This is a genomic window from Pseudomonas khorasanensis (assembly GCF_014268505.2).
Classification (GTDB): domain Bacteria; phylum Pseudomonadota; class Gammaproteobacteria; order Pseudomonadales; family Pseudomonadaceae; genus Aquipseudomonas; species Aquipseudomonas khorasanensis.
Map to the genome: position 1 here is coordinate 170,991 of NZ_JABWQP020000009.1, position 41,539 is coordinate 212,529.

Genomic DNA, 41,539 nt, shown 5'->3' on the forward strand with positions numbered 1-41,539 from the left:
TTTTCACACAGTTGGAGCAGGTGCCGCCAGGTGCTGGGGCAATGCTCGCGATTGCGCAGGGCCAGGCTGCTCTGGCTCAGGCGCAGTTGATTGCGTTCGGCGCCGAACTGGATCGGGCAGTCGCCAAGCACCGTGTAAGCCTCCCGATATTGCGGCGCGTCGAACTCGATTTCGATCCGTTCGGCGCGTAGCACTTCGCTGCACACACTCGACAACTGGTGTAGCCAACCGGCGAGAATCGAATCGACTACAAAGCGGTTATAGGCGTTGTACGGGCTGATCGAATAGAAGCGCAGCCAGGCACCGTTGGCGTCCTCATTGAAACTGGATTGACCGCGATAGTTGGAACCGTAAAGCGGCTCAAAGCGGGTCAGACAACGCGCTGCCTCACGAACCGTGGGCGCTTGGGCGGCGGTGATGCCCGCCAGACCAGCCTGATTGAGGCGGATCAGACGCCCCATACGCAGGCCCAGGGCGGGGTCCCCGGTCACCTGAATGGCCGCATGCCCAAGGCGCATGTAACGCGGGATAGACAAGCGAGCGCCGGCTTCGGCCAGCCGGGCGGCATCGAGGCCATATTGCTCCAATAACGGCAGCGGATCGACATCGTGGCTGCGCACTGCATCGGCAAGGCTGTGAACGAAACCTACCGACAGGTCCCCGAGGCGCATCGGCTGCGGCTTCATGGTTTACAGCCAGACGTTCAGCAAGCGCGCACCACGGGCCTCGCCATCGGCGAACTGCTGGCCGTTGCTGCTGAGGAAGCTTCTTCCGGTACTTGGTTTATCCCAGAACTGCCCGCGCATGAACACGCTGACGCCGGCAATGGCGTGGTTGCTCGGCGGTTGCGCGGTCAGGGTCAGTCGATGCCAGGCCTGCCCTTCGCTGAGGTCGCCGGGCTTGAGGCTGATGGACCCCGGCGTGCTTGAACCCTTGTAGCCTCGCCACGGCTTGTCCCATGCGCCTTGTCCAATCACTTGCGCCGGCACGGCCACCAGTTGCGCCCCTTGCTCATCGAGCGTGCGGTAATTGACCGGATACCAGCTATCGCTGCCGATCAGGACGCCGAGGCGCCCGGCGGGCGTGTCGACGACGTGGATAGCGTGCTTGTCTTCGGCCTGGATCACATCGCGCTGGTCGAAAATCGGATGCATCTGCCGTTGTGGCTGACCCAGTGGCAAGCCATCGCGGCCGAACACCACGCTGCTGTTGAACAGCGCGCCGCTGCCGGGTTTGAGCTGACCGTCGCGAATGCTCGGCTCCGGCAGCACAATGGAACCGGCTACCAGGGTCACCTGGAATTCTTTGGCCAGGCCGCCGAACAGCGCTTGATAATCCCGGGCCATGGTTTTGGACTTCATGCGCAGATGCGCGTCGTCCAGTCGCCGCTCGCCTTTGGCGCTGACCCAGGCTCGGGCGAACAGCAATGGATTGCTGGCCGCCAGCCAGTTCATTGCTTCAGCCAGGGTTGGTGCCTGATACAGCTCATCTTTCTCGCCGCTGATCATCAGCCAGGTGCCAATGTGCTCCGGCAGCACCACCACGGTTTTTTCGTTGAGCAAGCCCTGGTCCCGGGCATGCTGAAGGTAGGCCGCGAGCTTGCGGTGCAGGCGCGCCGGGCTTTGATAATCGGTCGGGAACAGTTCGGGCTGGATGCCCAGCAGGTTGCCTCGGTCGGCGGGCGTGCCGTGATCGACGGCGAGTTTGATGCGCAGGTCCGACAGGTAGTGCCCCGCAGGTCGGTCTGCCGCCCACATGGCGTGGGTGGTCAGGGCGGCAACGAGGGCCATGGAGAAAAACAGATACAGAAGTTTGCGCATGAAAACCAACAACAGCCGGGTACAGGGTGTGGCGACTAGGGTAGGGCCCATGGCCCGGGTTGCCAAGGGGCGTTGCGCATTTGGATCAATAAGTTGTCAGTTACGGTCATTGAGTGACAGCGAAGCGACTCTTAGTCTGTCGAACATGACCAATGGGGGACGCAGAGCTCCCGCAATTTTCCGTGATCGCTCGTTGTGGAGTTACCGATGACCGCCGCTCATTACCCGCACCTGTTGGCCCCGCTGGACCTGGGATTCACCACGCTGCGCAACCGCACCCTGATGGGCTCGATGCACACGGGCCTGGAAGAAAAGCCCGGCGGTTTCGAGCGCATGGCGGCGTACTTTGCCGAACGTGCCCGTGGTGGTGTCGGCCTGATGGTCACCGGCGGGATCGGCCCGAACGATGAGGGCGGCGTGTATTCCGGCGCGGCCAAGCTGACCACCGAAGAAGAAGCGCTCAAGCACCGCATCGTCACCCGTGCGGTGCATGAGGCGGGCGGCAAGATCTGCATGCAGATCCTTCACGCCGGCCGTTATGCCTACAGCCCGAAGCAAGTCGCGCCGAGTGCCATCCAGGCGCCGATCAATCCGTTCAAACCCAAAGAACTGGACGAAGAAGGCATCGAGAAGCAGATCAGCGATTTTGTCACCTGCTCGGTGCTGGCGCAGTCCGCCGAATACGACGGTGTCGAGATCATGGGCTCGGAAGGTTATTTCATTAACCAGTTCCTGGCGGCGCACACTAACCACCGTACCGACCGCTGGGGCGGCAGCTACGAAAATCGCATGCGCCTGCCGGTGGAAATCGTTCGCCGCGTGCGCGAAGCCGTCGGGCCGAACTTCATCATCATCTTCCGCCTGTCGATGCTCGATCTGGTCGAAGGGGGCAGCACCTGGGATGAAATCGTCACCCTGGCCAAAGCCATCGAGCAGGCAGGCGCGACGCTGATCAACACCGGTATCGGCTGGCATGAAGCGCGGATCCCGACCATCGCCACCAAGGTTCCGCGTGCGGCGTTCAGCAAGGTCACGGCCAAGTTGCGTGGCTCGGTCAGCATTCCGCTGATCACCACCAACCGCATCAATACCCCGGAAATCGCCGAGCAGATCCTTGCCGAAGGCGATGCTGACATGGTCTCGATGGCGCGGCCGTTTCTCGCCGACGCGGATTTTGTAAACAAGGCGGCCGAAGGCCGCGCCGACGAAATCAACACGTGCATCGGCTGCAACCAGGCGTGCCTGGACCATACCTTTGGCGGAAAGCTCACCAGTTGCCTGGTCAATCCTCGCGCCTGCCACGAGACCGAACTCAACTACCTGCCGGTGCAGCAGATCAAGAAAATCGCCGTGGTCGGTGCCGGTCCTGCGGGTTTGTCTGCCGCAACCGTAGCCGCCGAGCGAGGTCATCAAGTGACCCTGTTCGATTCGGCGAGCGAGATCGGTGGGCAGTTCAACATCGCCAAGCGCGTGCCGGGCAAAGAAGAGTTTTTCGAAACGCTGCGTTACTTCAAACGCAAGCTGCAGACCACGAACGTCGAGGTGTGCCTGAACACCCGCGTCGACGTGGCGAAGCTGGTTGCGGGCGGCTTCGACGAAATTATCCTCGCCACCGGCATTGCACCGCGCATGCCGGCGATTTCGGGCGTTGATAATGCCAAAGTGCTGAGTTATCTGGATGTAATCCTCGAACGCAAACCGGTCGGCAAGCGCGTCGCGGTGATCGGTGCTGGCGGGATTGGTTTTGACGTGTCGGAATTCCTCGTTCATCAAGGCGTAGCCACCAGTCTGGACCGCGCGGCGTTCTGGAAAGAGTGGGGCATCGACACGCAACTTGAAGCGCGAGGTGGCGTGGCCGGCATCAAGGCGGCGCCGCATGCACCGGCCCGCGAGGTGTTTCTGTTGCAACGCAAGAAAACCAAGGTCGGCGACGGCCTGGGCAAGACCACTGGCTGGATTCATCGCACCGGTTTGAAAAACAAGCAGGTGCAGATGCTCAACAGCGTGGAATACCTGAGCATCGACGACGAAGGTTTGCACATCCGTATTGGTGAAACCGGCGAACCGCAACTGCTGGCAGTGGATAACATCGTCATCTGCGCGGGGCAGGATCCGTTGCGTGAGTTGCACGATGGCCTGGTTGAGGCCGGCCAGAATGTGCACTTGATCGGCGGCGCGGATGTCGCGGCGGAGCTGGACGCCAAGCGGGCGATCAATCAGGGCTCGCGCCTGGCGGCTGAACTGTAAACACAGTCTGTAGGCTGCCGCAGGCTGCGATCTTTGATCTTGGGTTCGGTACAAGATCAAAAGATCGCAGCCTGCGGCAGCTCCCACTAGTATGTGATCTTTTCCAGATTATGCAGTGCTCATGCTTTTGCCTTCCCCCAACTGGCTAACCCAGGCTCCCCTTGAACGCCTTCATCTGGAATGGCTGACAACCGCCGGCATCGAAGTCGCTGTTCTGCGCCTCGACCTGATCGACTCGCTGGTCAGCGGGAACAAGTGGTTCAAACTCGCCGAACACCTCAACGCCGCTGAGCGTTCCGGCGCCAACGGCATCATCAGCCTCGGCGGCGCGCACTCCAATCATTTGCACGCGCTGGCGGCGGCGGGCAAGCGACTGGGCTTCAAAACCGTGGGGCTGCTGCGCGGGCATCCGCAGGACACGCCGACGGTGCAGGATCTGCAGGCATTCGGCATGCAATTGCATTGGCTGGGTTACGGCGGTTACCGCGCGCGGCATGAGCCGGGGTTCTGGGCGCCGTGGCAGGCGCGTTACCCGAACCTGCACACGGTGCCCGAGGGCGGTGGCGGATTGGCGGGCGCGCTGGGGTGCGCAGCGATCAGGCAGCAGGTCGATGCGCAATTGGCGAATCTGGGCTGGGAGGATTTCACTGCCTGGTGGCTGGCCTGCGGCACCGGCACGACACTGGCCGGTCTGGCGCTTGCCGAGAAGGGCATGCACGCGCTGTATGGTGCGCTGGCAGTGCCGGACGATCACGGCGTAGCGCCAAACATCGAGTCGATCCTCAACCAGGCCGCCCAACCTGTGGCGGACTATCATCTGATTGACGCCAGCCGTGGCGGCTTCGCCAGGGTTGACCCGACGTTGCTGGCCTTCATTGAGGAGACCGAACAGGCCTGCGGCATCCCTTTGGAACCGGTGTACACCGGCAAGGCACTGCTGGCGCTCAAGCAATATGTCGAGTCGGGCAGATTCGCCGTCGGCACCCGTTTGATCTTCATCCACACGGGCGGCCTGCAAGGGCGACGCGGGTTTATTGTGACGCCGTGAGGTTCAACCGCATTTGGGCATCATCCGCAGCAGGGTGTTATTGCGCACCACGTAATGGTGATAAAGCCCCTGGAGCGCGAGATGTTGTTTGCAACGACGGAGGTGGTCCAGGTTCGGTTTTATTTTGGTTATTTTTTTTGAAGTTGTGCAGTAAGTTTTTCGCTTGGTGTAACTTTGTGTTGTTTATATCTTGTGTTTGCTTTTTGTTTGATTAGTTTGTTTGGAGTATTTAAAGTCTGGTCGGGTCTTTAGTTGGTCTAAAGATATAAAGATCTAAAGTCTTTTTAATATAAGCATAAAAGGAAGTATGAATATGAAGAGTCCGATCCGGAAGCCGCCTCGTCCCACAACCACGCCGCCAAAGCCTGTGGTCCCGACCAAACCGGTGACACCGACCAAGCCAGTAGCGCCAACCAAACCGGTGACACCGACCAAGCCCGTAGTGCCAACCAAACCGGTTGTTCCTACCAAGCCGGTAACACCAACCAAGCCAGTGGCCCCGACCAAGCCAGTAGCCCCTACCAAACCAGTGGTGCCGACCACACCGGTCGGCACCAAGCGACCGCCTATGCCATGGCCGATCATCAACATTGCTGTTGATCCGCTGGCCTTGATAGCGCTGATCCAGACGATCGGCGCGACAGTGAATGGCGATGGTTCCACCACACTGCCTGACGGTAGCGTGGTTGGCGTCGATAACACTTCGATCAAGCGCCCCGACGGCATCATTCAACATCAGGATGGCAGGGTAGAGTATCCGGACGGGCGGATCATCTGGCCCGATAATACTGTTGAATACCCGGATGGCCGTATTGTTTGGGAAGATGGAACTGAAAAGTTGCCCGATGGAAGTATCAAATACCCCGATGGCCTTGCATACGATGCGCAGGGCAACCTGATTTCGGAGTGAATAGTTGCCGAGCGTTGTCCTGGTTTTTAAATAGATAACAAACACCGCTGATTATTTATGATCAGCGGTGTTTTCGTTTTCAGTCTCAAGCGCTTTGTGGCATCTCGCCGTTGGCAAGGCGCTTGTTAATGTCGGCGATCACTTGTGGCAGATCGCTGATGGTGTCGATCATGTAATGCGGGCGTGACCCTGCGAACAGTGTGTGGATGCGCTTGCGTTCTGTGGCCAGTTCGTCGCTGCCCAGCGCCCGGAAGCCTTCGTAATCGAGGCCCAGCGCGTTACCCGAACAGATCAGCGCGACCGTCCACATCCCGGCACGGCGGCCTTCGAGGATGCCCGGTACGGTGTCGTCGATCTTCACGCATGCCGCGACATCATCGATGCCCAGTGCAATGACATTGGCCAGCGCCTGCGCCGGCCATGGGCGACCGTTCGGCACTTCGTCGGTGGCGACCACGTGATCGGCGACGTAGCCATTGGTGGCAGCCAGTTCGACGACTTTGTCCATTACCGGTTTCGGATAGCCTGAGCAGGAGCCGATCTTGATCCCTTGCTGGCGTAGTTGGGCAATGGTCTCCAGCGCACCGGGAATCAATGCCGAGTGCTCGGCGATCTTCTCGATTTGCAGTGGCATGAAGCGGTTGTAGATCGCGGTGACGTCATCGTCGGTCGGCGTGCGGCCGAACACTTTGCGATAACGCTCCGCAACCTGCGGCTGGTCGCACAACGTGCGAATGTGGTCCCACTTGCCCATGCCCATCGGCCCACGGGCTTCTTCGATGGACACTTGCACGTCAAACTCGGCGAAGGCTTCGACGAAAATCTGGGTGGGCGCGAACGAACCGAAATCGACCACGGTGCCGGCCCAGTCAAGGATGGCGGCTTGTAGCTTGCCTGGATGGGTGTAGTTCATGATCAGCAAAATCCTGTGTTGGTGATGCAATTCAAAATGTGGGGGCGAGCCTGCTCGCTACCACGGGATCTGGGTTGGGATTAGATTTCCAGCACTTCCATCTCGCGCAGCACTTCACCCACCGCTGCCACGGCCTGGCGCATTTCGTCCGGGGTGACGTGGCCGATGCAGCCAACGCGGAAGGTTTCGACCTGAGTCAGTTTGCCGGGATAGAGGATGTAGCCACGGGCTTTGACCCGCTCATAGAAGTCCTTGAACTGATAACGCGGATCCTGCGGCGCATGGAACGTCGCGATGATCGGCGCTTGAATCGCCGTCGGCAGGAAACTGCGCAACCCCAGTTTGGCCATTTCTTCCATCAGTGCCTCACAGTTGGCGGCGTAGCGCGCATGCCTCGCTGGCAGGCCACCTTCTTCGCTGTATTGCAGCAGCGCTTCGTGCAGCGCCGCGACCACGTGGGTCGGCGGGGTGAAGCGCCACTGCCCGGTTTTCATCATGTAGGCGTGCTGGTCGAACAGGTCCATCGCCAGTGACTGCGAATTGCCGGCGGCGGCGGCCAGCGATTCTTTGCGGGCAAAGACGAACCCCATCCCGGGCACGCCCTCAAGGCATTTGCCGGACGCGGCGATCAGTGCATCGAACGGCACTTTTTGCGCATCCACCGGCAGTGCGCCAAAGGAACTCATGGCGTCGACGATCAGGCGCTTGCCGTGTTCCGCGACCACCTGGGCGATCTGCGCCAGCGGGTTGAGAATGCCGGTGCTGGTTTCACAGTGGATCAGCGCAACGTGAGTAATGTCGCGGTCGGCGCGCAGCAGACGGTCAACGTCGGCGGCGGTGGTCGGTTCGTCTTCAGCGGTTTCGAACGTGCTGAACGAGCGGCCCAGCACCTCGCAGATTTTTGCCAGACGCTTGCCGTACGCACCGTTGATCAGCACCAGCACTTTGCCGTCGCGCGGCACCAGCGTGCCGATGGCAGCCTCGACAGCGAAAGTGCCGCTGCCCTGTAACGGCACGCAGTCGTGGCTGGCGGCGCCGTTGAGGATTGCCAGCAATTGCTCGCAAACGCTGGCGGTCAGCTGATTGAAGCGGTCATCCCACGAGCCCCAGTCGACCATCATTGCCTGACGGGTGCGGGCTGAAGTGGTCAACGGGCCGGGAGTGAGCAAAATCGGTGCGGCGGTACTCATTCGTGTGTCCTCGCGATAACGCTGTGGAATGAAGCTACGGGACATACGTTGCAATTTGCGGATTCATCAATCAAATTGTTTGTTGTTATGCCAGCCATCAGCGAGGGTTATTCATGAACCTGTTTCAGCTGCGCGCCTTCGATGCCGTGGCGCGAGAAGGCAGCTTTACGCGCGCCGCTGCGCGTTTGTTTATCAGCCAGCCTGCGGTCACCGGGCACATCAAGGCGCTGGAGGAGCACTATCAAATCACCCTGCTGCGGCGCACTGCGCGCCGGGTGGAACTGACCGAGGAGGGCACCAAACTGGCGGCGATCACCCGGGCGATATTCGGTCTGGCCGAAGAAGCCCAGACGCTTCTTGAGGCTAACCGGCAGTTATTGACCGGGCGGCTGGAGGTGGCGGCAGACGGCCCGCACATGGTCATGCCAATGCTGGCGAGTCTGCGCGCGCGCTATCCGGGGATCACCGTGAACCTGCGTCTGGGCAATGCCCAGGAAACGCTGGCGGCGCTGTTGTCGGAGCACGCGGACGTGGCGGTGTTGACTGAAGTCGAACCGCGCAAGGGCCTGCACCTGCAAGCGCTGAGCGAGTCGCGGATCTGCGCGCTGGTGCCGGCAGCGCACCCATGGGCAACGCGTTCGGGCGAGGTAAAACTTCAAGAACTCGACCAGGTGATCATGGTCCTGCGTGAGCCGAGTTCGATCACCCGACGCACGTTTGACGAGGCCTGTGCACAGGCGTTGAGTCAGCCTCGGGTGTTGCTGGAGCTGGACAGCCGGGAAGCGGTGACCGAAGCCGTCGCCGCCGAGCTGGGCGTCGGCGTGGTGTCGTCGGTGGAAGTCAGCCATGACCCGCGCGTGGTGGCGATCCCGATTGCGGGAGAAGGGCTGGTGAACCGGCACATGATCGGTTGCATGGAGCGGCGGCGCGAGTTGCGCCTGATTCAGGCGTTCTTTGATCTGGCGCCTGCTTGAAATCCGGCGGATCGTTCGGTCACCGACTTGCCTTTTTTTGGGCAGATAAGTCGAGCGGGCGACTAATGCCCGGCGCGATTGATCAGCCAGTCGAGCAACAGGTTGTCGCGCGCTGGCTCTGGGTTACGGGCAGGCTGCTGGTGCGAGTGATCGAGGCACAGTATCGGTCGGTCCGGATCGCTGTCGAGGAAACTGACCCACACTTCACTGCCCGCACGCGGCAACGTGTCGGCGGCGATGGGACCGTTGAGTCGGCTCATGGCGATTGGCAGCCACAGGGCGTCGCAATCGCTGCCTTGCTGATTTCCTGTGGGCCAGAGGATCACCGCGAGGCGGCCGCTTTCATCCACTTGCGCTGATTCTCCGTGCGCGCCCGCGACCCGCGCCAGGTGATAACCGGCAACATCCGGGCGCGGTTGTTTAAGCGGCGGGCGAAAGTCGCTTGACCAAGGGTGTGCGGTGAAGTCGTTGTCATAGCGATGAACGGTTGCAGCGGGGTCAAGGATCGAAGGGTGCTGCCCTTGATGGCGCACTGCGCTGATCAGCCATTGTTCGTTGAAGTGATGGATCGGGTGGCCTGCCACCAGCAGCAACCGTCCGCTGAGCAAATCGCTGCAATCACTGCGGCCGTGAATGGAGCGCAGTTGGCAGCGTTGTCGCTGCAGATGGCGACGGCTGCGTTGCTCGGCGTGCAGACGTTCCTGCGACTGCGCTGGCATTTTCAACTCTGTCGAGACTTCGTTGGCGGCTTCGTCGTCAAGGGCCTGCTGACCACGGTTGCGTATTGCATGCAGCACTGGCGCCGGCGCTGCGCGATGCTGTTGATAAAGAACGCTGACGCAGGGTGATGGCGGTTGCTCGTCGGCGCTGAACGGAATTTCCATCGGTACTTGCGGCAAGCTCAGGCTGTCGTCGGCGAATACCACGACATGTCCGTCAGGGCCGTGTTCGAAGTGGTAGTGGATGCCTTCTTCTTCGCAGAGCCGCTGCACCAGCGCCAGATCGCTTTCTTCGTATTGAATGCAAAACGCTCGCGCCGGGTAGTGGCCCACGGTCATTTCGATACGGTAGCTGCCCACTGGCAGGCCGTTTTCTTCCAGCAATTGTTGAATGAGCTGGGGCGCACTCAAATGGGTAAACACGCGCCGTTTAGAGGCTTGCGCCAGTTGTTGCAGATGCGGCACCAGCACCACGCGATAGCCGATCCGATGCGTGCCGCGATGCTCGCAACTGGCGCTAGAGATAATGCCGTGGAAACCGTGCTGTTCACCAAGACGCAGGAAGGCCGGCCTGTGCAGCAAAGAGCCCGGGGCGATGGCCGGGGCCAGGCCCATCATTTCGATGTCAAAACGGTAGGGCTGGTTAAGCGCTTCCTCGCCGCGAAAACGCACCACCGGCAGGCGCAAGCCGCTGTCGGTCAGCGTAAGGGTGTACGGACTTTCCTTGTCATTGAGCATTCGAGCGGGCCCTGTCAGGCGATACGGGGTTTCAAGGGTACGAAACCAATGGGTTGAATGGTCCTGCCAAAGGTGCTTTTCAGAATCCCCCTACACGCTTTGATGAAGATGTCGATTCCGACGAGATTTTTTTTGGTCGATTGCCGACTTTAGGCCGTATAAACTTGCCGCCACGCGTCGGCCAATAGATGTCTCGGCGCCACAGATCAAGAGAGTGAGTAATGGGCGCACAGTGGAAGGTTAAACACAAAGAAGCGGCAGCGAACGCCAAAGGGAAGATCTTCGGCAAACTGGTGAAGGAAATCACCATTGCTGCGCGCAACGGTGCCGATACCGCCACCAACGCACACCTGCGTCTGGTGGTCGAACAGGCGAAGAAAGCCTCGATGCCGAAGGAAACCCTCGATCGCGCGATCAAGAAAGGCGCCGGTCTGCTGGGCGAAACCGTGCAGTACCATCGCGTGACCTACGAAGGTTTTGCCCCGCATCAGGTGCCGCTGATCGTTGAATGCGTCACCGACAACATCAACCGCACCGTCGCCGAAATCCGCGTGGCGTTCCGCAAGGGCCAGTTGGGTGCATCCGGTTCGGTCGCCTGGGATTTCAACCACGTCGGCATGATCGAAGCCTCGCCGGACAGCCCGGACGCCGATCCGGAGATGGCCGCAATCGAGGCCGGTGCTCAGGATTTCGAGCCGGGTGAAGAGGGCGCGACCCTGTTCCTGACCGATCCGACCGACCTCGACGCCGTGCAGAAAGCCTTGCCAGGGCAAGGCTTCACCGTGCTCTCGGCCAAGCTCGGCTACCAGCCGAAGAACCCGGTCAGCGGCCTGAGCGACGAGCAGATGGCGGAAGTCGAAGCGTTCCTCGAAGGCCTCGACAACCATGATGACGTGCAGGATATGTTTGTGGGTCTGGCTGGCTGATCTGTTGCTGTAATGACCTGTGGCGAGGGAGCTTGCTCCCGTTCGGCTGCGCAGCAGTCGTCGCTTTTTCGGGACGGCTTCGCCATCCAGCGGGAGCAAGCTCCCTCGCCACAGTCTTCGTCTCCGTCAGTTATCTTGCAGAAGCTCTATCACTTCGCTAAACCCCGGTCGCCCCAGCACATCCGCCTGACAGCAACGCCGCTCCAGTTCCTCCAGGGCCAAGCGCCGTTCAACACTCAGCCCTGAGTCGATACGCGCCAGCAATTCCCCCAGCAATACACCGAACGCGCGCACTTCGAGGCGTTGCAATGCCCGGGTTTCCAGGCTGTCAGTGGTGGCGTGAAACGACGCCGCGCCGAAATCCCCCAGCAGACAATCGCCCAGATCGTTCAGCAGAATATTGTGGCCATAGAGGTCGCCGTGAGTAATGCCTTGTCGATGCAGATGTTCCGCCGCCGAGGCGATGCCCTTGGCAATGCGCAGGGCAACCTGCGCCGAGAAACGGCAATCCTCGGCATAAACGTCCCGCGAGCACGACGCCAGGCTCGGCAATCCGGCGAGGTTGCGAAAGCTCGGGTCAATCAGCTGCATGACCAACCCATGTTGCTGATCAGGATGGTCGTTGATGCGGCCTTCGACGCGGATCAGGTTCGGGTGCAAACCGGCGGTGATGCAGGCGTTCATCTCGTGCAGCGGCGAGCCGTCGCTGGTCATTTCACCTTTGTACAGCTTCACCGCGACTGCTTGCGTCGCGCCATCGTCACGCTGCCAGACGGCCCTGGAAATCACCCCGGACGCGCCTTCGCCCAGCTGTTGTTCGAGGCGCAGCGCTGACCAGTCAATCAAAGGGGTGGCCTCGAGGGCGGCGGCATCGGCTTCGGTTTCCAGCGGATTACCGGCGTAGGCCAGCCACGTCAGACTCGGCAGCGTCACCAGCCACTGCGGCAGTTCGGTCAGTTGGTTGGCGGCGATGCGGATCAACTCAAGCTGATGGCAATGGCGCAGGGATTGTGGCAGCGACCGCAGGCGATTGCCGGCGAGCATCAGTTTTTGCAGCGCCGGGCGCTCACCCAGTTCGCTCGGCAGGCTTTCAATGCGATTGTCGGTGAGGATCAACCAGCGCAGCTGTGGCGGGAGCGCAGCACCGGGTACGTCGACGATGCGGTTGGCTTTGAAGCCGACCATCGTCAGTGCCGCGCACTGGCCGAGGCAGGCCGGCAGTTCGGCGAACTGGTTGTCGGAGCAGAACAGCACGCGCAGTCGGGTCAGGCGATGCAGGTCATCCGGCAGGCTGCTCAACGCGTTGCCGCTGAGGTTGAGCACTTCCAGCGTTTGAGCGAGGTCGAAAATCTCGACCGGGAATTCGGTCAGCCCGCAAGACAGGTCCAGCCGGGTAATGCCTGACAGCTCGCCGGCGCGCAATTGAGCAAGGGTGTGCATGTGTGTTTTTCGCTATTGATCAGTGGGGCGGCGCGAGCGCGCTGGGAATGGGTGACATGATAGCGGTAAAGCAATATCTGGTTTATCTGGTATTGAAGTTGGCCCGGGACCTGTGGGAGCGAGCCTGCTCGCGAAAGCGGTGTATCAGTTACATGAATTCTGACTGACATACCGCTTCGCGAGCAGGCTCGCTCCCACAGGGTTCGCTTCCACAAGGTGCGGCATGTCAGGAGGGAGCGTGGATTTCCTGCAATTGACCCAGACGGCTGCGTGTACGCGCCAGGTCGACGGCGTTGCCTTCCAGGCTCTGGCCCGGCGGCAACCGGCCAAGCAGGGTCAGGTGCTTGTCCTGATCGTAGAGCACGTCGATCAGGTTGATGAAGCGCTGTTGCACAGCGATCGGGCACTCACCCACCTGCGGCAGACCGTCGATGATCCATTGGTCGAAACGCTCGCAGAGCTGCAGATAATCGATGACCGCTGTCGGCTGTTCACACAGATCGTTGAAGGTAAAACCGACTCGCCGGCCCTCGCACAACCGCGCCTGAAGCTGACGGTTTCCAACCGCCAAGGCCAGGGCTGGCGCATCGGGTGGCGGCAGGTTCAAGGCCTTGCGCTGAGCAGGTGTGGCCGGCCAGACGTAGTGCCCTTGAGTGAACACTTGATGCGCATGCTGGCGGTTGAGCGTGCGGTAATCGTGGGCGCCACCGACTTCCATCACCTGCATGCGCGTATTGATCAGCTCGATCACTGGTTTGAACCGCGCGTGATACAGCGGATTGGGCAACAGGCCTTCAGGCGCGTAGTTGGACGTCACCAGCAGCATGATGCGGCGTTTGAACAGGGCCTTGAACAGGCGCGTGATCAGCATCGCATCGCCGATGTCATGCACATGAAACTCGTCGAAACACAGCACCTGACAGTCCAGTAGCAACTCGTCGAGAGTGATTTCGAGCGCGTCTTCCTGCTGACGATGGCGGAACATCCCTTCGTGCAATTGGGCAAAGAACTGATGGAAATGCAGGCGACGTTTGCGGGTTATCGGCAGTGCCTGAAAGAACCCGTCGAGCAACCAGCTCTTGCCGCGCCCGACTGCGCCGTAAAGATACAGGCTTGGCGGTGTGTGTTTGCTGTCGCCGAGCAGGACACTGGCTTGCTGTGCCATGCAATCGATCACTTGCTGCTGGCTGCGGCTGAGGGTGTAGCCCTGACGGTGCGCCTTGTCACGGAAGTAATCGCGGATCGTCACGCCAGCAATATCGTGCCCGGCGCTGGCGGGAAAACCCTTGCCGAACAGGCGGCGCAACACCGCCCAGCGGTGGCTCAGTCGTGATTGTTTCGGCGGTCGGGCGGGCACGCGGGACAGGCTCCTGGTTGGTTGGGCCGGCTCCACCGGGAGCGCGGTGCTCAAGTTTAGCCAGACCTCGGGAGTAGGCTCCATGAAATATGCACTGTTGCAAATGTAGGAGCTGACGAGTGCAAGGGACCGTATTTCAGAACGGTTGCGATTGCTTGAGCAATTGCGCCGCCGGCGAGTCCGTCGGGCTGACCATCGCATAGTTGTAGCCGGGCCCTGACCAGTAGTCAGCCTGCAGATCTCCATCGCTGCGCGAACCACGCGGCAACAAAGTGTTTTTCGGCCCCGGCGGTCGCACGTAAAAACTCACCTTGTGGCCGTTGCCATCTTCATACACCACCATGGCTGCCGGCCCCTCATCGGTGCTGAGCAAGCGCCCGCTGACCGGCTCGAACCCGGCGGCCTTCAGGTCCGGCAAGCGCCCGGCCCGGGTGAAGTAACGGTCGAGCCAACGCTGCATGTCGCCGTCACTGTTGACCTTGTAATCCGCCGGCAGCAGGCCCTGCTGGGCAATCAGGCGATAGGCTTGCAAGGCATCCGTCATCGGCAGTTGGGAAGGGCGCGCCCAGGTCAGTTCCCGCGCCTGCCAACCGCTGAACCCGCCGATGCTGACAGCGATCAGCAACACCGCCGCGCTGGCCAGGTGCCGACGCGACTGGCGCTGACGGCGCTGACGAATCAGCGTCGGATCAAGCGCCGGGTTGGCCGGTTGCTGCAAGGCTCCACTGAGGGCCGCGCGCAGTTGTTGGGCATCGCGTTGCCAGGCACGAATCTGCGCGGCTTCATCGGGGTGGCTGGCCAGCCAGCTTTCAAGTACACGCCGGTCGGCGTCGCTGAGCTGGTGGTCGACGTAGGCGTGCAAGTCACGCTCGCTGGGAGGCAGGCTGATCATTTGAGTATCCGCAAGGAAGGGCTGCTGATTTCGCCGTCGCTGAGTTGGCGCAAGGCCTGGCGGGCGCGGGACAGGCGCGACATCACGGTGCCGATCGGAGCGCCAAGGATCTCGGCGACCTCTTTATAGGACAGGCCTTCCACCGAGACCATCAACAGCAGGGCGCGCTGTTCGGTGGGCAAACGTTCGAAGGCTTGCAGCGTCGACTGTGCGATCACGGTGCGTTCCACCGACGGTTCGGCGTCGTCGCGCCCGGTGAAAAATTCAAGCATCCGCGCATAGCGCCGAGACCGGCGGTGCGCATCGAGAAACTGCCGATAGAGGATCGCAAACAGCCAGGCGCGCAAATCGCCCTCGGCGCGTTTTTCGCCCCACGCCGCTAGCGCCCGTTCGAGGCTGGCCTGCACCAGGTCGTCAGCGCTGCTGCTGTTGCGCGTCAACGACACGGCAAAGCGGCGCAACCTGGGAATGATTTCTCTCAACGGTTCGTCGAATTCGCTCATGAAATTCTACTAGTCACTACGCTGTGGACTAGGAAGACGTCCGTCAGGTGAGGTTATTCCACGTTCGCAAAAATAAACACCGCACCGTGGAATAAACCCTCACGGGCTGCGTCTTGCTGATTCTTTCCCCTTGTGGCCGATGGCCTGGAGATTTTCATGGTTGATCGCTCGTCCCCCCACGCAGCACCGCCCGACAGGCCGCCGCGCCAGCCACTCAGCGCCGCGAGCCTGGTTTTACGTCTGAGCGCCATTGCCGTGATCGTCGCCGCTGTGGCGGGGGCATTTGCCTACGTCCACGGCAACCTCGACCCACAACGGCTGACGCCAAAAGCGCTGGTCGATGTGCTGGAAAAGAACAACGGCGTGCACCCAGGGTTTCGCCGCAACCACGCCAAGGGCGTCTGCGTGATCGGTCATTTCGAAAGCAGTGGCGAGGCGCGGGCGTATTCCACAGCGCAAGTGTTCAACCAACCGCAGACGCCGGTGGTGGGGCGCTTCGCCTTGCCGGCGGGCAGTCCTTATGCGCCGGACAGCGCCGTGCCGATCCGCAGCCTGGCGCTGCGCTTCACCCAGGCTGACGGCCAGCAATGGCGCACCGGCATGAACAGCATGCCGGTGTTTCCGGTGGGCACGCCTGAAGCGTTCTACCAACTGCAGCAGGCGCAGTCACCGGACCCGGCCACGGGCAAACCCGACCCGAGCAAGGTGCCGGCATTCTTTGCCGCGCACCCGGAAGCCGTGCCGTTTTTGACTTGGGTGAAGACCGCCAAACCTTCGGCCAGCTACGCGACTGAAACCTACAACAGCGTCAATGCGTTCTACCTGGTGGACGCCAGCGGCAAGAAACAGGCGGTGCGCTGGAGCATGACGCCATTGGCTCAGGATGCTGCGAGTGCCACGGCGCCTGAAGGGGCTGACTTTCTGGAAAAGGACCTGGTACAACGCCTGGCCAACGCGCCATTGCGCTTCCAGTTGAACATCACCCTGGCCAACGCCGACGATCCGGTAAACGATGCCAGCAAATCGTGGCCCGCCGGGCGCAAAGTGCTGAACGCGGGCACGCTGGTGCTGGAGAAAACTCAGCCGCAACTGAGTGGCGACTGCCGCGACATCAACTACGATCCGCTGGTGCTGCCGGCCGGCATTCAAGGCTCGGATGATCCGTTGCTCGCCGCGCGTTCCGCCGGTTATGCCAATTCCTACCTGCGTCGCACCAGCGAAGTCAGCCAGTTGCCCGCCGCCAAACAGGAGGCTCGTCCATGAGCGCTCAACCGACTCATTTCGCCTTGCTGGCGCGCCTGCTGCACTGGCTGATGGCGTTGATGATCATCGCCATGCTGTTTATCGGTGCGGGGATGGTCACCTCGGTGTCGTCCCGCCATGAATGGCTGATTCACCTGCACAAGCCGCTGGGTATCGCGATTCTGGCGCTGGTGGTCCTGCGCCTGCTGGTGCGCTTCACGACTCGGCAACCGCCGTTGCCGGATGATCTGCCGGGTTGGCAGGCGCTGGCGGCCAAGGCTTCCCACGTCTTGCTGTATGCGTTGATGCTGGTGTTGCCGCTGCTCGGCTGGGCCATGATCAGCGCGTCGGGTGAGCCGGTGATGCTGTCGGCTTCGCTGCAGCTGCCGTCGGTTGTGCCGGCCGATGCGCAACTGTTCGCGCTACTGCGCAAGGCTCATGGGTACCTGGCGTATTTGCTGTTTCTGACGGTGTTGCTGCACCTGGCGGCTGCGCTGTTTCATGGCTGGGTGCGTCGTGACGAGGTGCTCGACAGTATGTTGCGCGGTCGCGGTCGCGGCTAATCGCCCAACGCAAAAGATCGCAGACGGGGCTGCGATCTTTTGGCGGTAGCGGGTAAGCGAATCAGCGCAGGGTATCGACCATGTCGGCGAAGGTCGTCAGCACATCTTTGCCCAATTGCTTCGAGCGTTTGCCCGACCAGCCGGTGAGCTTGTCCGGATGGTCGTCGTGGTCCTTGAAGGGCATTTCCAGCGTCAGCGAGAGGCAGTCGTATTTCTGACCAACGCTGTTGCAGGCCAGCGTCATGTTGGCCTGACCCGGTTCGTCGCGGGTGTAGCCGTACTTCGTCTGGAAGTCTTTGGTGGTGTGCTTCAAGTGACTGCGGAAATGCTCTTCGAGCTTTTCGATGCGTGGCGTATAGCCTGGGTTGCCTTCACAGCCAGCGGTGAACACGTGGGGGATTTCCTCGTCGCCGTGTACGTCGAGAAACGCATCGACGCCATACTTTTCCATCTGCTGCTGTACGAAAAGCACCTCGGGGCTGACTTCCTGGCTGGCGTTCTGCCAGGCGCGGTTCAAATCCTGGCCCATGGCATTGGTGCGCAGGTGACCGTGGAAGGCGCCGTCCGGGTTCATGTTTGGCACCAGGTAGAGGTCGGCGCTGGCCAGGAGCTTGTTCAGTACCGGATCGTCCTGTCGTTCCAGACGTTCGATCACGCCTTCCATGAACCACTCGGCCATGTGCTCACCGGGATGCTGCTGGGCGATGATCCAGATTTTGCGTCGGCCTTCGGCGCCGCTGCCTTTGCGCAGCAATTGAATATCGCGGCCTTCGACGCTCTTGCCGGTCGCAAGCAACTCGGTGCCGGCCTTGCTCAGTGCTTGTTCAATCAACCAGTCGTGACGGCCACGGCTGTAAGGCTCGAAGTAGGCGAACCAGGCGTGGGTGTGTTCGGCTTCGAGGCAGAAGCGCAGGCTGTCGCCCTCAAAACTGGTCGGAATGCGGAACCAGTTGACGTGGTCGTAGGAGGCGACTGCCTGATAGCCGGTCCAGGCTTTGTTGTAGGAAGACTGGCTGGCGTTGACCAGGCGAAACCAGTGTTCCTGATGAACATGCAGGCCGCTGGCCTTGAAGTGAAACCACTGAAAGTGCGCGCTGCGGGTATCCGGGCGAATGGCCAGAACGGGATTGAGCGGATTGCTGATGTCGACGACATGGATGTTGCCGCTGTCGAAGTTGGCGCTGATGTCGAACGAAGATTTGGCCACGGTCATAATCACTTCCTGAACATGTTTTTATGGCCGGTACTTTACACGCAGGCGGAGGTGAAACCGAGGGGAATTGCGAGGTGTTGGCGAGGGGGCGTCCTCCGTGACGCGACTGCAGCTTAGAGAGTATGCGATTGATTCTCAAGTGCTGATTGCGGTTAGTTTGCCTCAATCTGACCGGGCCCTGCTTGCCAATCGATAGGCTTTTGATATTATCCGCGCCATCGAATGTGCGGCACCCAAAGACTTCATTAGCCTGAAGACACAAGCCCGAAAAACGGGCAAAAAAAGACCCGGCAAAAAGCCGGGTCAAAAACCGTGATTAGCCTGATGAGGAGATAGTCCAGAAGACCGACCTAAGGTCTCTGGTCCATCGACTGATCTTGCGACCAGCTGCATGCAATAATAATCATTATCATTTGCAAGTCAAATCTTTTTATCTGCGCGATGGGAAAATTCTTTCCTGTCCATGCGTACCTTGCCCGCTGTGACTTCATCGTTGTCGATCGAATGGTCGACCATCGCGCGCGCCATATCCACCATGTGAACGACTGAAAACGCCAGGTCTCGACTGGCGCCCTGCAGGTTTTCTGCGGCCTTGAACGCCGTCGCGGCGGCGCATCGCAACAAATCCGACGCATGCACCAAGGCTTCCTCGCCGCTGAGGTGGCCTTTGACGTTGAAAAAGCGCTCATCGACCTCGGGTTCTGACACAGCCGGTTTCAAGTAATAGTCCAACGCACGCTGCGCAGCGGCGTTGCCCTGAGGCGAGGTGAAGCTGGTGTCGATTTGCAGATCGGGCAGGTCTTTGCTGCTGATGTTCATGATGACAGGGCACTCCGTGTTCAATTGAAAGTCCGTGCCTCTAGCATAGTACCCTCTGTATTTGTGACTGGACTTTAAATACTACAATATGTGTTTTGTTGGCCGAAGGCGTCCGCGTAAGGTGCGGCACATGGATAAATGGATTGAGTTGGTCAAGGCCAAGATGAGTGAACTCAAAGTCACTCAAACAGAGCTCGGAGAGCGCGTCGGCATGTCCCAGGGCGGGATCGGTCATTGGCTGAACAAACGTCGCGAACCCGGTGTTACCGAAATGAACCGCGTGCTCGAAGCGCTGGGGATGGACTTCCTTGAAGTCGTTCTGGTGATCCGCGAACCGCAGCCCACGACGGATGACGAGATGCCGTTGGCGCAGAAGTACAACCCGTACTTCCGTTACCCGGTCTGCGATTGGCGTACGCCTTGCGAGGTGCGCGACGATGCGGCGAGCTATGCCGGCGTATCGACGAAACAGCGCTTTGAGCTGACGGATTACCACGCTCGTGGTGCGGCGTTCTGGCTAACGGTGACGGGAGATTCAATGACCGCGCCCAGCGGCCAGAGCATCGCTGAAGGCATGTTGATTCTGGTGGATCCGGAGGTGGAGGCGATGCCCGGCAAACTGGTGATTGCACAGTGGCCGGACAGCGAAGAAGCGATTTTTCGCAAACTCGACGAGCAGGGCGGCCAGCGTTACCTGGTGCCGCTCAATCCGACCTGGCCCAAAGCCTTGTTAACCGATGAATGCCGGATCATCGGCGTGGTGGTTCAGGCGACGGCGCGGTTCTGATCGGATCGATCCTCGCTCAAGGCCAGGATCGATCCTCTCACTTCAAACGTCTTCCAATTCAACCAACGCGCTGCCTTCGCTGACCATGTCGCCTTCTTGGCAATACAGCGCCTTGATCACCCCGGCCTGCGGCGCACGGATGCTGTGTTCCATCTTCATGGCTTCCAGCACGACCAGTTGCGCGCCGGCCTCAACCGCTTGGCCGACCTCGACCAATACGCGCACGATGCTGCCGTTCATCGGTGCCGTCAGACCTCCCTGATGGCTGTGGCTGGCTTCGACGGCACTGATCGGATCGAACAGCTCAATGCGTCGCAACTCGCCTTCCCATTCCAGATACAACGAGCCGTCCTGACGAATCGCCCGCAACCGGCGGCGCACGCCGTCATGTTCGGTGACCAGTGCTTCGCCCTGCAGTTGTGCATGCGCCGGGCCCCCCAAGGTCAACGCGCGATCCTGCCCCTCACAACTCAAATGCAGGGTGATCTCTGGCGCCAAGCCCGCTCGCAACCCGCTGCCGGAGGACCACGGTGAAGCGGGATCATCCGCCCGCGCTCGCGCCGGCAAACTCTGCGCAAACGCCTGCGCTGCCGCCTCCCAGAACCTGTCGCTCAATGCGCCCGGCGCTGGCAGCAACTGCTCCTGATAACGTGGAATGAATCCGGTATCCAGTTCCGCCGCCGCAAACGCGGGGTGAGCGATGATCCGGCGCAGGAAGTTGATGTTGGTCTTCAGCCCGCCAATGGCGAACTCGTCGAGCATGGCCAGCAAACGCAAACGTGCCTGTTCGCGGTCCTCGCCCCAGGCAATCAATTTGCCGAGCATCGGATCGTAGAACGGCGAGATCTCATCACCTTGCTCGACCCCGCTATCCACCCGCCGCCCCGGTCCTTGCGCCGACTCGCGGTACAAGTCCAGACGCCCGGTTGCGGGCAGGAAATCATTCGCCGGATCCTCGGCATACAAGCGCACTTCAATCGCGTGGCCGCTGAGCGGTACCTGCGCCTGGGTGATCGGTAGCGCTTCGCCACGGGCCACGCGAATCTGCCAGGCCACCAGATCAAGCCCGGTGATCGCTTCGGTCACCGGGTGCTCGACCTGCAGCCGCGTGTTCATCTCCATGAAGAAGAACTCGCCGCGCGCATCCAGCAGAAACTCCACGGTGCCGGCGCCGACATAACCGATGGCCTGCGCTGAACGCACCGCGGCTTCGCCCATTGCGCGGCGCAATTGGGGCGTCAGGCCCGGCGCCGGAGCTTCTTCGACGACTTTCTGGTGACGGCGCTGAATCGAGCAGTCGCGCTCGTTGAGGTAGAGGCAATTGCCATGCTGGTCGGCGAATACCTGGATTTCGACATGGCGCGGCTTGAGCAAGTATTTCTCGACGAGCATTCGCGAATCGCCAAATGACGACTGCGCCTCTCGTTGCGCGGAGGCGAGAGCTTCGGCCAGTTGGCTGACGTCCTCAACCACTTTCATACCCTTGCCTCCACCGCCGGCCGTGGCCTTGAGCAGCACCGGGTAGCCAATGCGTTCGCAGGCGTCGCGGAAGGTCTCGAGATCCTGCGCCTCGCCGTGATAGCCCGGCACCAGTGGCACGCCAGCCTTTTCCATTAGCGCTTTGGCGGCGGATTTGCTGCCCATCGCGTCGATGGCCGAAGCGGGTGGGCCGAGAAATATCATGCCGGCGGCTTCGATGGCGCGGGCGAAACCTGCGTTCTCCGACAGAAAGCCGTAACCCGGATGAATCGCCTGGGCGCCGCTGTCTTTGGCTGCGGCGATCAATTTATCGATTTGCAGATAACTGTCTGCTGCTTTGCTGCCACCCAGATCGACGCGGATGTCAGCTTCACGGCTGTGCCGCGCGTCGCGGTCGGTGGCGCTGTGCACGGCAACCGTCGTAAGCCCCAGGGCCTTTGCGGTACGCATGACCCGGCACGCGATTTCGCCCCGGTTGGCCACCAGCAGAGTGGTAATCACAGGTGCGCTCATCAACGCGACTCCTTGGTGGATGCGGCTTGCCAGTTGGGTGCGCGTTTTTGCAGAAAGGCGCGCAAGCCTTCCTGGCCTTCAGGGCTGACGCGAATCCGGGCGATGGCGTTTTCGGTGTAGCGGCGCAGGGCGGGCGTCAGCGCGCCGTTGCCCACTTCACGCAGCAAGTCTTTGCTGGCGCGCAGGGCGGCGGGGCTGTTGAGCAGCAGATTGTCGATCCACTGTTCTACCTGTTGATCCAGTTCAGCGGCGGGATAGCTCTCGGCAAGCAAACCGATTTCTCGCGCCCGCTGACCGCCGAAGCGCTCGGCCGTCAGCGCATAGCGACGTGCTGCGCGCTCGCCAATGGCTTGCACCACGAACGGACTGATCACCGCTGGCGCCAGACCGATGCGCACTTCCGACAGGCAGAATTGCGCATCATCGGCGCCGATCGCCATGTCGCAGCAGCTGATCAAGCCCAACGCGCCGCCGAACGCCGCGCCTTGCACCACAGCCAAAGTGGGAATCTTCAACTTGGCGAGGTTGTACATCAGCTCCGCCAGTTCGCGGGCGTCGTCGAGGTTGGTGTGGTAATCGAGTTCCGCCGATTGCTGCATCCACGCCAGGTCAGCGCCTGCGCTGAAATGCTTGCCGCGCCCGCGCAGCAGAAGAAAACGCAGACTCGCATCGCTGGCCACCTTGTCGAGGGCAAGGATCAGTTCGCGGATCATTTCGGCGTTGAACGCATTGTTTTTTTCGGCGCGGTTGAGCCACAAGGTTGCGAAACCTCGTGGGTCGTTTTGCAGCTCGAGGGTGTTGAAGTCGTTCATCAGATTCTCCCGATCACATCCGGAACACGCCGAAGCGGCTCGGTTCGATTGGTGCGTTCAGCGACGCGGACAAGGCCAGAGCCAGCACATAGCGGGTCTGTGCGGGGTCGATGACGCCGTCGTCCCACAGCCGGGCGCTGGAATAGTAGGGGTGACCCTGCTCCTCATACTGATCGAGGATCGGCTGCTTGATTTCGCTTTCCTGCCCGGCCGTGAACGGCTGACCGCTGCGTTCGGCCTGTTCGCGCTTGACCTGCACCAGCACCCCGGCAGCTTGCTCGGCGCCCATCACGCCGATTCGGGCGTTGGGCCACATCCACAGGAAACGCGGATCGTATGCGCGACCGCACATGCCGTAGTTACCGGCACCGAAGCTGCCGCCGATGATCACGGTGAATTTCGGCACCTTGGCGCAGGCTACCGCCGTCACCAGTTTCGCGCCGTGCTTGGCGATGCCGCCGGCTTCGTATTTCTGGCCGACCATGAAACCGGTGATGTTTTGCAGAAACAGCAGTGGAATGCCGCGCTGGCAGGCCAGTTCGATGAAGTGCGCGCCTTTTTGCGCGGCTTCGGCGAACAGGATGCCGTTATTCGCCAGGATCGCGATCGGGTAACCATGCAGGTGAGCGAAACCGCAGACCAGCGTGGTGCCGAACAACGCCTTGAATTCATCGAACTCCGAGCCATCAACCAGCCGCGCAATCACCTCACGCACGTCAAACGGCTGCTTGGCGTCAGCCGGGACCACGCCGTACAACTCGTCGCTGGTGTACAGCGGCGCGATCGGCGTGCGTTGCTGCACTTCGCCGAGTTTGCGCCAGTTGAGGTTGGCGACGCTGCGGCGGGCGAGGGCGAGGGCGTGTTCGTCGCTCTCGGCGTAATGGTCAGCCACGCCAGACGTCTTGCAGTGCACATCGGCACCGCCCAGGTCTTCGGCGCTGACCACTTCACCGGTCGCGGCTTTCACCAGCGGCGGGCCGGCGAGGAAAATGGTCGCCTGATTGCGCACCATGATCGCCTCGTCCGCCATTGCCGGCACATAAGCGCCGCCGGCGGTGCAGGAGCCCATGACCACGGCGATCTGCGGGATGCCCATCGCGCTCATGTTGGCCTGATTGAAGAAGATGCGCCCGAAGTGTTCGCGATCCGGAAACACTTCATCCTGACGCGGAAGGTTGGCGCCGCCGGAGTCCACCAGATAAATGCACGGCAGGCGATTCTGTTGGGCGATGGTCTGGGCGCGCAGGTGTTTCTTCACGGTCAGCGGGTAATACGAGCCGCCTTTCACGGTCGCGTCGTTGGCGACGATCATGCATTCGACGCCTTCAACCCGGCCAATCCCGGCAATCACTCCGGCGGCAGGCACGTCTTCACCGTACACCGCGTGGGCCGCCAGTTGACTGATTTCCAGAAACGGCGAACCTGGATCGAGCAAGCGATTGATGCGCTCACGCGGCAGCAGTTTACCGCGCGAGGTATGCCGTTCCTGAGCTTTCGCGCCGCCACCCTGCGCCACTTGGGCGAGCAGTGTGTGCAGGTCGTCGACCTGTTTGAGCATCGCCGCGCTGTTGGCGGCGAACTCCGCTGAGCGCGGGTTGAGCTGTGTGTGCAAAATCATGGGCTACTCCGTAGCAGCTTCAAGTTTCAAGCGACAAGCTGCAAGTGAAGCAAGAGCGCGGTCCTCTTGCAGCTTGAGGCTTGCCGCTTGCCGCAGACGAATTTCATTTCGTCTCGTTAAACAGTTCGCGACCGATCAGCATGCGTCGAATTTCACTGGTGCCCGCGCCGATTTCGTAGAGCTTGGCATCGCGCAGCAAACGGCCTGCGGGGAACTCGTTGATGTAGCCGTTGCCGCCCAGAATCTGTATTGCATCGAGGGCCATTTGCGTGGCACGTTCGGCGGTGTAGAGGATCACCCCGGCGGCGTCCTTGCGCGTGGTTTCGCCGCGCTCGCAGGCTTGGGCCACGGCGTAGAGATAGGCGCGGCTGGCGTTGAGCTGCGTGTACATGTCGGCGACTTTGCCCTGGATCAGCTGAAACTCGCCGATGCTCTGGCCGAACTGCTTGCGGTCGTGGATGTAGGGCACGATCAGGTCCATGCATGACTGCATGATTCCGGTCGGGCCGCCCGAGAGCACGACGCGCTCGTAATCGAGGCCGCTCATCAACACTTTCACGCCGCCGTTGAGTACGCCGAGAATGTTTTCTTCCGGCACTTCGACGTCGTCGAAAAACAGCTCGCAGGTGTTGGAGCCGCGCATGCCGAGCTTGTCGAACTTGTTGCTGCGGCTGAAGCCTTTCCAGTCACGCTCGACGATGAATGCGGTGATGCCGTGGGGGCCTTTTTCCAGATCAGTCTTGGCGTAGATCACGTAGGTGTTGGCGTCGGGGCCGTTGGTAATCCAGGTTTTGCTGCCGTTGAGGACGAAACGGTCGCCGCGTTTGTCGGCGCGCAGCTTCATCGAGACCACGTCGGAACCGGCGTTCGGTTCGCTCATCGCCAAGGCGCCAACGTGCTCGCCGCTGATCAGCTTGGGCAGGTATTTGGTTTTTTGCTCGTGGTTGCCGTTGCGGTTGATCTGGTTGACGCAAAGATTCGAATGCGCGCCGTAAGACAACGCCACCGAGGCCGAACCACGGCTGATTTCTTCCATCGCCACCACATGCGCCAGGTAACCCAGGCCAGCACCGCCGTACTCTTCCGGCACGGTAATGCCCAGTAGGCCCATGTCGCCGAACTTGCGCCACATATCGGCCGGGAACAGATTGTCGATGTCGATTTGCGCAGCGCGGGGGGCGATCTGGTCGGCAACGAAGGACTGAACCTGATCGCGCAGCATGTCGATGGTTTCACCGAGGGCGAAGTTCAGGGATGGATAGCTCATGGGTCACCTTTTGGCTTTTTTATCGGGTGGAGCGCTCGAGAATCGGCGTTCAGCTTTACGTTAACGTAAAGCTTCATGAGTTCGACTGTCAATCGGCTTTACGTAAGCGTCAACTTGGGCGAGAGTAAGAGACAGTTTCGAAATTTCATCTATGCAAAATTGTGGCGAGGGAGCTTGCTCCCGCTCGAGCGCAAAGCGCTCGCAAAATGGCTGATCGCGGTAAATCTGCGTGCACCGAGCCGCAGCTTTCACGACTGCTACGCAGCCGAGCGGGAGCCAGCTCCCTCGCCACACATCAGCCTCAGCCCACTAATAAAGACAATAGGGGTCGTCATGGATCAACCCAATGCAAACCCGCAGCGCAGCTACGCCCGTGGCGCTCAGGACAAAGCCTTGCTGGCGATGACCATCGGTCAGCGTTTCGATCAGACCGTCGCGCAATACCCCGACGGTGAGGCGTTGGTGGTGCGCCATCAGCAGTTGCGTTATTCCTGGCGGCAACTCGCTGAGGCGGTGGATGTGCAGGCCAGAGCGTTGCTCGCACTCGGTTTGCAAACCGGCGACCGCCTCGGCATCTGGGCACCGAATTGCGCCCAGTGGTGCATCACGCAGTTCGCCACGGCGAAGATTGGCGTGATCCTGGTCAACATCAACCCTGCCTATCGCAGCTCCGAACTTGAATACGTGCTCAAGCAATCCGGTTGTCAGTGGCTGGTCTGCGCGGGATCGTTCAAAACCTCCAATTACCATGAGATGCTGCAGAGTCTGGCGCCGGAGCTGGCCGAGCACGCTATCGGTCAGTTGCGCAGCGAACGCGTGCCCGATTTGCGTGGCGTCATCAGCCTGGACGTGAGTCCGCCGCCCGGCTTTCTGCCGTGGTCGCAACTGAACGATCTGGCGGCCAGCGTCTCGTCCGATCTGTTACGCGAACGCAGCGACAGTCTGCACTTCGATCAGCCGGTGAACATCCAGTACACCTCCGGCACCACGGGTTTCCCCAAGGGCGCGACCCTTAGTCACTACAACATCCTCAATAACGGCTACATGGTGGGCGAAAGCCTTGGCCTGACGGCTGCAGACCGTCTGGTGATTCCGGTGCCGCTGTATCACTGCTTCGGCATGGTCATGGGCAACCTCGGCTGTGTCACCCACGCCAGCACCATGATCTATCCCAACGACGCCTTCGACCCGGCGCTGACCTTGCAAGCCGTGGCGCAGGAAAAAGCTACCGCGCTGTACGGCGTGCCCACCATGTTCATCGCCATGCTCGATCAGCCGCAACGGCACGCGTTCGATCTGTCGAGCCTGCGCACCGGGATCATGGCGGGCGCCACGTGTCCGATAGAGGTCATGCGTCGGGTGATCAACGAGATGCACATGAGCGAAGTGCAAATCGCCTATGGCATGACTGAAACCAGCCCGGTGTCGTTACAGACAGGGCCTGCGGATGAACTGGAATTGCGCGTGACCACGGTCGGTCGAACCCAGCCGCAACTGGAGAGCAAAATCATCGATGACGCCGGCAACCTGGTACCACGCGGCACCATCGGCGAATTGTGCACGCGCGGTTACAGCGTGATGCTCGGCTACTGGAACAATCCGCAGGCCACCGCCGACGCCATCGATGATGCCGGCTGGATGCACACCGGGGATCTGGCGAGCATGAACGAGGAGGGCTACGTCAACATCGCCGGGCGCAACAAGGACATGATCATTCGTGGTGGCGAGAATATTTATCCGCGTGAGCTGGAGGAGTTTTTCTTCACCCATCCGGCGGTGGCGGACGTTCAGGTAATCGGCATTCCGTGCTCGCGCTACGGTGAAGAAATCGTTGCCTGGATCAAGTTTCATCCGGGCCAAAGCGCCAGCGAGCTTGAGTTGCAGACGTGGTGCAAGGAGCGCATCGCCCACTTCAAGACGCCGCGCTACTTCAAGTTTGTCGAAGCGTTTCCGATGACGGTGACGGGCAAGATCCAGAAATTCCGCATGCGTGAGATCAGTATCGAAGAGCTGAAAGCGATCGGGGGATAACCACAACTTCTGTGGGAGCGAGCCTGCTCGCGAATGCAGTGTGTCATTCAGCGCAAATGTGTCTGATACACCGCTTTCGCGAGCAGGCTCGCTCCCACAGGGGATCAGCGGGGGAATTGCAATCTACAGAAAGCACAAAGGGGAGCCGAAGCTCCCCTTTAATTTGTCGTTGCGTGCTCTTTTTATTATTGAGGGGCGGTCTGTTGTTGTTTTTGGCAACCGTGGCCCTGTACAGCTTTTTGGCGACCCCCATCCGGGGTCAAGAGCAAACGTATTTTTTTGAGCGCTGATCTGCTTTCTCGTCAAACGATCCAACCGATTCGGGAGCTACCTGAAGGTAGTTTTATTGTTCTCTGCCCGGTTGCGGGTCACTCCTGAGAGCACCCTGAAAAGCACACCTTCTCCAAAAAAATCTGTTAGCTGCGTCTCTGCCGTGTTGTTTTTGTTATGTCAGAGTCGTTTCGTCTTGTTTTTATTGGTTTGCGGCTTTTTATTCTTGTTATGCGATAGAGATTGCAGGTGTCGTGCCAACTTTATTAAATCGTTTATATTCAACGACTTAGTGTTTTGGGAATTTTTAAGACCCGGCGAAGCCAGACAATTTGTTTCCGTGTTACTCGCTTTTGCCCCCATCACCGACGCAGCGGTAACACCTCACTGTGCGCTACGTGCCTTGGCCACGCGCGAACCGCTTGGGCGGCCGAGCACCGCGCTGATCTGCTGGCCCGCAACAATCAAGGCGTCCAGGTCGATACCGGTTTCGATCCCCAGGCCATTGAGCAGGTAGACGACGTCTTCGGTGGCAACGTTACCGCTCGCGCCTTTGGCATACGGACAGCCGCCGAGGCCTGCGATAGAGCTGTCGAAGACCGAGATGCCTTCCAGCAGACTGGCATAGATGTTGGCCATCGCCTGGCCGTAGGTGTCGTGGAAATGCCCGGCAAGTTTTTCCCTTGGCACGTGCGCTGAAACCACCTCGAACAAGCGGCGGGTGGCGCCCGCAGTGCCTGTGCCGATGGTGTCGCCCAGCGAAACTTCGTAGCAGCCCATCGCGTACAACTCGCGCGCAACCATCGCGACCTGCTCCGGCGCGACCGTGCCTTCATAAGGGCAGCCCAGCACGCAGGAAACGTAACCGCGCACGGTAACGCCGTGTTGCTTCGACGCTTCCATGATCGGCGCGAATCGCGCAAGGCTTTCACTGATAGAGCAGTTGATGTTGCGTTGCGAGAACGCTTCGGAGGCTGCGGCAAAAACCGCGACTTCCTTGACCCCGGCGGCAATCGCATCTTCAAACCCGCGCAGGTTCGGCGCCAGTGCGCCGTAGGTCACGCCAGGCTTGCGCTGAATCTGCGCGAATACCTCGGCGGAACCGGCCATCTGCGGCACCCATTTGGGCGAGACGAAACTGCCCACTTCGATATAGCCAAGGCCGGCGGCGCACAAGGCATCGACCAGTTGCACCTTGTCGGCCACGCTGATGGGCCGGGCTTCGTTCTGCAGGCCATCGCGCGGGCCGACTTCGATCAGGCGTACTTGGGAGGGGAGGGACATGGGCGGACCTGCTCTTCTGAATTCATGGAAATCCTGTGGGAGCGGGCTTGCCCGCGATGAGGCCGGGACATCCAGCAATGATGTTGGCTGAACCGACGCCATCGCGGGCAAGCCCACTCCCACAGGGAAAGTGTAGTGTCCGATTACTGGGCTATCTGCTGGCTATTGAGCGTCTGCTCCAGCGCCTGAACGCAGCGTTCCTCGGCGGTGTCGAGTTCCAGCTTCATCTGCTCGATATCGAGCAATTGCTGTTCAAGTTGCTCGCGCCGTTCGCTGATTTTCGCCAGCATGCTGTTGAGCTGTTTGGTGTTACCGCTGGACGGGTCGTAGAGTTCGATCAGTTCGCGGCATTCGGCCAGCGAAAAGCCGATGCGTTTGCCACGCAGGATCAGCTTCAGGCTGACTTTGTCGCGCGGCGAATAGATGCGCTCCTGGCCACGGCGCTCGGGACTGAGCAGGCCTTGCTCTTCATAAAAGCGGATCGCCCGCGTGGTGATGTCCAGCTCGCGGGCGAGGTCGGAAATGCTGTAGGTCTGACTGCTCATGAAAGCGCTCGGAAAAGGGACATGGCGCTAAGCTAATCGGTGGTTTACGTTTACGTCAAGCAGGATGGATTTGGGGTGTCTGTACAGGCCCCTTCGCGAGCAAGCTCGCTCCCACAGTGGATATGTGTTGAACACGGCATTTGTATCCGACGCAGACCCTGTGGGAGCGAGCTTGCTCGCGAAGAACGGTGACACGGTTTTGTGTACTACAGCTTATCCAGCTTCTTCTCATGCGCTGTCACTTGCTGGCACAACTCGATCATCTGCTCGCGCATCCAGCGATTGGCCGGGTCCTGATCGGTGCTTTCATGCCAGTACAGGTGTGTTTCCACTGGCGGCACATCGTTTACCGGCAGATTGAACGCGTGCAATTCATGGCGTCGGGCAAAGCGCTCCGGCACGGTCATGACCATGTCGGTCTGCTGCATCACTTGCGAGGCCATCAAATAGTGTTGCGAGCGCAGGGCGATCTTGCGCTGGATGCCCATTTTGCCCAGCGCCAGATCGACATAGCCCAGCCCGCTGCGGCGGCTGGAAATATGGATGTGGGTCAGCGACAGATAGTCATCGAGGCTGAGTTTCTCCTTGCCCGCCATCGGATGGCCCTTGCGCATGGCGCAGACGTAACGGTCTTCCATCAGCTTGACGTGGCGCACTTGCGGGTCGGTGTTCAGCGGCGCATCGACGGCGAAATCGAGACGTCCGGCCGCGAGTTCCTTGGTGGTTTCCCGGCGTTTGGACAGGAAACTTTCAATGATCACCGTCGGCGCCAGCCGCCGCAGACGCTGGAACAGCGGCGGCAGAATCACCGCTTCGGTGAGGTCGGTCATGCTGATGCGATAGGTCTTGGCCGCTTGGGCCGGGTTGAAAATCCGGCTTTCCTGCACCGACACGCGCAGCAGCGACAGGGCGTTACGCACCGGGCCGATGATGTTCTGCGCCATGGGCGTCGGCACCATGCCCTGGGCGGTACGCACAAAGAGCGGGTCGTTGAAGGTCTCGCGCAACCGCGCCAGGGCATTGGACACGGCCGGCTGGGTGATGCCGACAATCTGCCCGGCGCGGGTCAGGTTGGCTTCGGTATAGATCGCGTCGAAGACGATGAAAAGGTTGAGGTCGACCTTGCTCAGATTCATAACGCGTTTTTCTCTTGTTATTAAGGGCTGTGTTTAAGGGCTGACGATCAGTCGATCATATATCGGTGATGAATGTTAATACACGCCGAGAATAGGCTAGGTAAATTATCAACGCTGTTCTAGCATCGATTGCATGACCTAAACAACCTCCAGATAAAGAAGGTAATGCTCATGGATTTCGCTTATTCGCCCAAGGTTCAGGAACTGCGCGAGCGCGTGACCGCGTTCATGGACACTTACGTTTATCCGGCCGAAGCCGTGTTCGAGCGCCAGGTTGCCGAGGGCGACCGCTGGCAGCCGACCGCGATCATGGAAGAGCTCAAGGCGAGGGCCAAGGCTGAGGGGTTGTGGAATCTGTTTTTGCCGGAGTCCGAGCTCGGTGCCGGTCTGACCAACCTCGAATACGCGCCGCTGGCGGAGATCATGGGCCGTTCCCTGCTGGGGCCCGAGCCGTTCAACTGCTCGGCACCGGACACCGGCAACATGGAAGTGCTGGTGCGCTACGCCAACGAAGAACAGAAACAGCGCTGGCTCGAACCGCTGCTGCGCGGTGAGATCCGTTCGGCATTCGCCATGACCGAGCCTGACGTGGCGTCGTCCGATGCCACCAACATGGCCGCCCGTGCCGAGCGTCAGGGTGACGAGTGGGTGATCAACGGCAAAAAATGGTGGACCTCGGGGGCCTGCGATCCGCGCTGCAAGATCCTTATCTTCATGGGCCTGAGCAATCCTGATGCGCCGCGTCACGCTCAGCATTCGATGATCCTGGTGCCGGTCGACACCCCCGGGGTGAAGATCGTTCGTCCGCTGCCCGTCTTTGGTTACGACGACGCACCGCACGGCCACGCCGAAGTGCTGTTCGACAACGTACGCGTGCCGTACGAAAACGTCCTGTTGGGTGAAGGGCGCGGCTTCGAAATTGCTCAGGGTCGTCTTGGCCCGGGCCGGATTCACCACTGCATGCGGTCGGTCGGCATGGCTGAGCGTGCGCTGGAACTGATGTGCAAACGCTCGGTGAGCCGCAGCGCATTCGGTAAACCGCTGGCGCGTCTGGGCGGCAACATCGACAAGATCGCCGACTCGCGGATGGAAATCGACATGGCGCGCCTGCTGACGCTGAAGGCGGCGTACATGATGGACACTGTCGGCAACAAGATTGCGAAAAGCGAGATTGCGCAGATCAAGGTCGTTGCGCCAAACGTCGCGCTGCGAGTGATTGACCGGGCGATCCAGATGCATGGCGGGGCAGGGGTGTCGAACGATTTCCCGCTGGCCTACATGTACGCCATGCAACGCACCCTGCGCCTGGCTGACGGCCCGGACGAAGTGCACCGCGCGGCGATCGGCAAATTCGAAATCGGCAAATACGTGCCGAAGGAAATGCTGCGTAGCGCCCAGTAACACCGCGTCGCCTGCTTCGCGAGCAAGCTCGCTCCCACAAGATTTGTGCACGCCACAGATCCAATGTGGGAGCGAGCCTGCTCGCGAAAGGGCCTGTACATTCAGCACATCGACATCAGGATCAATACACCCAAACCTCCACCCGCCGATTCTTGATCCTTCCTTCATCCGCACTGTTCGCCGCCACCGGCATCTGCGCGCCAAACCCGCGCACTTCGCGCATGACCACGCCATTCCTGACCAACTCACGGCGCACTGCCATCGCCCGCAGCTTCGACAGCAAATCCGCCCGCGCCGGGTCATCCTTGACATCGCCAAAGCCCACCAGCGTGACCGCGCGGTCCGTCTTGCCGTGGCGCTTTATATAGTCGAGCACCCGGGCCAGATCCTGCCGCGCCTTATTATCCAGTTTCGCGCTGCCCTCGGCAAAACGGAAATTCACCGTCAGACGCTGGGCATGACGGCTCAGGGATTGATAACCCTCCGGCATCAGCGCATTCGGCGTGACGCTCATGGCATGAACCGTCTGACTGACAAAACCGCTGGCCGCCACGATCGCCTGACCCTGCTGGCTTTGCGCAAACATGACCAACGCCTGCGCCCAGGGATTCTGGCTGTCGGGCGGCAGATAAAAGAACAGCCGCCGCGACAACGGATAATCTTCGGTGGCGATCAAAGTGCTGAGCGGCAACATTGGCTGCGACGCACCATCGGCGATCGCCACGGCTTTTGCCTGGCGCACGTAAGGCAAACCGATGAAGCCGATGCCTTGCGGGTCGGCGCTGACGGCATCGGACAATTGCTCGCTGGATTCGAACCGTTTCGCTGCACTGCTCAGATGTTTCCCACGAGCATTGAGGACCAACTCCTTGAACGTGTCGTAGGTGCCGGACTGATCATCCCGCGCATATAAATGTATCGCGCCACCACGGCCGCCGAGGTCTTCCCAGGTTTTCACTTCACCGGCAAAGATCCGCGCCAGTTGCTCGGTGCTCAGTTGTTGCAGCGGATTGGCCGGGTTGAGGATGATCGCCAAACCGTCGATGGCGATGACTTGCTCTGCCGTCGGGCTTTTCAGGTCGCCGAGAGTTTGCAGGGCCAGGAGCTCGCTGTCCTTGATTTCACGGGAAGCGGCCGCCAGGTCGGCGTTGGCATTTTTCAGCGCAGTGAAACCGGTGCTGGAACCGTGGGCGGCGACTTCGATGACCACGCGTTGCCCTTGGGCAGTCTGACCGACGATGCGTTGTTCGTTGGCGGAATCCGGAGTCTCGCGGTGGATTTTCAGCAGGCCTTGTTCCTGCAGCAGGCCTTCGATCAGCGCCGGGCCAAGTTCGGCGCCGATGGTGTTGGAACCCTGAATGCGCAGTGCCGGGCCGTTTTCGGGAATTGGCAGGACCGCGGCCGAAACCGTCAGCCAGGCGCTCAGTAGGAAAATGCACAAAACACGCAGGGTCATGCCGGCACCGGATCAAGCCAAGGGGATTGCCGGGGAGATTAAGTCAGTCGCATGACCGAAAGATGACAGGGGATTACCTGTGGGAGCGAGCCTGCTCGCGAATGCGGCGTGTCAGTCGAAAAATACGTCGCTGATCCGCCGCATTCGCGAGCAGGCTCGTTCCCACAATGAAAATTCCGTCAGGCTGGATCAGGCCAGTTCAAGCCAGATCGGCGCGTGGTCCGACGGTTTCTCCATCCCGCGCAGTTCGTAATCCACGCCCGCGTCCTTGACCCGTGGCAGCAAGCCATTGGACGCCAGGATCACATCGATGCGCAGCCCGCGTTTCGGCTCGTCTTCAAAGCCCCGGCTGCGGTAGTCGAACCAGCTGAACATATCGGTCACGTCCGGGTTCAGGTGGCGATAGCTGTCGGTCAGGCCCCAGTTTTTCAGGCGCGCCATCCACTCGCGCTCTTCCGGCAGAAAGCTGCATTTGCCGGTTTTCAGCCAGCGCTTCATGTTGTCCGGGCCGATGCCGATGTCGCAGTCTTGCGGCGAAATGTTCACATCGCCCATCACCACCAGCGGCTGTTCGTTGTGAAACTGGCCTTCCAGCAGCGCTTGAAGATCGCTGTAGAAACGCTGCTTGGCAGGAAATTTGGTCGGATGGTCGCGGCTTTCGCCCTGTGGGAAATAGCCGTTCATGATCGTCACCGGCACGCCATTGGCGTCGGCGAAGGTGCCCCAGATGAAGCGGCGCTGGGCGTCTTCTTCATCGGTGGCAAAACCCTTGTGAATGGCGATCGGTTCTTTGCGCGAGAGCAGGGCGACGCCGTAATGACCTTTCTGGCCATGAAAGTGCACGTGGTAGCCGAGGGCGCGAATGTCTTCGTGGGGGAACTGGTCGTCGTGAACCTTGGTTTCCTGCAGACCGATCACGTCGGGCTGATGTTTTTCGATCAGCGCTGCCAGCTGATGCGGACGGGCACGCAGTCCGTTGATGTTGAAGGAAACGATCTTCATGGTCGGCAGTCCTGGCAAAAGGGCGATGCTAGCCGACATGGGAGAGATGGGCCAGTGTGGGAGAAATCATTTTGGCCTGTGGGATTTATGCTTTTTGTGACGGCCTCTTCGCGAGCAGGCTCGCTCCCACATTTGCAACGCGTTCTACTGTGGGAGCGAGCCTGCTCGCGAAGAGGCCGGCAAAATCGATGAAAAAAGGGACTTGGTCTATACCTGTCAGGGGAACCACACCATTCGCCCAAGGTTCGTACCAACAAGCGCGCCATCTCTCGAGCGCGCCCCGGAGTATCACCGCATGCCTGAAACCCAGACCGCCATCGCCGACATTCATATGCTCGACCGCGGCTACTCGCGCGAAGCCCGCTCGCTGCTGTATCAGGCTTACCGCCACGAGCCGACGTTCGGCTACCTGTTCGAGGCCGAGCGTCCCGGTTATGAACAGCGCGTGCGCGCCACGGTGCGCGAGCTGGTCAAACAGCATTTCCTGCAGGATTTGCCGGCCATCGGCCTGTTGGTCAACGACCGCTTGATCGGTATCGCCCTCATCGCGCCGCCGCAACGTCGTCTGGGCATTACCGAAAGTTGGGCGTGGCGTTTGCGCATGGTGCTCAGTACCGGTTTTCGCTGCACCCGACGCTATCTGGAATATCACGATGCAGTGGCCGCGTGCGTGCCCGGCGACTCGGTGCACATGCTGCCGTTGCTGGGGGTTCATCCGCAGTTTCAGGGCAAGCACTATGGCGAGCAATTGCTCACTGCCGTGCACAACTGGTGCGCTGTCGACGAAACCTCGCAAGGCGTGGTGCTCGACACCGGCAACCCGCGCTATCTGGAATTCTATAAAAGGCAGGGTTATCAGGAGATCGGCGAGGTTGCCGTCGGGCCGGTGCGAGAACATGTATTTTTCCACGCCAACCCCCAGGTGTTACAAACAGCAACGGGTTAACGATAGAACTTCTTGGGAAATTTCCTGTTCTATCAGGCTCCCAAGCCCGTGATAGCATCCGCGCCTATGAAGTTTCCACGAAGATTTACCAGCGGCGTGCTCATGCTGTTATCCAGCTGCGCGGCGCTGGCGCAAAGCGAATTGGATGTACGGATCAAACCGTCCAACGATGAACTCAAGGCCAATATAGAAGGCTATATCGGCAGCCTCGGCGATCGCGACGAAGAAGCCTTGCTGCGCTTCAGTCGCGGGGCCGAAGAGCAGGCGCGCAAAGCGGCCCAGGCGCTGGGCTATTACCAGCCGCAAATCGAAAGTGACGTAAAGGGCGGGGAAAACCCGCGCCTGGTGCTGAACATCGATCCCGGCGAGCCGATCCGCCTGCGCAACGTCACCATCCGTGTCGATGGCCCGGCGGCTTCCCTCAAATCCTTTCGCGTGCCCAAAAGCGACCTGCTCAAATCCGGCGCGGTGCTCAACCATGGCCGTTACGAAGACGCCAAACGCGTAATCCAGAATCAAGCCTCGCGCTTCGGTTATTTCAGCGGTCATTTCACCAGCCAGAAATTGTTGGTCGATCCGCGTGCGGGTGTGGCCGACATCGAATTGATCTATGACAGCGGCCCACGCTATGCGCTGGGCAAGGTCAGTTTCGAGGGCGACACGCCGTTCGACGAAGATCTGTTGCAGCGCATGGTGCCGTTCAAGGAAGGCGAGCCTTACGATTCGGAGCTGATCGCCGAGCTCAACCGCGACCTGCAGTCGAGCGGCTATTTCGAAGGCGTGCGCGTTGACGCGGCGCCAACAGCAGCACAAAAAAATGTGATCCCGGTCGGCGTCAAACTCGACACCCGCAAACCGCGCACCATGGGCCTGGGCCTCGGTTACTCCACCGACGTCGGTCCACGTGTCAGGGCCAACTGGACGCGGCACTGGGTCAATCCGCAGGGTGACAGTTATGGCTGGGAGGCCGAACTCTCGGCGCCACGGCAGAACGTCGGGCTGTTCTATGACATCCCGCTCGACCCGCCACTGACCGACAAACTGCGTTGGGCCGGCGGCTATCAGTTCGAAGACATCGAAGGCTCCGACACGCTGAGCAAACTGCTGACCTTTGGCCCGGAATGGCACAGCAAGTTGCCCAGCGGCTGGCAGCGGGTGATCTCGCTGAAATGGCAGCGCGAGGAATACGAGCTGGGTGACGACTCCGGCCTGAGCACCTTGCTGATGCCGGGCATCAGCTACTCGTACCTCAAAAGCGACAATCGCATCGACCCGCACAACGGTTATCGCCTGAGCTTCGAGAGCAAAGTGGCGAAGGAAGGTCTGGGTTCGGACAACAACCTTTTATACGGCACCGCGTTGGTCAAAGGCCTGACCACGGTGTTCGACAAGCACCGACTGCTTGGCCGGGTGCAGGTTGGCGGCAGCGCCACCAATGGCTACAACTCGATTCCGCCGTCACTGCGCTTCTTCGCCGGGGGCGATCAGAGCGTGCGCGGTTACGACTACCAGAGCCTGTCGCCGAAGAACTCCGACGGTGACCGCATTGGTGGCCGCTACATGATTGCCGGCAGCGTCGAGTATCAGTATTCGATCGCCGAGAAATGGCGGGTCGCGACGTTTGTCGACCAAGGCAATTCTTTCAATAAACTTGAACTGCCCGACCTCAAGACCGGGGTCGGTGTGGGTGTGCGCTGGGTCTCGCCGGTCGGTCCGATCCGTCTTGACCTGGCCCACGCGCTGGACGACGACGGCGGCATCCGGCTGCACTTTTCCATGGGGCCTGAGCTTTGAAACGTGGTCTGAAAATAACGGCGCTGACGCTATTGGCGCTGGTGCTGTTGATCGTCTTCAGTCTCGCAGCATTGCTCGGCACCCAGGCCGGCAGCCGTTGGGCGCTGGGCTTCGTGCCGGGACTGAGCGTGGAGAACTTTCAGGGTCGCCTTGGCGGTCAGTGGAGTGCCGATCATCTGATATGGCAGCAGGACACGAGCCGCGTCGAACTGAACAGGGCGATCTTCGCCTGGTCGCCGCTGTGCCTGATGCGCATGACCCTGTGCATCGATCAGCTCAAGTCCGAGCAAGTGATTCTGCAATTTCCGCCGAGCCAGGAAACCACTGAAAGTGGGCCGATCACATTGCCTGATCTGCAGTTGCCGGTGGCCATCGAACTGGGCGACGTCGAGGTCGGCAGTCTGTTGTTCAACGGCAGCGAACAACTCAAGGGGTTGCAACTGGCGGCGCACTGGACTGCTCAAGGCCTGAAGATCGACAGCGTGAAATTGCAGCGTGATGAACTGAGCCTGAACCTGACCGGCCTCCTGCAACCCACCGGCAACTGGCCGCTGAATATCCAGGGCGACCTGACCCTGCCAGCACCGGGGACCGAGCCATGGACACTGGCACTGAAGGTGGATGGCGACCTGCTGAAAACCCTCAACCTGCACGCCGACAGCCGTGGCTACCTCGACGGTCAGTTGAGCGGTGAACTGCAAGCGCTGGCGGAAAACCTGCCGGCCAAGGTGCGCATCACCAGCGAGGCATTCAAGCCGAGCGCCGACCTGCCCGACACGTTGCAATTCAACCAGCTTGTCCTCACTGGCGAAGGCGATCTGAAAAACGGTTACCAGCTACTCGGCAACGCCACGCTGCCTGCCGAAAAAGCCCCCGTGGCGTTGTTGCTCAAAGGCAAGGTCGACGGCAACGGCGCGCAAATCGCAGGGCTCGACCTTAACGCCAGTGACGCACAAAGCCTCAAACTCACCGGAAATGTCGACTGGAGCAAAGGCCTCAGCGCCCAGGCCAACATCAATTGGCAAGACTTCCCCTGGCACCGGCTCTACCCGGAGATCGACGAGCCGCAAGTCGCGTTGCGCACCTTCACCGGCGAAGTCTCTTACACCGACGGCAAGTACCTGGGCAATTTCGCCGCCGCCCTGGATGGCCCGGCGGGCGCGTTCACCCTGAGCAGTCCGTTCAGCGGCAGCCTGGAACAGATCGCCTTGCCGCAACTGGTGATGCAAGCCGGGCAGGGCAAGGCGCAAGGGCACGTCAATGTACGTTTTGCGGATGGCATCGCCTGGGATACCGCGCTGGACTTGTCGGCGCTCAACCCGGCGTACTGGGTGGCGGAATTGCCGGGCACCCTGGCCGGGCCGCTGAAGAGCAAAGGCGAGATGAAGAACGATCAACTCAGCCTCAGCGCCGACCTTGACCTCAAAGGCAAACTGCGCGGGCAACCGGCGACTCTGCAAGCCAAGGCCGACGGCGCTGGCGAGCGGTGGAACCTCAACGCCTTGCAAATCCGCCTCGGCGACAACAGCATCAGCGGCAAGGGCAGCCTGCAGGACAAACTCGGCGGCCAGATCGACATCAAGCTGCCGCGTCTGGCCCAGCTCTGGCCGCAATTGCGCGGACAGATCAACGGTCAGGTTAACGTCGCCGGTACGCTAAAGGCGCCGCAGGGCAAGCTGGATCTGCAAGGTTCGCAACTGGCCTTCCAGGACAATCGCCTGCAAAGCCTCAACCTCGATGCGACGCTCGACAGTGCGCAGCGGGCGAAGATTGATCTGAAAGGCACCGGCATTCAAACGGGTGATACGTCGCTCGGCACCCTGACCGCCAGCGCTCAGGGCGATATCAAAAAGCAGAAACTCATTCTCGACCTGATCGGACCCAAGCTGAAACTGGCGCTGGGGCTGGATGGCAATCTGGACAAAGGCAATTGGCGCGGGCGGTTGGCGAGCGGTGACATTCAGGCCGGTGGCCAGGACTGGAAACTGCAAGCACCGGCCAGACTCGAACGCCTGGCTGACGGCCAGATCAATTTTGGCGCCCACTGCTGGCTGTCCGGCGACGCCAGCCTGTGCGGTGAAGACCAGCGGCTGATGCCCGAGCCAAAGCTGCGTTATCACCTCAAGCAATTCCCGATCGAAAGCCTCGCGCAGTGGCTGCCCAAGGACTTCGCCTGGCAGGGCCGGCTCAACGCCGATCTGCAACTGGACCTGCCGGCCAGCGGCCCGAACGGCGTGGTCAGCGTCGATGCCAGCGGCGGCATTTTGCGCGTACGTGACAAGGAACAATGGCTGGACTTCCCGTACCAGACGCTCAAGCTCAGCAGCAAACTGACGCCCAAACGCGTCGACACCGAGCTCAACTTCGTTGGCGGCAAACTCGGCGAGTTGATGGTGCAGGCGCAGCTCAATCCGCTGCCGAAAAACAAACCGCTGAGCGGCTCGTTCCGCCTCACTGGCCTCGACCTGTCAGTAGCGCGGCCGTTCGTGCCGATGGTGGAAAAGCTCACCGGCCGGCTCAACGGCAGTGGCACGCTTTCCGGTGGCCTGCTTGCGCCACTGGTCAACGGCACGGTGCAGCTCAGCGACGGTGAAGTGTCCGGCGCCGAACTGCCGATGGAGCTGCAGGACTTGCAACTCAAAGCGGTGATTGCCGGCGAATCGGTGCGTCTGGACGGCGGATGGAAAAGCGGCAGGACCGGCCAGGGCAGCCTCGACGGCAACGTCGCCTGGGGTCAGGCGCTGGTGGTCGATCTGGCGCTCAAGGGCACGCAGTTGCCGGTCAGCGTCGAACCCTACGCCAAGCTCGAGATGGCGCCGGATCTGAAGATTTCGATGGCCGGCGATGAGCTGAAGATCGCCGGTAAAGTTCTGGTGCCCAAAGGCGAAATCATCGTTCGGGAGCTGCCGCCGTCAACGGTGAAAGTCTCCGATGACACGATCATCGTCGGTGCGCAGACCGAAGAGGGCAAGCCACCGATCGCGATGAAAATGGACATCGACGTGATCGTTGGCCAGGACAAGTTGAGCTTCGCCGGTTTTGGTCTCACCGCCAACCTGCAAGGTCAAGTGCACATCGGCGACAACATGGACACGCGCGGCGAGCTGTGGCTCAACGACGGCCGCTATCGCGCCTACGGCCAGCGCCTGACCGTACGGCGTGCACGTCTGCTGTTCGCCGGGCCCATCGACCAGCCGTATCTCGACATCGAAGCCATCCGCCAGACTGACGACGTGATTGCCGGCATTCGCCTGAGCGGCAGCGCAGAACAGCCCACCACTCAGATCTTTTCCGAGCCGGCCATGAGTCAGGAGCAGGCGCTGTCCTATCTGGTGCTGGGGCGTCCGCTGAGCACCAGCGGCGAGGACAACAACATGCTCGCGCAAGCAGCGCTGGGCCTGGGTTTGATGGGCAGCGCCGGGGTAACCAGTGGCCTGGCCAACGATTTAGGGATTCAGGATTTCCAGCTCGACACTCAGGGCAGCGGCAACGACACCAGCGTCGTCGCCAGCGGCAATATCTCCGAGAAACTCAGCTTGCGCTACGGCGTTGGCGTATTCGAACCCGCCAGCACCATCGCCCTGCGCTACAAGCTGAGCAAGAAGGTGTATGTCGAGGCGGCCAGCGGCGTGGCGAGTTCGCTGGATATTTTCTATAAGCGCGATTTCTGAAGATTTTCTGAAA

33 protein-coding genes and 1 pseudogene (1 of these 34 running past the window's edge) are annotated in these 41,539 nt (G+C 60.6%); 13 read left to right on the forward strand and 21 right to left on the reverse strand.

The window, feature by feature from the left end:
• Positions 1 to 686: the 5' portion of an AraC family transcriptional regulator gene (locus tag HU727_RS18800; protein ID WP_186534243.1), read on the reverse strand. The gene continues 355 nt to the left of window position 1, outside the view; 686 of the gene's 1,041 nt are visible here — the first part of the coding sequence; its start codon is at positions 684 to 686; its stop codon lies off the left edge, out of view.
• 3 nt (positions 687 to 689) lie between these two features.
• A complete protein-coding gene (locus tag HU727_RS18805) occupies positions 690 to 1,820 on the reverse strand; it encodes a carbon-nitrogen hydrolase family protein (protein ID WP_186534242.1) in 1,131 nt (376 codons plus the stop codon).
• Positions 1,821 to 2,027: 207 nt separating this feature from the next.
• Here HU727_RS18805 and HU727_RS18810 point away from each other — a divergent pair, with 207 nt between their 5' ends.
• Complete coding sequence (locus HU727_RS18810) at positions 2,028 to 4,067, forward strand: NADPH-dependent 2,4-dienoyl-CoA reductase (RefSeq protein ID WP_186534241.1); 2,040 nt, start codon at positions 2,028 to 2,030, stop codon at positions 4,065 to 4,067.
• A gap of 121 nt (positions 4,068 to 4,188) precedes the next feature.
• Positions 4,189 to 5,115, forward strand: a complete 927-nt coding sequence (locus HU727_RS18815) for a 1-aminocyclopropane-1-carboxylate deaminase/D-cysteine desulfhydrase (RefSeq protein ID WP_186534240.1) — start codon at positions 4,189 to 4,191, stop codon at positions 5,113 to 5,115.
• A gap of 3 nt (positions 5,116 to 5,118) precedes the next feature.
• Here HU727_RS18815 and HU727_RS18820 read toward each other — a convergent pair.
• Positions 5,119 to 5,193 (reverse strand): annotated as a pseudogene (locus tag HU727_RS18820) (cytochrome B); the annotation flags it as partial.
• A 235-nt stretch (positions 5,194 to 5,428) separates the two neighbouring features.
• Here HU727_RS18820 and HU727_RS18825 point away from each other — a divergent pair.
• Complete coding sequence (locus HU727_RS18825; RefSeq protein WP_217847136.1) at positions 5,429 to 6,025, forward strand: hypothetical protein; 597 nt, start codon at positions 5,429 to 5,431, stop codon at positions 6,023 to 6,025.
• A gap of 85 nt (positions 6,026 to 6,110) precedes the next feature.
• Here HU727_RS18825 and phnX read toward each other — a convergent pair whose 3' ends face one another.
• Together phnX and HU727_RS18835 are read right to left on the reverse strand one after the other, a co-directional pair.
• A complete protein-coding gene (gene phnX / locus HU727_RS18830; protein WP_186534237.1) occupies positions 6,111 to 6,938 on the reverse strand; it encodes a phosphonoacetaldehyde hydrolase in 828 nt (275 codons plus the stop codon).
• 80 nt (positions 6,939 to 7,018) lie between these two features.
• Entirely contained in the window at positions 7,019 to 8,128 is a 1,110-nt protein-coding gene (locus HU727_RS18835; RefSeq protein WP_186534236.1) for a 2-aminoethylphosphonate--pyruvate transaminase, read from the reverse strand.
• Positions 8,129 to 8,241: 113 nt separating this feature from the next.
• Here HU727_RS18835 and HU727_RS18840 point away from each other — a divergent pair, with 113 nt between their 5' ends.
• Positions 8,242 to 9,102: a LysR substrate-binding domain-containing protein gene (locus tag HU727_RS18840; protein WP_186534235.1), complete on the forward strand. Its 861-nt coding sequence runs from the start codon at positions 8,242 to 8,244 to the stop codon at positions 9,100 to 9,102.
• Positions 9,103 to 9,164: 62 nt separating this feature from the next.
• On the opposite strand, the gene HU727_RS18845 is transcribed toward HU727_RS18840, so the two are convergent.
• Positions 9,165 to 10,559 carry a type VI secretion system Vgr family protein gene (locus HU727_RS18845; RefSeq protein ID WP_186534234.1) on the reverse strand — a complete coding sequence of 465 codons (1,395 nt, stop codon included), beginning with the start codon at positions 10,557 to 10,559 and terminating at the stop codon, positions 9,165 to 9,167.
• Positions 10,560 to 10,780: 221 nt separating this feature from the next.
• Here HU727_RS18845 and HU727_RS18850 point away from each other — a divergent pair, with 221 nt between their 5' ends.
• Positions 10,781 to 11,485: a YebC/PmpR family DNA-binding transcriptional regulator gene (locus HU727_RS18850; RefSeq protein WP_186534233.1), complete on the forward strand. Its 705-nt coding sequence runs from the start codon at positions 10,781 to 10,783 to the stop codon at positions 11,483 to 11,485.
• A gap of 126 nt (positions 11,486 to 11,611) precedes the next feature.
• Here HU727_RS18850 and HU727_RS18855 read toward each other — a convergent pair whose 3' ends face one another.
• From HU727_RS18855 to HU727_RS18870, 4 genes are all read right to left on the reverse strand, one after another.
• Positions 11,612 to 12,925 (reverse strand): leucine-rich repeat-containing protein kinase family protein, encoded by a 1,314-nt coding sequence (locus tag HU727_RS18855; protein ID WP_186534232.1) that lies wholly within the window; start codon positions 12,923 to 12,925, stop codon positions 11,612 to 11,614.
• A 226-nt stretch (positions 12,926 to 13,151) separates the two neighbouring features.
• On the reverse strand, positions 13,152 to 14,282 hold the full coding sequence (gene zapE, locus HU727_RS18860; RefSeq protein ID WP_186534231.1) for a cell division protein ZapE: 1,131 nt from the start codon (positions 14,280 to 14,282) through the stop codon (positions 13,152 to 13,154).
• Positions 14,283 to 14,418: 136 nt separating this feature from the next.
• On the reverse strand, positions 14,419 to 15,174 hold the full coding sequence (locus HU727_RS18865; RefSeq protein ID WP_186534230.1) for an anti-sigma factor family protein: 756 nt from the start codon (positions 15,172 to 15,174) through the stop codon (positions 14,419 to 14,421).
• On the reverse strand, positions 15,171 to 15,677 hold the full coding sequence (locus tag HU727_RS18870) for a sigma-70 family RNA polymerase sigma factor (RefSeq protein ID WP_186534229.1): 507 nt from the start codon (positions 15,675 to 15,677) through the stop codon (positions 15,171 to 15,173). The genes HU727_RS18865 and HU727_RS18870 overlap by 4 nt, the downstream gene beginning before the upstream one ends.
• 156 nt (positions 15,678 to 15,833) lie before the next feature.
• Between HU727_RS18870 and HU727_RS18875 the strand changes: the two genes are divergently transcribed.
• Positions 15,834 to 16,940, forward strand: a complete 1,107-nt coding sequence (locus tag HU727_RS18875; protein ID WP_186534228.1) for a catalase family peroxidase — start codon at positions 15,834 to 15,836, stop codon at positions 16,938 to 16,940.
• A complete protein-coding gene (locus HU727_RS18880) occupies positions 16,937 to 17,482 on the forward strand; it encodes a cytochrome b (RefSeq protein ID WP_186534227.1) in 546 nt (181 codons plus the stop codon). The genes HU727_RS18875 and HU727_RS18880 overlap by 4 nt, the downstream gene beginning before the upstream one ends.
• Positions 17,483 to 17,543: 61 nt before the next feature.
• Here the strand turns inward: HU727_RS18880 and HU727_RS18885 are convergent, their stop codons facing one another.
• Together HU727_RS18885 and HU727_RS18890 are read right to left on the reverse strand one after the other, a co-directional pair.
• Positions 17,544 to 18,695: a M14 family metallopeptidase gene (locus HU727_RS18885; protein ID WP_186534226.1), complete on the reverse strand. Its 1,152-nt coding sequence runs from the start codon at positions 18,693 to 18,695 to the stop codon at positions 17,544 to 17,546.
• A gap of 420 nt (positions 18,696 to 19,115) precedes the next feature.
• Positions 19,116 to 19,514, reverse strand: coding sequence for a DUF6124 family protein (locus tag HU727_RS18890; RefSeq protein ID WP_186534225.1), 399 nt, complete (start codon positions 19,512 to 19,514; stop codon positions 19,116 to 19,118).
• Between the two features lie 130 nt (positions 19,515 to 19,644).
• Here HU727_RS18890 and HU727_RS18895 point away from each other — a divergent pair, with 130 nt between their 5' ends.
• Entirely contained in the window at positions 19,645 to 20,301 is a 657-nt protein-coding gene (locus tag HU727_RS18895; RefSeq protein WP_186534224.1) for a LexA family protein, read from the forward strand.
• 42 nt (positions 20,302 to 20,343) lie between these two features.
• Here the strand turns inward: HU727_RS18895 and HU727_RS18900 are convergent, their stop codons facing one another.
• The 4 genes from HU727_RS18900 to HU727_RS18915 form a co-directional block, all read right to left on the reverse strand.
• Entirely contained in the window at positions 20,344 to 22,293 is a 1,950-nt protein-coding gene (locus tag HU727_RS18900; protein ID WP_186534223.1) for an acetyl/propionyl/methylcrotonyl-CoA carboxylase subunit alpha, read from the reverse strand.
• The gene (locus HU727_RS18905; protein ID WP_186534222.1) at positions 22,293 to 23,105 is read right to left on the reverse strand and encodes a gamma-carboxygeranoyl-CoA hydratase; all 813 of its coding nucleotides are present in this window, start codon (positions 23,103 to 23,105) and stop codon (positions 22,293 to 22,295) included. Before HU727_RS18905 ends, HU727_RS18900 begins: the two co-directional genes overlap by 1 nt.
• Positions 23,106 to 23,118: 13 nt before the next feature.
• Positions 23,119 to 24,723 (reverse strand): carboxyl transferase domain-containing protein, encoded by a 1,605-nt coding sequence (locus tag HU727_RS18910; RefSeq protein WP_186534221.1) that lies wholly within the window; start codon positions 24,721 to 24,723, stop codon positions 23,119 to 23,121.
• A gap of 103 nt (positions 24,724 to 24,826) precedes the next feature.
• Positions 24,827 to 25,990, reverse strand: a complete 1,164-nt coding sequence (locus HU727_RS18915) for an isovaleryl-CoA dehydrogenase (protein ID WP_186534220.1) — start codon at positions 25,988 to 25,990, stop codon at positions 24,827 to 24,829.
• A 333-nt stretch (positions 25,991 to 26,323) separates the two neighbouring features.
• Between HU727_RS18915 and HU727_RS18920 the strand changes: the two genes are divergently transcribed.
• Positions 26,324 to 28,021 carry an AMP-binding protein gene (locus tag HU727_RS18920; protein ID WP_186534219.1) on the forward strand — a complete coding sequence of 566 codons (1,698 nt, stop codon included), beginning with the start codon at positions 26,324 to 26,326 and terminating at the stop codon, positions 28,019 to 28,021.
• 654 nt (positions 28,022 to 28,675) lie between these two features.
• Here HU727_RS18920 and HU727_RS18925 read toward each other — a convergent pair.
• The 3 genes from HU727_RS18925 to HU727_RS18935 form a co-directional block, all read right to left on the reverse strand.
• A complete protein-coding gene (locus HU727_RS18925; RefSeq protein ID WP_186534218.1) occupies positions 28,676 to 29,575 on the reverse strand; it encodes a hydroxymethylglutaryl-CoA lyase in 900 nt (299 codons plus the stop codon).
• A 143-nt stretch (positions 29,576 to 29,718) separates the two neighbouring features.
• On the reverse strand, positions 29,719 to 30,120 hold the full coding sequence (locus tag HU727_RS18930; RefSeq protein WP_186534217.1) for a MerR family transcriptional regulator: 402 nt from the start codon (positions 30,118 to 30,120) through the stop codon (positions 29,719 to 29,721).
• Between the two features lie 206 nt (positions 30,121 to 30,326).
• The gene (locus HU727_RS18935) at positions 30,327 to 31,256 is read right to left on the reverse strand and encodes a LysR family transcriptional regulator (protein ID WP_186534216.1); all 930 of its coding nucleotides are present in this window, start codon (positions 31,254 to 31,256) and stop codon (positions 30,327 to 30,329) included.
• Between the two features lie 171 nt (positions 31,257 to 31,427).
• Between HU727_RS18935 and HU727_RS18940 the strand changes: the two genes are divergently transcribed.
• Entirely contained in the window at positions 31,428 to 32,657 is a 1,230-nt protein-coding gene (locus HU727_RS18940; protein WP_186534215.1) for an acyl-CoA dehydrogenase, read from the forward strand.
• Between the two features lie 121 nt (positions 32,658 to 32,778).
• Here the strand turns inward: HU727_RS18940 and HU727_RS18945 are convergent, their stop codons facing one another.
• Together HU727_RS18945 and xthA are read right to left on the reverse strand one after the other, a co-directional pair.
• Complete coding sequence (locus HU727_RS18945; protein ID WP_186534214.1) at positions 32,779 to 34,113, reverse strand: substrate-binding domain-containing protein; 1,335 nt, start codon at positions 34,111 to 34,113, stop codon at positions 32,779 to 32,781.
• Between the two features lie 189 nt (positions 34,114 to 34,302).
• Complete coding sequence (xthA, locus tag HU727_RS18950) at positions 34,303 to 35,115, reverse strand: exodeoxyribonuclease III (RefSeq protein ID WP_186534213.1); 813 nt, start codon at positions 35,113 to 35,115, stop codon at positions 34,303 to 34,305.
• Between the two features lie 295 nt (positions 35,116 to 35,410).
• On the opposite strand from xthA, the gene HU727_RS18955 reads away from it, so the two are divergent.
• The 3 genes from HU727_RS18955 (at position 35,411) to HU727_RS18965 (ending at position 41,526) form a co-directional block, all read left to right on the forward strand.
• Positions 35,411 to 36,061 carry a GNAT family N-acetyltransferase gene (locus HU727_RS18955; RefSeq protein WP_186534212.1) on the forward strand — a complete coding sequence of 217 codons (651 nt, stop codon included), beginning with the start codon at positions 35,411 to 35,413 and terminating at the stop codon, positions 36,059 to 36,061.
• Positions 36,062 to 36,127: 66 nt separating this feature from the next.
• On the forward strand, positions 36,128 to 37,855 hold the full coding sequence (locus HU727_RS18960; RefSeq protein ID WP_186534211.1) for an autotransporter assembly complex protein TamA: 1,728 nt from the start codon (positions 36,128 to 36,130) through the stop codon (positions 37,853 to 37,855).
• Positions 37,852 to 41,526, forward strand: coding sequence for a translocation/assembly module TamB domain-containing protein (locus tag HU727_RS18965; protein ID WP_186534210.1), 3,675 nt, complete (start codon positions 37,852 to 37,854; stop codon positions 41,524 to 41,526). Before HU727_RS18960 ends, HU727_RS18965 begins: the two co-directional genes overlap by 4 nt.
• Positions 41,527 to 41,539 lie beyond the last annotated feature (13 nt).

What these genes read in the sequence shown, in the direction of transcription:
- HU727_RS18920 (WP_186534219.1), top strand. Translation starts at nt 26,324, where the DNA reads ATGGATCAACCCAATGCAAACCCGCAGCGCAGCTACGCCCGTGGCGCT.
- HU727_RS18850 (WP_186534233.1), top strand. Translation starts at nt 10,781, where the DNA reads ATGGGCGCACAGTGGAAGGTTAAACACAAAGAAGCGGCAGCGAACGCC.
- HU727_RS18825 (WP_217847136.1), top strand. Translation starts at nt 5,429, where the DNA reads ATGAAGAGTCCGATCCGGAAGCCGCCTCGTCCCACAACCACGCCGCCA.
- HU727_RS18925 (WP_186534218.1), bottom strand. Translation starts at nt 29,575, where the DNA reads ATGTCCCTCCCCTCCCAAGTACGCCTGATCGAAGTCGGCCCGCGCGAT.
- HU727_RS18900 (WP_186534223.1), bottom strand. Translation starts at nt 22,293, where the DNA reads ATGAGCGCACCTGTGATTACCACTCTGCTGGTGGCCAACCGGGGCGAA.
- HU727_RS18890 (WP_186534225.1), bottom strand. Translation starts at nt 19,514, where the DNA reads ATGAACATCAGCAGCAAAGACCTGCCCGATCTGCAAATCGACACCAGC.
- xthA (WP_186534213.1), bottom strand. Translation starts at nt 35,115, where the DNA reads ATGAAGATCGTTTCCTTCAACATCAACGGACTGCGTGCCCGTCCGCAT.
- HU727_RS18955 (WP_186534212.1), top strand. Translation starts at nt 35,411, where the DNA reads ATGCCTGAAACCCAGACCGCCATCGCCGACATTCATATGCTCGACCGC.
- HU727_RS18905 (WP_186534222.1), bottom strand. Translation starts at nt 23,105, where the DNA reads ATGAACGACTTCAACACCCTCGAGCTGCAAAACGACCCACGAGGTTTC.
- HU727_RS18875 (WP_186534228.1), top strand. Translation starts at nt 15,834, where the DNA reads ATGGTTGATCGCTCGTCCCCCCACGCAGCACCGCCCGACAGGCCGCCG.
- HU727_RS18810 (WP_186534241.1), top strand. Translation starts at nt 2,028, where the DNA reads ATGACCGCCGCTCATTACCCGCACCTGTTGGCCCCGCTGGACCTGGGA.
- HU727_RS18910 (WP_186534221.1), bottom strand. Translation starts at nt 24,723, where the DNA reads ATGATTTTGCACACACAGCTCAACCCGCGCTCAGCGGAGTTCGCCGCC.
- HU727_RS18870 (WP_186534229.1), bottom strand. Translation starts at nt 15,677, where the DNA reads ATGAGCGAATTCGACGAACCGTTGAGAGAAATCATTCCCAGGTTGCGC.
- HU727_RS18880 (WP_186534227.1), top strand. Translation starts at nt 16,937, where the DNA reads ATGAGCGCTCAACCGACTCATTTCGCCTTGCTGGCGCGCCTGCTGCAC.
- HU727_RS18935 (WP_186534216.1), bottom strand. Translation starts at nt 31,256, where the DNA reads ATGAATCTGAGCAAGGTCGACCTCAACCTTTTCATCGTCTTCGACGCG.
- phnX (WP_186534237.1), bottom strand. Translation starts at nt 6,938, where the DNA reads ATGAACTACACCCATCCAGGCAAGCTACAAGCCGCCATCCTTGACTGG.
- HU727_RS18945 (WP_186534214.1), bottom strand. Translation starts at nt 34,113, where the DNA reads ATGACCCTGCGTGTTTTGTGCATTTTCCTACTGAGCGCCTGGCTGACG.
- HU727_RS18815 (WP_186534240.1), top strand. Translation starts at nt 4,189, where the DNA reads ATGCTTTTGCCTTCCCCCAACTGGCTAACCCAGGCTCCCCTTGAACGC.
- HU727_RS18840 (WP_186534235.1), top strand. Translation starts at nt 8,242, where the DNA reads ATGAACCTGTTTCAGCTGCGCGCCTTCGATGCCGTGGCGCGAGAAGGC.
- HU727_RS18915 (WP_186534220.1), bottom strand. Translation starts at nt 25,990, where the DNA reads ATGAGCTATCCATCCCTGAACTTCGCCCTCGGTGAAACCATCGACATG.
- HU727_RS18835 (WP_186534236.1), bottom strand. Translation starts at nt 8,128, where the DNA reads ATGAGTACCGCCGCACCGATTTTGCTCACTCCCGGCCCGTTGACCACT.
- HU727_RS18855 (WP_186534232.1), bottom strand. Translation starts at nt 12,925, where the DNA reads ATGCACACCCTTGCTCAATTGCGCGCCGGCGAGCTGTCAGGCATTACC.
- HU727_RS18960 (WP_186534211.1), top strand. Translation starts at nt 36,128, where the DNA reads ATGAAGTTTCCACGAAGATTTACCAGCGGCGTGCTCATGCTGTTATCC.
- HU727_RS18940 (WP_186534215.1), top strand. Translation starts at nt 31,428, where the DNA reads ATGGATTTCGCTTATTCGCCCAAGGTTCAGGAACTGCGCGAGCGCGTG.
- HU727_RS18865 (WP_186534230.1), bottom strand. Translation starts at nt 15,174, where the DNA reads ATGATCAGCCTGCCTCCCAGCGAGCGTGACTTGCACGCCTACGTCGAC.
- HU727_RS18885 (WP_186534226.1), bottom strand. Translation starts at nt 18,695, where the DNA reads ATGACCGTGGCCAAATCTTCGTTCGACATCAGCGCCAACTTCGACAGC.
- HU727_RS18805 (WP_186534242.1), bottom strand. Translation starts at nt 1,820, where the DNA reads ATGCGCAAACTTCTGTATCTGTTTTTCTCCATGGCCCTCGTTGCCGCC.
- HU727_RS18895 (WP_186534224.1), top strand. Translation starts at nt 19,645, where the DNA reads ATGGATAAATGGATTGAGTTGGTCAAGGCCAAGATGAGTGAACTCAAA.
- HU727_RS18930 (WP_186534217.1), bottom strand. Translation starts at nt 30,120, where the DNA reads ATGAGCAGTCAGACCTACAGCATTTCCGACCTCGCCCGCGAGCTGGAC.
- HU727_RS18845 (WP_186534234.1), bottom strand. Translation starts at nt 10,559, where the DNA reads ATGCTCAATGACAAGGAAAGTCCGTACACCCTTACGCTGACCGACAGC.